General features: G+C 72.6%; 48 protein-coding genes, 1 tRNA gene and 1 riboswitch (1 of these 50 running past the window's edge). Of the genes, 24 read left to right on the plus strand and 25 right to left on the minus strand.

The window, feature by feature from the left end; translation table 11 throughout:
• Nucleotides 1-52: 52 nt before the first annotated feature.
• On the plus strand, nucleotides 53-1000 hold the full coding sequence (locus AC0AIB_RS19395; protein ID WP_465097210.1) for a phosphotransferase: 948 nt from the start codon (nucleotides 53-55) through the stop codon (nucleotides 998-1000).
• Nucleotides 1001-1066: 66 nt separating this feature from the next.
• Here AC0AIB_RS19395 and AC0AIB_RS19400 read toward each other — a convergent pair whose 3' ends face one another.
• Entirely contained in the window at nucleotides 1067-1858 is a 792-nt protein-coding gene (locus AC0AIB_RS19400; protein ID WP_328344093.1) for an alpha/beta fold hydrolase, read from the minus strand.
• Between the two features lie 62 nt (nucleotides 1859-1920).
• Nucleotides 1921-2280 (minus strand): nuclear transport factor 2 family protein, encoded by a 360-nt coding sequence (locus tag AC0AIB_RS19405; RefSeq protein WP_328344091.1) that lies wholly within the window; start codon nucleotides 2278-2280, stop codon nucleotides 1921-1923.
• A 565-nt stretch (nucleotides 2281-2845) separates the two neighbouring features.
• Between AC0AIB_RS19405 and AC0AIB_RS19410 the strand changes: the two genes are divergently transcribed.
• Complete coding sequence (locus AC0AIB_RS19410; RefSeq protein ID WP_465097196.1) at nucleotides 2846-3040, plus strand: hypothetical protein; 195 nt, start codon at nucleotides 2846-2848, stop codon at nucleotides 3038-3040.
• A 149-nt stretch (nucleotides 3041-3189) separates the two neighbouring features.
• Here the strand turns inward: AC0AIB_RS19410 and AC0AIB_RS19415 are convergent.
• From AC0AIB_RS19415 to AC0AIB_RS19430, 4 genes are all read right to left on the minus strand, one after another.
• Nucleotides 3190-3261: transfer RNA gene (locus tag AC0AIB_RS19415), tRNA-Val, on the minus strand.
• Nucleotides 3262-3365: 104 nt separating this feature from the next.
• On the minus strand, nucleotides 3366-3833 hold the full coding sequence (locus AC0AIB_RS19420; protein WP_328344088.1) for a peroxiredoxin: 468 nt from the start codon (nucleotides 3831-3833) through the stop codon (nucleotides 3366-3368).
• Nucleotides 3834-3927: 94 nt separating this feature from the next.
• Complete coding sequence (locus AC0AIB_RS19425) at nucleotides 3928-4365, minus strand: DUF3052 domain-containing protein (RefSeq protein WP_091238156.1); 438 nt, start codon at nucleotides 4363-4365, stop codon at nucleotides 3928-3930.
• Between the two features lie 113 nt (nucleotides 4366-4478).
• Nucleotides 4479-7289, minus strand: coding sequence for a thiamine pyrophosphate-dependent enzyme (locus AC0AIB_RS19430; protein WP_465097197.1), 2811 nt, complete (start codon nucleotides 7287-7289; stop codon nucleotides 4479-4481).
• 239 nt (nucleotides 7290-7528) lie between these two features.
• Between AC0AIB_RS19430 and AC0AIB_RS19435 the strand changes: the two genes are divergently transcribed.
• Entirely contained in the window at nucleotides 7529-9196 is a 1668-nt protein-coding gene (locus AC0AIB_RS19435; RefSeq protein WP_328344086.1) for an alkaline phosphatase D family protein, read from the plus strand.
• A gap of 104 nt (nucleotides 9197-9300) precedes the next feature.
• Here AC0AIB_RS19435 and AC0AIB_RS19440 read toward each other — a convergent pair whose 3' ends face one another.
• On the minus strand, nucleotides 9301-9705 hold the full coding sequence (locus AC0AIB_RS19440; RefSeq protein ID WP_328344084.1) for a YjbQ family protein: 405 nt from the start codon (nucleotides 9703-9705) through the stop codon (nucleotides 9301-9303).
• 244 nt (nucleotides 9706-9949) lie between these two features.
• Here AC0AIB_RS19440 and aceE point away from each other — a divergent pair, with 244 nt between their 5' ends.
• Nucleotides 9950-12688, plus strand: coding sequence for a pyruvate dehydrogenase (acetyl-transferring), homodimeric type (aceE, locus tag AC0AIB_RS19445; RefSeq protein WP_328344081.1), 2739 nt, complete (start codon nucleotides 9950-9952; stop codon nucleotides 12686-12688).
• Nucleotides 12689-13387: 699 nt separating this feature from the next.
• On the opposite strand, the gene AC0AIB_RS19450 is transcribed toward aceE, so the two are convergent.
• Entirely contained in the window at nucleotides 13388-13834 is a 447-nt protein-coding gene (locus AC0AIB_RS19450; RefSeq protein ID WP_465097198.1) for an SRPBCC family protein, read from the minus strand.
• A gap of 183 nt (nucleotides 13835-14017) precedes the next feature.
• On the opposite strand from AC0AIB_RS19450, the gene AC0AIB_RS19455 reads away from it, so the two are divergent.
• From AC0AIB_RS19455 to gltX, 3 genes are all read left to right on the plus strand, one after another.
• Nucleotides 14018-15343 (plus strand): GH1 family beta-glucosidase, encoded by a 1326-nt coding sequence (locus tag AC0AIB_RS19455; RefSeq protein ID WP_328344077.1) that lies wholly within the window; start codon nucleotides 14018-14020, stop codon nucleotides 15341-15343.
• Nucleotides 15340-16617 carry an MFS transporter gene (locus AC0AIB_RS19460; protein ID WP_328344075.1) on the plus strand — a complete coding sequence of 426 codons (1278 nt, stop codon included), beginning with the start codon at nucleotides 15340-15342 and terminating at the stop codon, nucleotides 16615-16617. The genes AC0AIB_RS19455 and AC0AIB_RS19460 overlap by 4 nt, the downstream gene beginning before the upstream one ends.
• A 144-nt stretch (nucleotides 16618-16761) precedes the next feature.
• A complete protein-coding gene (gene gltX / locus AC0AIB_RS19465; RefSeq protein WP_328344073.1) occupies nucleotides 16762-18171 on the plus strand; it encodes a glutamate--tRNA ligase in 1410 nt (469 codons plus the stop codon).
• A 118-nt stretch (nucleotides 18172-18289) separates the two neighbouring features.
• On the opposite strand, the gene AC0AIB_RS19470 is transcribed toward gltX, so the two are convergent.
• Nucleotides 18290-18901 (minus strand): copper resistance CopC family protein, encoded by a 612-nt coding sequence (locus AC0AIB_RS19470; RefSeq protein WP_328344071.1) that lies wholly within the window; start codon nucleotides 18899-18901, stop codon nucleotides 18290-18292.
• Between the two features lie 223 nt (nucleotides 18902-19124).
• Between AC0AIB_RS19470 and AC0AIB_RS19475 the strand changes: the two genes are divergently transcribed.
• Nucleotides 19125-19784 carry a hypothetical protein gene (locus AC0AIB_RS19475; RefSeq protein WP_328344069.1) on the plus strand — a complete coding sequence of 220 codons (660 nt, stop codon included), beginning with the start codon at nucleotides 19125-19127 and terminating at the stop codon, nucleotides 19782-19784.
• A gap of 92 nt (nucleotides 19785-19876) precedes the next feature.
• Here the strand turns inward: AC0AIB_RS19475 and AC0AIB_RS19480 are convergent, their stop codons facing one another.
• Both AC0AIB_RS19480 and AC0AIB_RS19485 read right to left on the minus strand, forming a co-directional pair.
• Nucleotides 19877-20230 (minus strand): hypothetical protein, encoded by a 354-nt coding sequence (locus AC0AIB_RS19480; RefSeq protein WP_328344068.1) that lies wholly within the window; start codon nucleotides 20228-20230, stop codon nucleotides 19877-19879.
• Between the two features lie 104 nt (nucleotides 20231-20334).
• Nucleotides 20335-20874, minus strand: coding sequence for a hypothetical protein (locus tag AC0AIB_RS19485; RefSeq protein ID WP_465097199.1), 540 nt, complete (start codon nucleotides 20872-20874; stop codon nucleotides 20335-20337).
• A 36-nt stretch (nucleotides 20875-20910) separates the two neighbouring features.
• Here AC0AIB_RS19485 and AC0AIB_RS19490 point away from each other — a divergent pair, with 36 nt between their 5' ends.
• The 8 genes from AC0AIB_RS19490 to AC0AIB_RS19525 all read left to right on the plus strand — a co-directional run bounded on the left by AC0AIB_RS19490 (nucleotide 20911) and on the right by AC0AIB_RS19525 (nucleotide 28470).
• Nucleotides 20911-21354 carry a LuxR C-terminal-related transcriptional regulator gene (locus tag AC0AIB_RS19490; protein WP_442930641.1) on the plus strand — a complete coding sequence of 148 codons (444 nt, stop codon included), beginning with the start codon at nucleotides 20911-20913 and terminating at the stop codon, nucleotides 21352-21354.
• Between the two features lie 126 nt (nucleotides 21355-21480).
• The gene (locus AC0AIB_RS19495; protein WP_328344064.1) at nucleotides 21481-22560 is read left to right on the plus strand and encodes a cellulose binding domain-containing protein; all 1080 of its coding nucleotides are present in this window, start codon (nucleotides 21481-21483) and stop codon (nucleotides 22558-22560) included.
• 222 nt (nucleotides 22561-22782) lie between these two features.
• Entirely contained in the window at nucleotides 22783-23973 is a 1191-nt protein-coding gene (locus AC0AIB_RS19500; protein ID WP_328348701.1) for a PucR family transcriptional regulator, read from the plus strand.
• Between the two features lie 134 nt (nucleotides 23974-24107).
• Entirely contained in the window at nucleotides 24108-25280 is a 1173-nt protein-coding gene (locus AC0AIB_RS19505) for an acyltransferase domain-containing protein (protein WP_465097200.1), read from the plus strand.
• Nucleotides 25277-26221: a beta-ketoacyl-ACP synthase III gene (locus AC0AIB_RS19510; protein ID WP_328344060.1), complete on the plus strand. Its 945-nt coding sequence runs from the start codon at nucleotides 25277-25279 to the stop codon at nucleotides 26219-26221. The genes AC0AIB_RS19505 and AC0AIB_RS19510 overlap by 4 nt, the downstream gene beginning before the upstream one ends.
• A gap of 76 nt (nucleotides 26222-26297) precedes the next feature.
• Entirely contained in the window at nucleotides 26298-26537 is a 240-nt protein-coding gene (locus AC0AIB_RS19515) for an acyl carrier protein (protein ID WP_067313076.1), read from the plus strand.
• 1 nt (nucleotide 26538) lies between these two features.
• Nucleotides 26539-27765: a beta-ketoacyl-ACP synthase II gene (gene fabF / locus AC0AIB_RS19520; protein WP_328344056.1), complete on the plus strand. Its 1227-nt coding sequence runs from the start codon at nucleotides 26539-26541 to the stop codon at nucleotides 27763-27765.
• A 120-nt stretch (nucleotides 27766-27885) separates the two neighbouring features.
• Entirely contained in the window at nucleotides 27886-28470 is a 585-nt protein-coding gene (locus tag AC0AIB_RS19525) for a lipoprotein (RefSeq protein WP_465097201.1), read from the plus strand.
• Between the two features lie 142 nt (nucleotides 28471-28612).
• On the opposite strand, the gene AC0AIB_RS19530 is transcribed toward AC0AIB_RS19525, so the two are convergent.
• The 8 genes from AC0AIB_RS19530 to AC0AIB_RS19565 all read right to left on the minus strand — a co-directional run bounded on the left by AC0AIB_RS19530 (nucleotide 28613) and on the right by AC0AIB_RS19565 (nucleotide 38558).
• Nucleotides 28613-29533 carry an ROK family protein gene (locus AC0AIB_RS19530; protein WP_328344053.1) on the minus strand — a complete coding sequence of 307 codons (921 nt, stop codon included), beginning with the start codon at nucleotides 29531-29533 and terminating at the stop codon, nucleotides 28613-28615.
• 124 nt (nucleotides 29534-29657) lie between these two features.
• Nucleotides 29658-31109, minus strand: coding sequence for a lyase family protein (locus AC0AIB_RS19535; RefSeq protein WP_465097202.1), 1452 nt, complete (start codon nucleotides 31107-31109; stop codon nucleotides 29658-29660).
• A gap of 9 nt (nucleotides 31110-31118) precedes the next feature.
• Nucleotides 31119-32129 (minus strand): amidohydrolase family protein, encoded by a 1011-nt coding sequence (locus AC0AIB_RS19540; RefSeq protein WP_328344051.1) that lies wholly within the window; start codon nucleotides 32127-32129, stop codon nucleotides 31119-31121.
• Nucleotides 32126-33196, minus strand: coding sequence for a creatininase family protein (locus tag AC0AIB_RS19545; protein ID WP_465097203.1), 1071 nt, complete (start codon nucleotides 33194-33196; stop codon nucleotides 32126-32128). Before AC0AIB_RS19545 ends, AC0AIB_RS19540 begins: the two co-directional genes overlap by 4 nt.
• Nucleotides 33193-34974, minus strand: a complete 1782-nt coding sequence (locus tag AC0AIB_RS19550; protein WP_328344048.1) for an ABC transporter permease — start codon at nucleotides 34972-34974, stop codon at nucleotides 33193-33195. Before AC0AIB_RS19550 ends, AC0AIB_RS19545 begins: the two co-directional genes overlap by 4 nt.
• 55 nt (nucleotides 34975-35029) lie before the next feature.
• Nucleotides 35030-36103 carry an ABC transporter ATP-binding protein gene (locus tag AC0AIB_RS19555; RefSeq protein WP_328344046.1) on the minus strand — a complete coding sequence of 358 codons (1074 nt, stop codon included), beginning with the start codon at nucleotides 36101-36103 and terminating at the stop codon, nucleotides 35030-35032.
• Between the two features lie 196 nt (nucleotides 36104-36299).
• The gene (locus AC0AIB_RS19560; protein ID WP_328344044.1) at nucleotides 36300-37346 is read right to left on the minus strand and encodes an extracellular solute-binding protein; all 1047 of its coding nucleotides are present in this window, start codon (nucleotides 37344-37346) and stop codon (nucleotides 36300-36302) included.
• A gap of 48 nt (nucleotides 37347-37394) precedes the next feature.
• The gene (locus AC0AIB_RS19565; protein ID WP_328344042.1) at nucleotides 37395-38558 is read right to left on the minus strand and encodes an ROK family protein; all 1164 of its coding nucleotides are present in this window, start codon (nucleotides 38556-38558) and stop codon (nucleotides 37395-37397) included.
• A gap of 416 nt (nucleotides 38559-38974) precedes the next feature.
• Here AC0AIB_RS19565 and AC0AIB_RS19570 point away from each other — a divergent pair, with 416 nt between their 5' ends.
• Nucleotides 38975-41671 (plus strand): sugar-binding protein, encoded by a 2697-nt coding sequence (locus tag AC0AIB_RS19570; RefSeq protein WP_465097204.1) that lies wholly within the window; start codon nucleotides 38975-38977, stop codon nucleotides 41669-41671.
• 94 nt (nucleotides 41672-41765) lie between these two features.
• Here the strand turns inward: AC0AIB_RS19570 and AC0AIB_RS19575 are convergent, their stop codons facing one another.
• Together AC0AIB_RS19575 and AC0AIB_RS19580 are read right to left on the minus strand one after the other, a co-directional pair.
• Nucleotides 41766-43496 carry a glycoside hydrolase family 3 protein gene (locus AC0AIB_RS19575; protein ID WP_328348700.1) on the minus strand — a complete coding sequence of 577 codons (1731 nt, stop codon included), beginning with the start codon at nucleotides 43494-43496 and terminating at the stop codon, nucleotides 41766-41768.
• Between the two features lie 981 nt (nucleotides 43497-44477).
• The gene (locus AC0AIB_RS19580) at nucleotides 44478-44966 is read right to left on the minus strand and encodes a DUF3145 domain-containing protein (RefSeq protein WP_328344038.1); all 489 of its coding nucleotides are present in this window, start codon (nucleotides 44964-44966) and stop codon (nucleotides 44478-44480) included.
• Nucleotides 44967-45283: 317 nt separating this feature from the next.
• Between AC0AIB_RS19580 and AC0AIB_RS19585 the strand changes: the two genes are divergently transcribed.
• Nucleotides 45284-45613 carry a hypothetical protein gene (locus AC0AIB_RS19585; RefSeq protein WP_328344037.1) on the plus strand — a complete coding sequence of 110 codons (330 nt, stop codon included), beginning with the start codon at nucleotides 45284-45286 and terminating at the stop codon, nucleotides 45611-45613.
• A gap of 375 nt (nucleotides 45614-45988) precedes the next feature.
• Here the strand turns inward: AC0AIB_RS19585 and AC0AIB_RS19590 are convergent, their stop codons facing one another.
• Entirely contained in the window at nucleotides 45989-46603 is a 615-nt protein-coding gene (locus AC0AIB_RS19590) for a carbonic anhydrase (RefSeq protein ID WP_465097205.1), read from the minus strand.
• A 134-nt stretch (nucleotides 46604-46737) separates the two neighbouring features.
• On the opposite strand from AC0AIB_RS19590, the gene AC0AIB_RS19595 reads away from it, so the two are divergent.
• The 4 genes from AC0AIB_RS19595 (at nucleotide 46738) to AC0AIB_RS19610 (ending at nucleotide 52546) form a co-directional block, all read left to right on the plus strand.
• Complete coding sequence (locus AC0AIB_RS19595; RefSeq protein WP_328344035.1) at nucleotides 46738-47718, plus strand: alpha/beta fold hydrolase; 981 nt, start codon at nucleotides 46738-46740, stop codon at nucleotides 47716-47718.
• 275 nt (nucleotides 47719-47993) lie between these two features.
• A complete protein-coding gene (locus AC0AIB_RS19600; protein WP_328344034.1) occupies nucleotides 47994-50111 on the plus strand; it encodes a HelD family protein in 2118 nt (705 codons plus the stop codon).
• Nucleotides 50112-50307: 196 nt separating this feature from the next.
• Nucleotides 50308-51222 carry a cation diffusion facilitator family transporter gene (locus tag AC0AIB_RS19605; protein WP_328344033.1) on the plus strand — a complete coding sequence of 305 codons (915 nt, stop codon included), beginning with the start codon at nucleotides 50308-50310 and terminating at the stop codon, nucleotides 51220-51222.
• A 132-nt stretch (nucleotides 51223-51354) separates the two neighbouring features.
• A riboswitch (cyclic di-AMP (ydaO/yuaA leader) is annotated at nucleotides 51355-51486 on the plus strand.
• A 4-nt stretch (nucleotides 51487-51490) separates the two neighbouring features.
• Nucleotides 51491-52546, plus strand: coding sequence for a coiled-coil domain-containing protein (locus AC0AIB_RS19610; RefSeq protein ID WP_465097206.1), 1056 nt, complete (start codon nucleotides 51491-51493; stop codon nucleotides 52544-52546).
• 115 nt (nucleotides 52547-52661) lie between these two features.
• Here AC0AIB_RS19610 and AC0AIB_RS19615 read toward each other — a convergent pair whose 3' ends face one another.
• Nucleotides 52662-53129, minus strand: a complete 468-nt coding sequence (locus tag AC0AIB_RS19615; RefSeq protein ID WP_328344029.1) for an SRPBCC family protein — start codon at nucleotides 53127-53129, stop codon at nucleotides 52662-52664.
• A gap of 106 nt (nucleotides 53130-53235) precedes the next feature.
• Nucleotides 53236-53598, minus strand: coding sequence for an STAS domain-containing protein (locus tag AC0AIB_RS19620; protein ID WP_328344026.1), 363 nt, complete (start codon nucleotides 53596-53598; stop codon nucleotides 53236-53238).
• Nucleotides 53599-53930: 332 nt separating this feature from the next.
• Here AC0AIB_RS19620 and AC0AIB_RS19625 point away from each other — a divergent pair, with 332 nt between their 5' ends.
• Both AC0AIB_RS19625 and AC0AIB_RS19630 read left to right on the plus strand, forming a co-directional pair.
• Nucleotides 53931-54074 carry a hypothetical protein gene (locus tag AC0AIB_RS19625; RefSeq protein ID WP_465097207.1) on the plus strand — a complete coding sequence of 48 codons (144 nt, stop codon included), beginning with the start codon at nucleotides 53931-53933 and terminating at the stop codon, nucleotides 54072-54074.
• A gap of 206 nt (nucleotides 54075-54280) precedes the next feature.
• Nucleotides 54281-54679, plus strand: coding sequence for a hypothetical protein (locus AC0AIB_RS19630; protein ID WP_328344023.1), 399 nt, complete (start codon nucleotides 54281-54283; stop codon nucleotides 54677-54679).
• A gap of 641 nt (nucleotides 54680-55320) precedes the next feature.
• Here AC0AIB_RS19630 and AC0AIB_RS19635 read toward each other — a convergent pair.
• On the minus strand, nucleotides 55321-57671 hold the 3' portion of the coding sequence (locus tag AC0AIB_RS19635) for a cellulose binding domain-containing protein (protein WP_465097208.1). It continues 385 nt past the right edge of the window; 2351 of the gene's 2736 nt are visible here — the last part of the coding sequence; its start codon lies beyond the right edge, outside the window; its stop codon occupies nucleotides 55321-55323.

A 57671-nucleotide genomic window follows, 5' to 3' on the forward strand; every position in this document is an offset into this window, starting at 1 on the left:
TTGGGGGGCCGCGCATGGTGGGGGGATGGACGGTGGGGGCGGGGGTGGGGGTATGGGTGGGGGTGGGGGCAGGATTGGCTGGGGGGAGTTGCCCTGGTCCGTCCGGCAGGCGGTGGAGCAGATCATCGGTGACCGGGTGGTCGAGGCGGTCTCCCAACCCGGTGGGTACTCCCCCGGTACCGCAGACCGGGTCAGTACGGCCGGCGGCCGGCGGGCGTTCGTCAAGGCGGTCGGCCCGACACTGAACCCGGACAGCCCCCGGATGCACCGCGCCGAAGCCCGGCACACCGCCGCCCTGCCCCGGACCGCCCCGACGCCCCGGCTGCTCGGTTGCCACGACGACGGCGAGTGGGTGGCGCTGGTCCTCACCGACGTCGACGGCCGGCACCCGCACACGCCCTGGCGAACTGCCGAACTCGACCCGGTACTGCACACGCTCGACACCCTGGCCGCCACGCTCACTCCGAACCCGGTGCCGGACGTACCGACCGCCGCCGAGCGGCTGGCCCACGACTTCGCCGGCTGGCGGCGGATCGCCGCCGACCCACCACCCCGGCTCGACCCGTGGGCAGCCACGCACCTGACCGAACTCTGTGCGGCGGCCGACCGGGGGCTGGCCGCGCTGACCGGGGACACCCTGTGCCATCTCGACGTCCGCGCCGACAACCTGCTGATCGGGCCGGACGGGAGGGTCACCGTGGTGGACTGGCCGTGGGCCTGTCGAGGCCCCGCCTGGCTGGACACCGCGCTGTTGCTGGTCAACGTACGGCTGCACGGCGGGCACGACACCGAGATGCTGCTACGCCGGTCGCCGCGCACCGCCGACGTCGAATCCGCCGTCCTGACCGGCTTCTACGCTGGCCTGGCCGGCTTCTTCACCGACAGCGCCCGCCGCCCGCCGCCGCCCGGCATCCCCACCGTCCGCCCCTTCCAACAGTCCCAGGCCGACGCCCTCCTCCCCTGGCTGGCCCACCGCCTCACCCACCCCGAGACAGCATGATGACCAAGAGGTTCGCGTCATCGGCGGCGGGTCTCGTGACGCAAACCTCTTGATCGCGCGAGAAACCTAGGGGCGGAGTTGGTGGGTGAGGAAGGGGAGGACCAGGTGGGGTAGGAGGGGTGTGGTGGGGACGTCGTGGTGGGTAAGGCCGGGGAGTACTGCCAGGCGGGAGGTGGGGCGGTCGGTGCCGGCTCCGCCCGGGTTCCGGTGGCCGCCGCCGAGCAGCCGGTAGAACTCGGCCATGTGGGTGACCGGGATCGCGTCGGCGTCGGCGAAGACCAGCAGGATCGGCACAGCGAGGGCTGCCACCTCCGGCGACCAGTCGTACTCGCGGCGCAGCAGGGCGCCGGTCTTGGCCCACAGCACCGGCCAGTCCTGCGGCCGGGGAGCGATCCTCACGTAGAGCTGGTGCGGGGGCGTGCCGCGCATCCGCTCGCCGAACTGCTCGTCCTGACCGGCCATAGCCGCCAGCACCTCGGGATACCAGCCCTGCCGCTTGCACGGGGTGGAGACCAGCACCAGACGGTGCACCAGCTCCGGGTGCTGGATCGCGGTACGCAGCGCCACCCCGCCGCCGAGGGAGTAGCCCAGCACCTCCGCCCCGGGCAGGTCGAGGTGTCGCAGCAGCGCGGCGACGTCGTCGGCCATCGACTCGTACCGCAGCGGTCGGTCCACGTCGGCGGTCCGGCCGTGGCCCTGGAGGTCCACCGCGATCACCCGGCGGCGCTGCGCCAACGCCGGCAGGATCGGGGCGAACATCTCCACCGCGCCGTAGCCGCCGTGCAGCAGCACCAGCGGTCGTCCCTCGCCGTGCTCCTCGTACCAGAGCCGCAACCCGTTGACGTCCGCGTAGCTCACGATGATCCTTACTACCTGCGCCGGGCGTCGGGGCCCGGAAGAGCCCCACTGACGGCGCTCTCTCAGACCTCGGGCGGGGTGGGTACGGGTTGCGGCCTGGCGGACAGGCCCCACAGCTCAACGATCCGGTCGCCGTCGACGGTGAGCATCTCCAGCATCGTTGCCGCCGGGCCGTCGATGAAGCCGACCATCTCGGTCCGGGTCGCCACACGTTCGCCGTCCGCGACCAGATCCTTCAGCGTCACCCTCAGGTCGGGATGCTGCGCCCACATCTGCTGCCAGGCCCGCTGCACGCACTCCCAGCCGCTGGCCCGCAACGGATGGCTGTAGAAGGTGCCGGCGAAGATCTCCCCGGCGGCCGGGGCGTCCCGGCGATTGAACGCGTCGTACATCCGCTCTGCCAGCTGGCGTCCCTGGGTCACGAGGCGAGTATGCACCCGTGGGCGCACCGACGCGGACGAGGATGACGGCGGCGAACTCAAGGACCTTCTCCATCGTGACGGTGCTGGTCACGGGTGGCACGACGGGGCGCGGCCGACGCAGGGCGAGGCTCCCCGTATGACAGCAGCCGACCAGGACCTGTGCGGGCCGCTGTCAAGGTGCGACTGGATGGTCCGCCGGACTCGGCGCCCTTCAACGCACCTTCCACCCAGCCTGTCGACACTGGTTCTCACGAGGGGCAACCGGCTCCGCGGCTGGACATGAATGGAGGCTTCACATGCGTTTTCGTCAATCCGCTGTGGTCATCGCGCTCGCTCTGGGTGCGTTGTTCGTGAGCGCGGTGCCAGTGTCGGCGGCCACGCCGTCGAGGACGACGACCGAGTTCGCAGAGAAGAGTCACGCCACCCGTGACGACGGGGTCGAGTTGATCGATCTCGGCAATGGCGTGACGATGCTACGCGGCGTGGATTCACGGGCGGAACTGGCCGCCTCCTGCCCATCGGGCAAGTTCTGCGGCTACGACAACGCCGCCGGATACGGCAAGGCGTGGGGTTGCGGCCGCGCCGGGATCCCCGGCGACTGGTGGGGGCCGGCTGGTGGATCAACAACCTGCCCGGCACCAACGACCGGGGCAAGATGGCCCTCAGTAGTGGGGGCTCCTACACCACGCCGCACTCGCCCTCACAGGACCTGACCGCAGACTGGTACCCCGTCTACGAACTGCTGTTGTGTGTCGCCTGACCGGTTCTTCCAGGGCGAGGCGACGGCTCCTACGGTGAGGTAGACACCATTCAGTGATCGTTCCCGCCGCGCATCACGCGGCCGGTCCTGCGGGACGGGAGCGGGCCGCCGGTCATCCGGCGGCCCGTTTCGGGTGCTGGTGGTGCGGGTGGGCGCGGCAGGTTTCGAACCTGCGACCCCTCGCTTGTAAGGCGAGTGCTCTCCCACTGAGCTACGCGCCCGGAACGCCCGTACGAGCGGGCCGGTGGCTGGCAAGCTTACCTGCCGGCCGCCGGCCCGTCGCAACGGTGTACCCGGTGTGAAACCGATGTGCCCGGTCGACCGGTCAGGCGGCGACCGTGTCGGCGAGGGCCTTGCGCCAACCCTGCTGGTCGCGCGCCTCACCCGGCATGTTCATCTCGGCGAACCGGACGACGCCGGCCTTGTCGATGACGAAGGTGCCCCGGTTGGCGATGCCGGCGACGTCGTTGAAGACGCCGTACGCCTGGGCGACCGCCCCGTGCGGCCAGAAGTCGGCAAGCAGCGGGAACTGGTAGCCCTCCTTGTCGGCCCAGATCTTGTGGGCGTACACCGAGTCGACGCTGACGGTGAGCACCTGCACGTCGTCGTTGACGTACTCGTTGAGGTTGTCCCGTACCTCGCACAGCTCACCCTGGCAGATGCCGGTGAAGGCGAGCGGGTAGAAGACCAGCAGCACGGTGCGGTCGCCCCGGTAGTCCGAGAGCCGTACCTCCTGGTTGTTCTGGTCCTTCAGCAGGAAGTCGGGCGCCTCGGCGCCAACCTCGATCGGCATGCGAACTCCTTGGGTCGGGTCGGGTCTGGGGTGGGTCCAGCCTGCCACACCCGTGGGCGGCGCCCCGGGTGCGGGATTCCCATTCGGGTGGGGCCTACTTGCGGCCCTTGGACCCGCGACGCAGCACGAGCCGGGCGGCGCTCCAGTCCAGGCCGGCGTTGAGGGTCGAGGTCTGCTGGAGGCCGGCGGTCTGCGCCGACTCGGCGACCTCACTCGGCTCGACGTGCCCGTCCCGCCCGGCCTTCGGCGTCAACAGCCACACGACTCCCGCGTCGGCCAGCGGGCCGAGGGCGTCGACGAGGAGCTCGAAGAGGTCACCGTCGCCGTCGCGGTACCAGACGAGCACCGCGTCGACCACCTCGTCGGTGTCCTCGTCGACCAGTTCTCCACAGCGGTCGGTCAGGGCGTCCCGGAGATCCTGGTCGACGTCCTCGTCGTACCCCATCTCCATGACGACCATCCCCGGTTCGATCCCGAACCGGTCCGCCAGGAGACGTACCCCGTCGGCGGCCTGACCAGCGGTCGCGCTCACTGTCGCGTGCCTCCTCATCTCGTCCCTGCCCGGCGGCGTCGCGGCGACGCCGTCAGGCAGAGTCCACACAGTTGTGGTCCGTCGCGCAAGTGGCGCACCGGGTGGAACGGAATTTACCGTGCCAGCAGCGTACGGGCACCCTGGGTAATGGCATCCTCGGAGACCAGCACCTGACGGGCAGCCGGACCTAATGGTACAAACGAGTCAACTGCCGCCACCCGCCGCGCCGCACCCACATATCCGGCATCGACGAGCGCCGCGAGGATCCCCTCACCGACCCCGCCGGAACGCCGCGTCTCGTCCACCACCAGCACCCGACCGGTCGCCGACGCCTCCCGGATCAGGTCCGCCACCGGCAGTGGCGCCAGCCAGCGCAGGTCGACCACCCGACTGCCGATGCCCTCGTCGGCCAGGGTCGACGCCGCCCGCAGCGACATGCGTACCCCGTTACCGAAAGTGACGATGGTGAGGTCCTCGGCCGAGCCGACGCCGTACACCCGGGCCCGGCCGATCGGCGCGTGACCGGCAGCCCAGGCGGCCGGCTCGGCGTACGCCCCCAGCCACTCACCGTCCCCCGGCTCGTACAGGTCCCGGGTGTGGTAGAGCGCGATCGGCTCCAGGAACACCGAGACCGTGCCGTCCGCCACCGCGGCGGCCAGGCAGGTCCGCAGCAGCGGCGCGGCGTCGTCCGGCCGCGCCGGCACCGCGACCACCAGACCCGGCACATCCCGCAGTACGGCCACCGAGTTGTCGTTGTGGAAGTGCCCGCCGGCCCCCTCCTGGTAGGCCAGCCCCGGTACCCGCACCACCATCGGATTGCGGAACGCCCCCTGGGAGAAGAACTGCATGGTGGCCGCCTCGCCCCGCAACTGGTCCTCGGCGTTGTGCAGGTACGCCAGATACTGGATCTCCGGCACCGGCAGCATCCCGGCCAGCCCGGCACCCAGCCCCAGCCCCAGCACCGACGTCTCGTCGAGCAGGGTGTCGAAGACCCGGGCCGCGCCGAACCGCTCCCGCAGCCCCTTGGTCACCCCGTACACCCCGCCCTTGGCGGCGACGTCGGCACCGAAGACGGCCAGCTGCGGATGGCTGAGCATCCCGTCGGCGAGCGCGGCGTTGATGCTCTGCGCCAGGGTCAGCGGGCCGGCCAGCTCCGGAGGCTTGCCGCCGAACGCCTCGACCCGGCCGGCCGCGTCCGGCCCGGCGGCCCGCTGGGCCGCCTGGGCCACCGTCGCGGCGACCCGCGACGGCCGGCGGGGCGACAGCGGGGCCACCACCTCGGCCGGGGCGGCCAGCTTCGGCTCGTCGAGCACCTCCTCGGCGGTACGGCGTACCTGCCAGCCCCGCTCGTCGTACCGGGCCAGCAGCTCCTCCCCGGTGGCCACCCCGGCCTCGACGAGCAGCCGGGCGGTGGCCAGCACCGGGTCACGTGCCTCGTCGGCGGCGATCTCGGCGGTGCTGCGGTACGCCCGCTCGACGTCCCCACCGGCGTGTCCCAGTAACCGCACCGTACGTAGGTGCAGCACCGCCGGGCGACGGTGCCGGCGTACCCAGCCGGCGGCCTCGACGGCCACCGCGTGCACGGCCACCGGGTCGGCGCCGTCGGCGGTGAAGTAGCGCACCCCGGGCCGGGACCGCAGCATCCGCTCCACCCAGCCGTCGGGCGACCGGACGCTGAGGCCCAGGCCGTTGTCCTCGCAGACGAAGAGCACCGGGATCCGCAGGCCGGTGTGGTCGTACCAGCCGGCGGTGTTGAACGCGGCGGTGGCACTGGCATGGTTGACCGAGGCGTCGCCGAACGAGCACACCACGATGGCGTCCCGAGGCCACGGCGAACGTGGCGGACCGGCCGGGTCGTCGCGCCGGCCGGCGGTGTCGATCCGGCGCAGCCGCTCCACGGCCAGTCCCAGCCCGACCGCCCGGGGCAGGTGCGAGGCGACGGTGGAGGTGGTCGGCACCACCGCCAGATCGGCCCGGCCGAAGACCTTGGACCGGCCACCGGCCAACGGCTCCCGGGCCGAGGCGACCATGCCACGCAGCACGTCCCGGGCCGCCTCGGCGTACGCCTCCTGCCACCCGTCCACACCCGGTCCCGACCCGTCGGCCGGTGCGGGAGACACGCCCGCCACGGTCTGCGGGCTCCCGGAACCGGCGAACACCGGGCCGGAGTGGGCAGGATCGCCGTCCGGGCCGGTGTCCGCGCCGGCGGGCAGCGCGCCGGAGCCGGCGGGGTCGCCGTCCGGGCCGGTGTCCGCGCCGGAGCCGGCGGGGTCGTCGTCCGGGCCGGTGTCCGCGCCGGAGCCGGCGGGGTCGTCGTCCGGGCCGGTGTCAGCGGTGGCGGGCAACGCGCCGGAGCCGGCAGGGCCGGCAGCGGTGGACAGCGCGACGGTGGGCTGGTGGCGGGGCACCGGTTCGGTGGTGCCGTCGATGGCCACCCGGAAGGCGACCGGTTCCGCCGGGGAGGGTCGTACCGCGACGGCGTCGAGGGTGTCCGTCGTGCCCGCCGGGTCGGTGCCGTCGTCGGCGGTGGCATCCTCCCGGCCGTCGTCCGGCAACGGGCCGGTGGAACCGTCCCCGCCCGGGAAGCCACCTGCCGCCTGGGCGGCGCGCAGGCAGTAGAAGGCGCCGGAGCGGTAGTGCAACAGGGCCGGGTCGGTCGGTCGCAGCGCGGCGGCCACCGCCGCGTTGGCCTCGTGTCCGGCCGAGCCGACGGTGTGGAAACCCTCGTCGAAGCTGCGCAGCCAGCGGCCGGCCAGGTCGAGCTGGCGGCTGGTCACCTGCGCGTCGAAGAGGGCCAGCAGCTGTCGTCCGGTCAGCGTGGCGTCGGGCCGTACCGGTTGCGCCGGGTCATGCCGCCGCTCGGGCTCGGGCAACGCGCCCAGGGTCTCCCGGAACCGGTCGTCGAGATCTTGCGGGGTGGTCACGCGATCAGCATTACCGACGAAGGCCACGCTCGCCCACTCAGACACGACCCGACCCGGGGTGACCCGGCCCCCACACACCGGCACGGGCAGCCCGGACCAAGCCCCGAAGCCGGTGCGCCCGCTCCCCGCAGGCCGCTGTTCGGCTAGCGGAGACGAGGGCGGTCTCCATCCGTCACCTGACGGTCACCCCGGGTCGCGACGCTGCCGGAGTCAGGAACGAACCGACCTGGGAGGTTCCCGTGGCGCTGTCCCGACGTACCGTCCTGCTCTCCGGTGCGGCCCTCGGCGCGGCCGGCGCGACCGCCGGTCTGCCGACGCCGGCCGACGCCGCCGGCGGGCGTCCGACCCGGCCGGTGGGCACCGCCAGCCACCGGCCGCTGATCTGGCCGTTCACCCTGGGGGTGGCCTCCGGCGACCCCGACCACCAGGGAGTGGTGCTGTGGACCCGGCTGGCCCCGCAACCGCTGGCCGGGGACGGGTTGGGCGGCATGCCCGACCGGGCCGTCGAGGTGCAGTGGGAGGTGGCCGCCGACGAGCTGTTCCGGCACGTCGTACAGCGGGGTACGGAGACCGCCCGGCCCACCTCGGCGCACAGCGTGCACGTCGAGTTGACCGGGTTGCTGCCGGGACGGGAGTACTTCTACCGGTTCCGGGCCGAGGGGCACCTTTCCCCGACCGCGCGCACCCGCACCGCCCCCGACCCGGCGTCCCTGCCCACCGCACTGGCCCTGGGCTTCGTCTCCTGCTCCCACTACGAGCAGGGGTACTTCACCGCGTACCGACGGCTGGCCGAGAGCGCGCCGGAGCTGATCCTGCACCTCGGCGACTACCAGTACGAGTACGCCCGGGAGTACGGCCCGGACCGGCCGCGCGGGCACGAGGGGCCGGAGACCCGGACGCTTGCCAACTACCGGCAACGGCACGCCCAGTACAAGACCGACCCGGACCTGCAGGCGGCGCACGCGGTGGCCCCCTGGGCGGTGGTCTTCGACGACCACGAGGTGGAGAACAACTGGGCCGGCGCGGTGCCGGAGGAGCCGGACCCGAACTTCCTGGCCCGGCGGGCCGCCGCCTTCCAGGCGTACCACGAGAACATGCCGTTGCGGCGGGCCTCGGTGCCGCGCGGTCCGGACATCGCGCTGTACCGGCGGTTGCGCTGGGGTCGGCTCGCCACCTTCCACCTGCTCGACACCCGGCAGTTCCGTGACGACCAGGCCTGTGGGGACGGCTACCGGGACTGCCCGGCGGCGGCCGACGCGAACCGCACCATCACCGGGACGGCGCAGGAGGCATGGCTGCTGGACGGGTTCCGCCGCTCCGACACCCGCTGGGACCTGCTCGCCCAGCAGGTGTTCTTCGCCGCCCGGGACCGCGACCCCGGGCCGACCCGGCTGACCAGCATGGACGCCTGGGACGGCTACCTGGCCTCCCGGGACCGGATCACCCGGGGCTGGGTGAACGCCGGGGTGCGCAACCCGGTGGTGCTGACCGGGGACGTGCACGCGCACTGGGCGGCCGACCTGAAGCTGGACTACACCGACCCGGCCGCCCGGACGGTCGGCACCGAGCTGGTCTGTTCCTCGGTCACCTCGGGCGGGGACGGGTTCGACTCGGCCAGCGGCTCGCACCCCTGGCTGCGCACCAACCCGCACCTGCGGTTCCAGAACGACCTGCGCGGCTTCGTCCGGACCACGATCACCCCGGCCCAGCTCACGGCGGACTTCATGGTGCTGCCGTACGTGAGCCGGGCGGGTGCCCCGGCCTACGCGCGGGCGTCGTTCGTGGTCGAGGACCGGGTGCCCGGCCTGCACCAGACGTACGACCGCCCACCGACCACGGCCCGCACGCTGCCGCCGCAGGTCGACCGGGACCGGTACACGGTCGAGACGGAGACCGGGCTGCGCTGAGCTTCCCGGCCGGCCCGACCCGGAAGCTGGTCGGGGCACCGGGGAGGCGGCCCGGTCGGGTCAGCCGGCAAGGCCGGTCGGGTCAGCCGGCAAGGCCGGTCGGGTCAGCCGGCAAGGAAGGAGAAGCGGACCTGGCGGGTCGGGTTGTCGCCGTTGGGGTCCACCAGGCAGACCGACTGCCAGGTGCCGAGCTGGAGCCGGCCGTCGAGCACCGGCAGCGTCGCGTACGGCGGGACGAAGGCGGGCAGCACGTGGTCGCGGCCATGCCCCGGTGAGCCGTGCCGGTGCCGCCAGCGGTCGTCGGTCGGCAGCAGGTCGTCGAGCGCCCGCAGCAGGTCGTCGTCGGAGCCGGCGCCGGTCTCGATGATCGCCACCCCGGCGGTGGCGTGCGGCACGAAGACGTGCAGGAGGCCGTCGCCCTGCCCGGAGACGAACCGCTCGGCCTCGGCCGTGATGTCCGCGACGGTGGGCCGGGAACCGGTCCGGACGGTGATCACCTCACTACGCATGGGGCGCATTCTGCCGCACCGGTCCCGGTACCGCCCGTCATCCCGGACGACCGGGACGGCCGGGACGACCGGGACGACCGGTCCCGTCGGCGGCACCGGCCCGCCCGGCGGGCCGAACGCGTAAAGTTACCGGCGGGTACCTGTGTTCAGCGTCGCGTCTGGGGGAGCTAGACGTGACGACGGGTGCCACCAGAGGGCAGGATGGCGCTAGAGACCTATCCCACACACAACCGAGGGAACGCCTGTGGCTACGGAACGCAAGCGCCCGGTGATCACCGCTGGTCTGCCGAGCCAGCTTCCGGACATCGACCCCGAAGAAACCAGCGAGTGGGTCGAGTCGCTCGACGGTGTCATCGACGAGCGCGGAACCAAACGCGCCCGGTACGTCATGCTGCGCCTGCTGGAGCGGGCCCGCGAGCGGCAGGTCGGGGTGCCGTCCCTGACCACCACCGACTACATCAACACCATCACCCCGGAGCAGGAACCATGGTTCCCGGGTGACGAGCACATCGAGCGGCGGATCCGGGCGTACGTCCGGTGGAACGCGGCGATGCTGGTGCACCGGGCGCAGCGGCCGGAGATCGGCGTCGGTGGGCACATCTCCACCTTCGCCAGCTCCGCCTCCCTCTACGAGGTGGGCTTCAACCACTTCTTCCGGGGCAAGAACCACCCGGGCGGCGGCGACCACATCTTCTACCAGGGACACGCCTCCCCCGGCATGTACGGGCGGGCGTTCCTGGAGGGTCGACTCTCGGAGGACCAGCTCGACGGGTTCCGGCAGGAACTGTCCCACCCGGGCGGCGGGCTGCCGTCGTACCCGCACCCGAGGCTGATGCCGGACTTCTGGGAGTTCCCCACCGTCTCCATGGGGCTGGGGCCGCTGAACGCGATCTACCAGGCCCGGTTCAACCGATACCTCCAGCACCGGGGCATCAAGGACACCTCCCAGCAGCACGTCTGGGCGTTCCTCGGCGACGGCGAGATGGACGAGGTGGAGTCGCTCGGGGCGATCGGCGTGGCCGCCCGCGAGGAGCTGGACAACCTCACCTTCGTGATCAACTGCAACCTCCAGCGGCTGGACGGGCCGGTCCGCGGCAACGGCAAGGTGATGCAGGAGCTGGAGGCGTTCTTCCGGGGTGCCGGGTGGAACGTCATCAAGGTGGTCTGGGGCCGGGAGTGGGACCCGCTGCTCGCCGCGGACACCGACGGCGCGCTGGTCAACCTGATGAACACCACCCCCGACGGTGACTACCAGACCTACAAGGCGGAGTCCGGGGCGTACGTCCGGGAGCACTTCTTCGGCCGCGACCAGCGGACCCGCAAGATGGTCGAGCACCTGTCCGACGACGAGATCTGGAACCTCAAGCGGGGCGGGCACGACTACCGCAAGCTCTACGCGGCCTACAAGGCGGCCACCGAGCACACCGGGCAGCCGACGGTGATCCTGGCCAAGACCATCAAGGGCTGGACGCTGGGCTCGCACTTCGAGGGCCGCAACGCCACGCACCAGATGAAGAAGCTGACGCTGGACGACCTCAAGCTGTTCCGCGACCGGCTCTACCTGGACATCCCCGACAAGGCGCTGGAGGACAACCCCTACCTGCCGCCGTACTACACCCCGGGTGAGTCCTCGGACGAGATGGCGTACCTGCGGGAGCGGCGCGAGCAGCTCGGCGGCTACCTGCCGTCCCGGCGGACCAGCCACAAGAAGCTGACCATCCCGGGGCCGGAGCGGTTCGCCGACGTCAAGCGCGGTTCGGGCAAGCAGAAGGTGGCCACCACGATGGCCTTCGTCCGCCTGCTCAAGGACATCATGAAGGACAAGGAGTTCGGCAAGCGCTGGGTGCCGATCATCCCGGACGAGGCGCGCACCTTCGGCCTGGACTCGATCTTCCCGACCGCGAAGATCTACTCGCCGCACGGTCAGCGGTACACCTCGGTCGACCGGGATCTGTTCCTGTCCTACAAGGAGTCGACCACCGGGCAGATCCTGCACGAGGGGATCAACGAGGCCGGCTCGGTCGCCTCGTTCACCGCCGCCGGCACCTCGTACGCCACCCACGACGAGCCGATGATCCCGATGTACATCTTCTACTCGATGTTCGGGTTCCAGCGCACCGGTGACGGCTTCTGGGCGGCGGCCGACCAGATGGCCCGGGGCTTCGTCCTCGGCGCCACCGCCGGTCGTACCACGCTCAACGGTGAGGGCCTCCAGCACGAGGACGGCCACTCGCTGCTGATCGCCGCCACCAACCCGGCGGTGGTCGCCTACGACGCGGCGTTCGGGTTCGAGCTGGCGCACATCGTGGAGCGCGGCCTGCACCGGATGTACGGCGAGGACCAGGAGAACGTCTTCTACTACCTCACCGTCTACAACGAGCCGATCCACCAGCCGGTCGAGCCGTCCGAGCTGGACGTCGAGGGGCTGCTCAAGGGCATCTACCGGTACGCGGCTGCCCCGAAGATCGACGGCCCGAAGGCGAACATCCTGGCCTCCGGCACCGGCATGCAGTGGGCGCTCAAGGCCCAGCAGCTGCTCGCCCAGGACTGGGGGGTGGCGGCCGACGTCTGGTCGGTGACCTCCTGGTCGGAGCTGCGCCGCGACGCGGTGGTCTGCGAGGAGTACAACCTGCTCCACCCGGGCGAGGAGCAGCGGGTGCCGTACATCCAGCAGAAGCTCGCCGACGCGGACGGGCCGAAGGTCGCGGTCAGCGACTGGATGCGCGCGGTGCCGGACCTGATCGCCCGCTGGGTACCGGGCGACTACACCTCGCTCGGCACCGACGGCTTCGGCATGTCGGACACCCGGCACGCGCTGCGCCGGCACTTCCACGTCGACGCCGAGTCGGTGGCGGTCGCGACGCTGCGCCAGCTCGCCCTGCGGGGCACGGTGCCGGCCACCGTCCCGGCCGAGGCGGCCAAGAAGTACGCCATCGACGACGTCAACGCCGCCCCGGTCGGCGAGACCGGCGGCGACAGCTAGTTCCGGCAACGACTCGTCCCCGAGCACGACCCACCTGCGAGCACGACGAAGGGCCCGGCGTTTTCGCGCCGGGCCCTTCGTCGTCTCCTCCACCCGCCTCGCCTCCACCTCCACCTGCCCCACCGCGCCTCGCCCGCCCTTCCCCTTCCGCGTGCGGACCGCTGAACCGCAAGGTCGTGCTCGAACATGGTTGTAGTGGCCTCGGAGTCGGGGGATGTCACTACAACAAGGTCAACACCGTTGCGTTAGGTGGAACGGCTGTTCGTCAACCAGCGCTGCCTCGCCGATCATGGAGTTGTGGTGGGTAACAGAACACCCGTAGAACCCCCAAAGTCGGCACCACAACTCCATGATCGCCAAGCGGGCCGCCCACCCCGCTCCCCGATCGGGCACTTCCTGTCCCGGGTTGACCAGCCGCCCACGGCGTTAACGCAACGGTGTTGACAACAAGGTTCCAGCACGACCTTGACCGTGAGCACGCCGCGAGACGGGTGGGGAGCAGCACAGCACAGGAGCGAGGTGGGCAGGGCGCGCGGACAGGGCACGCAGGCAAAGGCGCGCGGGCAATGTGCCGGAGTGGGCAGAGCTGCCGGAGTGGGAGGGGGCGGGTGACAGTGTGGCGGTGGTCCGGCGTCCCTGGCGGGGAGGTCGGACCACCGCCGGTTCGGGTGGTGTCGGGTGGTGTGCAGAGGTGTCGGGTCAGCCGACGGCGGCCAGGTCGGTGAGGCGGGCCAGCGAGTCCTCCAGGTCGGCACCGACCCGTCGGAGCCCGAGGCGCAGCAGGGCACCCTTCACCGGGCCGGCCGGCCAACGGACCACGATCAGCCGGACGATCGTGCCGCCCTCCTCCTCGTCGGCGGTGAGCTGCACGTAGATCTCGGTGCGCGCCTCCGCGCGGGCACCGGCCCCCTTGGCGCGTTCCCGCCAGCCGATCAGGGTGGGCTCCTGGTAGGCGATCACCTCGGCCTCGTGCGCCGAGCCGCGCCCGGCCTGGACGAGTTGTCGGCGGCCGAAGCCCTCTCCGGAGAGCACCTCGGCTGCCCGGACCCCGGCCAGCCAGGCGGGCAACTGTTCGGCCCGCTGGACGACTTCCCAGACCGCTTCCACCGGTGCCGTCACGTGCGCACTGCGTTCGACGAGGATCATTCTTTTCTTCCCCCACTGAGGACATCCGCGATATTCCGCACTCTATGCGCCAAATCGGACTTACCGGGACGTGTTCGGAAAAAGACACGCCGAGAGCCCTTGCGCCCGCATTGCTTCGCACCTATAGCGCTCGCGGACTTCGCGCCCTAGAGTGCGAGCACGTTTCGCGTTCTGGGAGGGTGGATGACGACCGCACCGATCCCCGGTTTCCCCGCCGGCTTCCGTTGGGGGGTGTCCACCTCCGCGTACCAGATCGAGGGGGGCGCCGACGCCGACGGCCGGGGACCCTCCATCTGGGACACCTTCGCCCACACGCCCGGCCGGATCATCGACGGGAGCACCGGCGACGTGGCCTGCGACCACTACCACCGGCACCGGGAGGACGTCGCGCTGCTGGCCGGGCTCGGGGTCTCGGCCTACCGGTTCTCGATCGCCTGGCCCCGGGTGCGACCCGGCGGGACCGGCCCGGTCAACGCCGCCGGCCTGGACTTCTACGACCGGCTCGTCGACGACCTGCTGGCCGCCGGCATCGACCCGGTGGCCACCCTGTTCCACTGGGACCTGCCGCAACCCCTGGAGGACGCCGGCGGCTGGCTCAACCGGGACACCGCCGGCCACTTCGCCGAGTACGCCGACCTGACCGCCGCCCGCCTCGGCGACCGGGTGAAGCTCTGGATCACCCTCAACGAGCCGTTCATCCACCTGAGCCTCGGCCACGGCACCGGGGAACACGCCCCCGGCCGGACCCTGCTCTTCGACTCCTTCCCGGCCGCCCACCACCAACTGCTCGGGCACGGGCTGGCGGTCGCCGCGCTGCGCGCCCACAGCACCGCGCCGGTGGCCATCGCCAACAACTACTCGCCGGTGGTCCGGCACGGCGACACCGACGCCGACCATGCCGCCGCGGCGGCGTACGACGCGCTGCACAACCACCTGTTCACCGATCCGCTGCTGGGCCGGGGCTACCCGGACGGCTTCGACCCGGGCGTGGTGCGCGACGGCGACCTGGCGGTGATCGCCGCCCCGCTCGACGTGCTCGGGGTCAACTACTACAACCCGACCGGGGTACGCGCCCCCGAGGAGGGCTCGCCGCTGCCCTTCGCGCTGGTCCCGTTGGAGGATTACCCGCGTACCGCGTTCGACTGGCCGGTGGTCCCGGACGGGCTGCGCGACCTGCTCGTCGGCCTGCGCGACCGGTACGGCGACGCGCTGCCGCCGATCCAGATCACCGAGGGCGGCTGCGCCTGGGACGACGTCCCGGACGCCGACGGCCGGGTGCACGACCCGGACCGGATCGCCTACCTCGACGGGCACCTGCGCGCCGTCCGGGCGGCGATCGACGAGGGCGTCGACGTGACCGGATACTTCGTCTGGTCGCTGCTCGACAACTGGGAGTGGGCGGAGGGCTTCACCAAGCGCTTCGGTCTGGTGCACGTCGACTTCGCCACCCAGACCCGTACGCCCAAGTCCTCGTACGCCTGGTACCGCACCCAGGTCGGCCGGGGGTGACCACCGTCGACCCGACGCCGGCCTCGCTACCGGCGGCGCTCGCCGACCCGGTCGTCCCGGTCCGGCGGAGCTGGATCGCGTTGGTCTTCGCGGCCAACCTCGGCGTGTGGATGGCCTTCTTCACCCCGATCCAGGTGCTGCTGCCGCAGCAGGTGGAGCGGATCGCGCCGGACCACAAGGAGGCGATGCTGGCGGTCGTCACCGGGCTGGGCGCGCTGGCGGCGGTGCTGGCCAACCCACTCGCCGGGGCGTTGTCGGACCGTACCTGCCTGCGCGTCGGCGGGCGGGAGTTCGGCCGCCGGCACGTCTGGACCGCCGGCGGCGCGGTGCTCGGCGCGCTGGCGCTGGTGCTGCTGGCCCGGCAGCAGACCATCGCCGGGGTGGCGCTGGGCTGGGTGGCCGCCCAGGTCTGCTTCAACGCGATGCTGGCCAGCCTCACCGCCGGCATCCCCGACCGGGTGCCGGTGGTCCAGCGCGGCGGCGTCTCGGGCTGGGTGGGCATCCCGCAGGCGCTCGGCCTGGTGCTCGGCGCGGTGCTGGTCACCGCCCTGGTCAGCGGCACCGTCCCCGGCTACACGGCGATGGCGCTCGCGGTGCTGCTGCTGTCGCTGCCGTTCGCCTTCCTCACCCCCGACGACCCGCTGCCCCGGGCACACCGTGCGCCGCTGCGGCTGCGCACGCTGGTCGCGTCGATGTGGATCGACCCGCGCCGGCACCCGGATTTCGCCTGGGCCTGGATCACCCGGTTCCTGGTCCAGATCGGCAATGCCCTGGGCACCCTCTACCTGCTGTACTTCCTCACCGACGGGGTGCGTTACCCCGATCCCGAGGGTGGCCTGCTGGTGCTGATCCTGCTCTACACCCTCGGCATGATGCTGACCGCCGTGGTCGCCGGGGTGCTGTCCGACCGGTCCGGCCGGCGCAAGGTCTACGTGATCGTCTCCGGGGTGGTGATGGCGGTGGCCGCGCTGCTGCTGGCGGTCGCGCCGACCTGGTCGATGGCGCTGGTCGCCGCGGTGCTGCTCGGCGCCGGCTACGGCGTCTACCTGTCGGTGGACGCGGCGCTGATCACGGAGGTGCTGCCACGCGCCACCGACCGGGCCAAGGACCTCGGCGTGATCAACATCGCCAACTCCGCACCCCAGGTGCTCGGCCCGGCGCTCTCCGCCCCGATCGTGGTCCACCTGGGCGGCTACCCGACCCTGTACGCGGTGACCGCCGTGGTGACCCTGCTCGGCAGCGCCCTGGTGCTCAAGATCCGCGGGGTCCGCTGAGTACCGGTCCGGTGGCGGGCCGGGGCCGCCGGCACCGGGCCGGGCGCGTGGCAGCGGCGGGCCGGCCCGCTGCCGGCGCGCGCCCGGCACCGGCGTCCTGCCCCCTGGCGAAACCGGGTCGCGCCCGGCCGTAGGCTGGACGACGTGACGGTACGCGTGCGATTCGCCCCCTCCCCGACCGGTATGTTCCATGTCGGCGGTGCCCGCTCGGCGCTGCAGAACTGGATCTACGCCAAGCAGCAGGGCGGGGTGTTCGTGCTGCGCGTCGAGGACACCGACGCCGCCCGCAACAAGCCCGAGTGGACCGAGGGCATCCTGTCCGCGCTGGACTGGATCGGCATCGCCCGGGGCAGCTACGAGGGCCCCTACTTCCAGTCGGCGTACGCCGGTGAGCACCGGGCCGCCGCCCAGCGGCTACACGACGCCGGTCGGGCCTACTACTGCGACTGCACCCGGGATGCCGTGCAGGCCCGTACCGGCTCGCAGTACCAGGGCTACGACGGCTTCTGCCGGGACCGGGGGCTGGCCGCGGGCGAGGGGCGGGCGCTGCGCTTCCGCACCCCCGACGAGGGTACGACCGTGGTGGTCGACCTGATCCGGGGCGAGCCGACCTTCGAGAACAAGCTGATCGAGGACTTCGTCATCGCCCGGGGCGACGGCTCCCCGGTGTTCCTGCTGGCCAACGTCGTGGACGACATGACGATGGGGATCACCCACGTGATCCGGGCCGAGGAGCACCTGCCCAACACCCCGAAGCAGCAGCTGCTCTGGGACGCGCTGGGCGTCAAGCCGCCGATCTGGGCGCACGTCCCGGTCGTGGTCAACGAGAAGCGGCAGAAGCTCTCCAAGCGGCGCGACAAGGTGGCCCTGGAGGCGTACCGGGACGAGGGTTATCTCGCCGCCGCGATGCGCAACTACCTGATGCTGCTCGGCTGGGCGCCCTCGGGCGACCGGGAGATCGTGCCCTGGTCGGTGATCGAGGACGAGTTCCGGTTGGCCGAGGTCAACCCCTCCCCCGCCTTCTTCGACGAGAAGAAGCTGCGCGCGTTCAACGGCGAGTACATCCGCGCCCTGCCGGTCGACGAGTTCGTGGCCGCCTGCCAGCCCTGGCTGACCGGCACCGACACCATCGCGCCGCCGCCGTGGCAGCCTGCGGAGTTCGACGCGGACGCGTTCGCTGCGGTGGCCCCGCTGGCGCAGACCCGGATCGCGGTGCTCAGCGAGATCGTGCCGAACGTCGACTTCCTCTTCGTCGCCGATCCGCTGATCGACGAGGCGGCCTGGGCGAAGGCGATGAAGGAGGGGGCCGCCGACCTGCTCGACGCGGCGATCGCCGGCTACGCGGCCCTCGACTCCTGGGACGCGGAGTCGCTGAAGTCGACGCTGGAGGCGGTCGGCGCGGAGCGAGGCCTGAAGCTGGGTAAGGCGCAGGCTCCGGTCCGGGTGGCGGTCACCGGCCGCACCGTCGGGCTGCCGCTGTTCGAGTCGCTGGAGGTGCTCGGCCGGGAGCGCACCCTCACCCGGCTGCGCGCCGCCCGGCTCCGGCTGGTCTGACGGACATCGCGGCCGGCCGGCGTCGAGGACGCGGTCGACCAGTGCTCCCTGGCCAGGCCCGCCGGTGACCGGCAGGCCGACGTCGACGAGACGGTGAACCGGGTCCGGCGTACCCGGGTCAGGGGCGGGCGGCGCGGCGGCGGAGAAACAGGCCTGCGGCGAGCGCGGCGAGCAGCGCCAGGCCGGCACCGACCGCCCAGAGCCAACCCCGGCCGGCGTCGTCGGTGCCGGCGGTCGCGACCGGGGCGGCCGACGAGGACGCCGGTGCCGGGCTGCTGCTCTCCGTCGGCGTCGGGGCGGTGCTGGCCGACGGGGTGGCCGACGGCGACGGGGGCGTGGCGGCGGTGCCGGTGGTGAGGGTGAACCGCACCTCCCCCTTGATCGGATGCCCGTCGCTGGAGGGGAGTCGGTACTCGACGATGTAGAGGCCGGCCGCACCGGGGGCGAAGGGCACACTGACCCGGCTGCCGGAGAAGGTCGGCGCGCCGCCGGAGGCCGGGACGTTGTCCGGTCCGACCACTGTGATCTTCGTCCTGTCCGGATCGAGCTTGGCCAGGAAGCGCAGCTCGACCTTGGCCGGCGCGGTGGCGATCCGCGCACCGTTCACCGGGTTGCTGCCGGTCAGCGAGTTGTGCGCGTACGCCGGTGTCGGTGCCAGCAGCGCCGCTGCGAGCACCACGCCGACGAGCACCGACACCGCCCGCGCCACCTGTGGGATCCTGCCCCCCATGATGCCCTCCGCAAAGGTACGATCCGCCCACTGATCGCGCGGATGTCTTTTGGTCGTTCCGGGATCGCAGATAGTTCCACATATTGTTCCCAGAGCTGCGTCCGCGCGATGTTCCATGGAGTCTATGAGGTGGGGCCGGCGCTGCCCGGTCGACCACCGACGTCGACCGACCCGCACGTGACCCGCAGCACAGCCATCCATCGAACGGGGCGAGGAGGCGGCGATGGTCGAAAGGGTGAGGCGACTGCTCGCAGTGGTCGCCATGGTGGCGGTGGTGGTGGTGACCACCGGTCCGGCGGCGCAGGCGGTCGGGACGCACCGGGCCGCGCCGAAGACGCCCCCCGCCGGGGTGGACATCACCGGCGTCGGGCTGACCGAGCCGTTGCGACTGCGGACGGACACCGCACCGACCCATGTGGTCGCGGTCATCGACCAGGTCAGCTGGTTCGGCCGTACCGGCGAGGCGAAGGGGCCCAAGCCGGCCGACCTCGGTCCGAAGTACACGATCGTGGTGCTCGCCGGGGACGCGCCGAAGCAGACGTACGACCTCTATCCGCTGGCCAAGGGTGGCCCCCGGGCCTACCGACCGGCCAAGCAGCCCGACCTGCGCAAGACCATCGCCGGTTGGTTCCTCGGCCGCCTCACCATGTCCGAGACGCTGCGGGCCGCCGGGGTGCCGCTGGAGCCGCAGCTCGACACGGTCACCGGTGGCGTCGGTGGCGGCGAGCGGGTACTCCCGGAGGACGCCCTGAACCCGGGCCGGGACATCGACGGCGCGATCGACGAACTTCAGCGGCTGCTACTGCTCAACGTCGGCGTGATGCTGATGATCACCGTCGGCCTGGCAGGCATCGCCCTGCTGGTCCGCCGCCGCACCCGCTGACCTCAGCGCCGTCCACTGCCGCACCCGCCGCTGAGGTCAGCGCCGTCGACCGCCGCCTCGGTCGGGCCGCCAGCCGGCGCGGCGGCGGGTGGTCAGCACCAGCGGTGTGGCGGGCGTTGGAGGCGCTGTGGACGCCGACCGGGGCGTACCGGGCCGTGCCGGTGGGCACCGGCCCAACCGGCCAGGTTGCTGCGGCAGGCCCGGGTCGGCGCGTCCGACGGCCCGACCGGGCCGGGCTCCACCGCTGCCGGCCGGGACGCCGCACCGTCGGCTGTCTCGGCGCTGCGCTGTCGGGGCGGTACCGGATCGTCGTCGACCCGCTCGACCCGACAGACCTGGTCCGTCGACGACCGGCGGTGCGGTCGCGCCGAGCCCGGCTGGTCGTGCTGACCCGGCCGGCAGGGCTCGCCCTGGGCGCAGCCGTGCTCGGCCTCCCCGTGCGCCATCCCGGTCTCCTCACCCTCGCGTCGCGCGCCGGGACGGCACCCCGGCGCGGCAGTGCCACCGTACTGGCCGACACCGACACGCCGTGCAGCGCGTACCCCCGGTGTCAGGACTTCGGGCGGCGCGGGAAGATCGTCTCCCAGACCGGGAACGCGACCAGCCAGATCAGCAGCCCCACGGTGAGGTTGCGGATCCAGTCCGACAGCTCCCGGGTGCGCTCGGTGTCGCCCACCACGACGATCGCGGCGGCCAGCAGCGCGCACGCGACGGCCCAACCGAGCAGGGCCTTGCCCCACTCCCGCCACTCGTACCGGGTCCGTGCCCAGCCGTACCGGGGCGGCCTGACCGGCGGCGGCCCACCCGCGAAGCGGTACGCGAACCGCTGGTCCGCCCAGCGGATCAGCGAGTGCCCGAACGCCACCGAGAAGCCGAGGTAGACGGCGGCCAACCCGTGGGTGGCGTCCGCGGTGGTCCCCCGGCGCAGGTCCACCGCCGCCGCGCCCAGCAGCACCAGGTCGACCAGCGGGACACAGACCAGCAACGCCGCGCCCAGCCGGGGCCGCCGCAGCGGGTACCGGGCGACCAGCCCCGCGGCGAGCAGCACCCAGAATCCGATCTCACATCCGACGATGACCGCCAGCACCATGCCTACCTCCCCGTTCCGCTCCAGCGTGCCGCCGACGTGCTGGTGCTGACCACCTTCGACCTGGACGAGTACGTCTTCGGCGCGCTGCGCGCCGGGGCGGCCGGCTTCCTGCTCAAGGACACCGACGCGCCCGGACTGGTGGCGGCGGTGCGGACGGTGGCCCGGGGCGAGGGGGTGATCGCCCCGACCCTGACCCGGCGGTTGATCTCGGCGTTCGCGGCGACCGCGCCGGGTGCCACCGGGGCGGACCGGGCGGCCGTGGCGGCGTTGACCCCCCGCGAGCGGGACGTGTTGGCCTGCCTGGGCGTCGGCCTGTCCAACCAGCAGATCGCCGACCGGCTGGCGGTGGCGGAGAGCACCGCCAAGACCCACGTGAGCCGGATCCTGGCGAAGTTGGCACTGCGCAGCCGGGTGCAGGCGGCGATCCTGGCCCAGGAAATGGCGCTGCCCGTGTCACCGCCAGAAGACGGGCATTCATAGAGATTCGTCTATTGACTACCGGTCCGGGCGGCCATAGCCTGCTGCTCAGCAGCGTGTCTTACCGGCCGGCACCTTGGCGTCCGACGCCGTGGCCGGCCGGAGATCCGCCGGATCGGAGGAATGGTCATGATCGCGTCCAGACGGTCCGTCCTGACGGCGAGCGCCATCGTCGTCGGCACCACCATCGTCGCCCTCGGCATGACCACGGTCGCCGGCGGCACACCGGCCACCGCCACCACGGCGGGCGGGTGCACCGCCACCGTCCGGGTCGACTCCCGCTGGGGCAGTGGGGCCAGCGGCGGCCAGATCCTCACCTTCACCGTCGCCAACACCTCGTCGTCGACCGCCCACCGGTGGACGGTCACCTGGCCGCTCGTCGACGGTCAACGGGTCGTGTCGTCCTGGAACACCTCGATCGGCGCGGATGGCGGCACCGCGACCGCGACCAACGCGCCGTACAACGGGGTGCTGGCCTCGGGCGCGTCGACCACCTTCGGCGTCCAGCTCGCCGGCCCCACCGCGACGCCCACGCCGAGCTGCACCAACGACGCCGCCCCGCCGACCACCGTCAGCCCACCGAGTGGAGCCGACGTCACCGTCCGGGAGGCCGACAACCAGCGCACGGTCACCCTGTTCGTCGGGCAGACGCTGGGGGTGGCCCTGGCCGCCGACTACCTGCCTCCCACGGTCACCGGGCCTGCGCTCTCCCCCGTCTCGACAAGCGGCGGTTATCCGACCGGGCAGCCGCTGGCGGCGACCTTCCGCGCGGTGACGCCGGGCACCGCCGACCTGACCACCCGAACCGACCACGCCTGCCGGCACACCACCCCGCCGTGCGCCCTGCCCAGCCTGATGTGGACGGTGCACGTCGCCGTCATCGAGCTGCCGTCGACCGGCACCGGGCAGACCGTCGTGGTCACCGCCCCCGACAACCAGCGCGACCTCACGCTGCGCGTCGGTGACACCCTCGTGGTGAGCCTGGCCAGCAACTACCTGCCGCCGACCGTCACCCCCGCCGGTGTCGTGGTGGCACGGGAGGTGACCGGCGGTTACCCGACCGACCAGCCGCTCGTCGCCCGCTACCTGGCCACCGCCCCGGGGCAGGTCGACGTCGCCACCATCACCGACAACGCCTGCCGGCACGCACCCACACCGTGCCCCTCCCCCCAGGTGCGCTGGGTCGTCCACGTCACCGTCACCGCCTGAACCACCGCCGGACGACGCCCGTGACCCGGCCGACGCCCCGCCGCCGGCGACCCGGCCGACGCCGGGGGCCGACCGGGGGCCCACCCCGTGCTGACCACCCCCGGCGTGCGTCCCGCCGCCCGCGCGACCCGGTGACCCGGACCGGTTCACGGGTGGACCGGAGCCCGCGTCGAGGCCCTGCTCAGGGCATGTCAGGCTGGTGTGGTGAACGAACCGGGTGGGATGGAACTGACGGCCACCCTGCGCCGGATCGAACGGGCGGCGGGGGCGCTGGCCACGGCCAGCGTGGTCCGGATGGACGAGAGCCTGCCCTGGTTCCGTGAGCTGCCGGCCGACCAGCGTTCCTGGGTGATGCTGGTGGCGCAGGCCGGCGCCCGGTCCCTGGTCGAGTGGCTGGGCTCCGGCGGCGGCACCACGGACAGCACCCAGGAGGTTTCCGACGAGGTGTTCGCCACCGCGCCGCTGGCCCTGGCCCGGTCGATCAGCCTCCAGCAGACGGTGGCGCTGATCAAGGTGACCATCGACGTGGTCGAGGAGCAGGTGTCGCACCTGGCCGCGCCGGGCGAGGAGCAGCAGCTGCGCGAGGCGGTGCTGCGCTTCTCCCGGGAGATCGCCTTCGCCGCCGCCCGGGTCTACGCCCGCGCCGCCGAGTCGCGGGGTTCCTGGGACGCCCGGTTGCAGGCGCTGCTCGTCGACGCCCTGCTTCGCGGCGACTCCCCCGACGTGCTGGCCAGCCGGGCCGCCGCGCTGGGCTGGGCGGACGCGCCGCCGGTGGCGGTGGCGGTGGGCCGGTCCCCCGGCGGGGAGGTGGCCGCCGTGCTGCACACCGTCTACCGGCACGCCCGCCGGATCGGGGTGGAGGTGATCGGTGGCGTGCACGGCGACCGGCTGGTCATCGTGCTCGGTGGCGCGGCCGACCCGATGGCCGCCACCGAGAAGCTGCTGCCCGCGTTCGGCGAGGGTCCGGTGGTGGTCGGTCCCGCCGTACCCAGTCTGGACGAGGCGACGGACTCGGCGCGGGCGGCGCTGGCCGGCTACCGGGCGGCGCCGGCCTGGCCGACCGCGCCCCGGCCGGTGCCCGCCGCCGACCTGCTGCCCGAGCGGGCCCTCGCCGGGGACGCCGAGGCCCGCCGCCGGCTGCGCCACGACGTGTACGCCACCCTGGTACGCGCCGGCGGCGAACTGCTGGAGACGCTCGACGCCTTCTTCGCCGCCGGCGGGACGCTGGAGAGCGCGGCGCGGGCGCTCTTCGTCCACCCGAATACGGTGCGTTACCGGCTGCGCCGGATCGCCGAGGTGACCGGCTTCTCCCCGCTGACTCCCCGCGACGCGTTCGCGCTCCAGGTGGCACTCACGGTGGGTCGGCTCGACCCGATCGTCCCGGCCGGCGTACCCGGGCCGACCCAGCGATGACGCCGGGTGACCGATGGTCAGGCCCGATAGGCGACGATCACCGCCGATATTTGTAGGAAACCTCCAAGAGTTCTAGTGCGGTTTGGTGTCAGCCCGCACAGCGCTACCCCGAGGTATCGGGAAGAGTCATAGACGTGCTCGCCGTCCTCTCTCCCGGCCAGGGTTCCCAGAAGCCCGGCTTCCTGACGCCCTGGCTCGACCTGCGCGGGGTCGAGTCACGGCTGCGCTGGTGGTCGGTGCCGGCCGGGGTCGACCTGGTCCGGCTCGGCACCGAGGCGGATGCCGACGAGATCCGGGACACCGCCCGCACCCAGCCGCTGCTGGTGGCCTCGGCCCTGCTGGCTGCCGAGCAGTTGCCACTGCACGACGTGAACCTGGTCGCCGGGCACAGCGTCGGCGAGCTGGCCGCCGCCGCGCTGGCCGGGGTGTTCTCCGCCGAGACCGCGATCACCCTCGCCGGAATACGCGGCCGGGAGATGGCCGCCGCCTGCGCCCTGGAGCCGACCGGGATGGCCGCCGTGCTCGGCGGGGACCCGGACGAGGTGCTCGCCACCCTGACCACCCACGGCCTGCACCCGGCCAACCGCAACGGCGGCGGTCAGGTGGTCGCCGCCGGGGCGCTCGACGCGCTGGACAAGCTCGCCGCCGAACCCCCGGCGAAGGCCCGGATCGTCCGGCTCAAGGTCGCCGGGGCGTTCCACACCCCGTACATGGCCCCCGCCGAGCAGGCGCTTGCCGCCGTCGCCGCCGGGATCACCCCGTCGACTCCGGCCCGGATCCTGCTCTCCGACCTCGACGGCGTCGCCGTCCCGCACGGCCGGGAAGTGGTCCACCGGCTGGTCCGGCAGGTCACCGCGCCGGTGCGCTGGGACCTGTGCATGCGTGCGCTCGCCGACCTGGGGGTCACCGGCGTGCTCGAACTTCCCCCGGCCGGCACCCTGGCCGGGCTGGTCAAGCGGGAGCTCAAGGCCACCGGAGCGCCGGAGATCGTCACCCTGAACACCCCAGACGACCTGCCCGCCGCCCGGGACCTGATCGCCCGGCACAGCGGCCCGCCCGGTCACCGGCCGACGCCGGCCCGGTCCCGGGTGGTCGTCGCCCCCGCCGTCGGCCCGTTCACCCCGGCGGAGGGCCTCGCCGAGGGTGCCCACCTGAGCACCGGACAGGTGCTCGGGCAGGTGACCACCCGGCAGGGGCCGGTCGAGGTGGCCGCGCACGACAGCGGCCCGCTCACCGAATGGCTCGCCCACCACGCCGACCCGGTCGCGCCGGGCCAACCCATCGCCCGCATCGGAGGCCACGCATGAGCGGCAGTCGGATCGTCGCCCTCGGGCACTACCAGCCGTCCCGGGTGGTGACCAACAACGACATCGCCCAGTTCGTCGACACCAACGACGAGTGGATCAGAGACCGGGTGGGCATCGCCAGCCGGCGGATCGCCGACGGCGAGACCGTCGCCGACATGGCCACCGCCGCCGCCGACAAGGCGCTTGCCAACTCGGGCCTCACCGCCGCCGACATCGACCTGGTGGTGGTCGCCACCTGTACCTCGATCGACCGCAGCCCGAACGTGGCCTGCCGGGTCGCCGCCAAGCTGGGCATCACCGCCCCCGGCGCGTTCGACCTGAACACCGCCTGCTCCGGTTTCGCCTACGCCCTGGGCACCGTCGACCACGCCATCCGTGCCGGCGCGTCGCGTAACGCGCTCGTCATCGGTGCCGAGAAGCTCTCCGACTTCACCGACTGGACCGACCGCTCGACCTGCATCATCTTCGCCGACGGTGCCGGCGCGGCGGTGGTCACCGCCACCGCCGACGACGAGCCTGCCGGGATCGGGCCGGTGGTGTGGGGCTCCGCGCCGGACAAGAGCGACGCGGTACGCATCGAGGGCTGGCGGCCGTACATCGCGCAGGAGGGCCAGTCGGTGTTCCGCTGGGCCACCACCGCGCTGGCCCCGCTCGCCCTCCAGGCCTGCGAGAAGGCCGGCGTCGACCCGTCGGAGCTGGCTGCCTTCGTGCCGCACCAGGCCAACTCGCGGATCATCGACGGCATCGCCAAGCGGCTGAACATCCCGCAGGCGATCATCGCCAAGGACATCGTCGAATCCGGCAACACCTCGGCGGCGAGCGTGCCGCTGGCCCTGTCCAAGCTGGTCGAGCGGCGGGAGGTGCCCTCGGGTGCCCCGGTGCTGCTGTTCGGCTTCGGCGGTGGGCTGACCTACGCAGGTCAGGTAGTCCGCTGCCCCTGAAGACCCGCCGCGGTCGGCGACCGCGGCGCACCGCCATCCGGCGGAGAACAAACCCCGATGAGAGGAACCCACCGCAATGACCCGTGACGAGATCACCTCCGGCCTCGCCGAGATCCTCGAAGAGGTCGCCGGGGTGAACCCGGACGACGTGGCCGAGGGGAAGTCCTTCACCGACGACCTCGACGTCGACTCGCTCTCCATGGTGGAGGTCGTGGTCGCCGCCGAGGAGAAGTTCGGCGTCAAGATCCCGGACAACGAGGTGCAGAACCTGAAGACCGTCGGGGACGCCGTCAGCTTCATCGAGGCGCAGTCCTGAGATGAGTCGCGTCGACGTCGTCGTCACCGGGCTCGGCGCGACCACCCCGCTGGGCGGGGACGTCGCGTCGACCTGGGACGCCATGCTCGCCGGCCGCTCCGGGGTGGGTCCGCTCACCCAGGAGTGGGCCGGCCAGCTCCCGGTCCGGATCGCCGCCCAGCTCGCGGTGGATCCGTCCGAGGTGCTGGACCGGGTCAAGCTGCGCCGGCTGGACCGCTCCGAGGCGATCGCCCTGATCGCGGCCCAGCAGGCCTGGGCGGACTCCGGGCTCGCCGATTCCGGGCTGGACCCGGAGCGGCTGGGCGCCAGCGTCGGCTCCGGCATCGGCGGTGCGCTGACCCTGCTCGCCCAGGACGACATCCTTGAGGCGTCCGGCCCGCGTCGGGTCTCCCCGCACACCATTCCGATGCTGATGCCGAACGGCCCCGCCGCCTGGGTGGGGCTGGAGCTGGGCGCACAGGCCGGGGTGCACTCGGTGGCGAGCGCCTGCGCGACCGGCGCGGAGGCGATCGCGCTCGGCCTGGACATGATCCGCTCCGGCCGGGCCGACGTGGTGGTGGCCGGCGGCACCGAGGCGGTCATCCACCCGCTGCCGATCGCCGGGTTCAGCTCCATGCGGGCCATGTCGACCCGCAACGACGAGCCCGAGCTGGCCTCCCGCCCCTGGGACAAGGGCCGGGACGGCTTCGTCCTCGGCGAGGGCGCCGGCATCCTGGTGCTGGAGCGGGCCGACCACGCCACCGCCCGGGGTGCCCACGTGTACGCCCGGCTCGCCGGCGCGGGCATCACCTCCGACGGGTACGACATCGTCCAGCCACACCCGGAGGGGGCCGGCGCGATCCGGGCCATCGCCAAGGCGATCGCCGACGCGGACGTGGCGAAGGCCGACATCGTGCACGTCAACGCGCACGCCACCTCCACCCCGGTGGGCGACCTGGCCGAGATCAAGGCGCTGCACCGGGCACTCGGTGACCATCCGGTGCTGACCGCCACCAAGTCGATGACCGGGCACCTGCTCGGCGCGGCCGGCGCGTTGGAGTCGATCGCCACCATCCTGACCATCCGCGAGGGTGTCATCCCGCCGACGATCAACCTGGACGACCCTGACGACGGTCTCGACATGGACGTCGCCGCGAACAAGGTCCGCCACCTGGACGTACCCGCCGCGCTGAACAACTCGTTCGGCTTCGGCGGCCACAACGTCGCCCTGGTCTTCACCCGCCCCTGACCGCACCACCGGCCCACCACCCCGACACCCGGGGTGGTGGGCCGTCCGGCGTCCATCATGATCAGATTGCGGAGAGTGAGACGACACGCCGGGAAGAGTGCGTGAAATCGCAATCCGGTCATGAAGGCCAGCCCCGCCCGCCCGAGTACGGCCGCCCAGCCCACCGTCGTGACCGGCCCGGCCGGTCGACGGCAGCCGGTCGCCGCCGGTCCACGGTGGTACGACGATGTCGCATCGGCCACCGACGCCACCACGGTCGGCCCAAAGGGTAGCGCCTGCACGCTGTCGGTGACCTTCTCGGTGCCTGCGGAGTGGAGGGTCGAGGCGGTGAGGTCCGGGGCCGAGTTCACCCTCGGCCCGGCCGTGCCGGTCTGCGAGATCGACGCGAAGCCGGCCGGGCACATCGGCTTCCTGCGGGTGTGGCAGATCACCGGGGCCACGCCCCTGAACCCGCAGGACACGGTGGACAGGTATCTCGCCGCGTTCGACGGCCCGAAGGAGCAGCAGCACCGGCGGACCAGGGCCGGCCCGCTGGACGCCTTCGAAGCCACCTGGACCGAGGACGGCGAGCGCAAGCGGGCGATCGTGGTGTCCACCCGCAACGGCGAGCTGATGATCACCCTCGGCGGCCTGGACACCGAGGAGTTCGAGGCGATGCTGCCGGCGTACCAGTCGGCGAAGTCGAGCGCCAACCTGCCGACGTGACCGCGCCGGCTGTCCGGCCTGCCCCCTTCGCAGGCCGGACAGCCGGCCACGGCCGGCCTCCCACAGCCGGACGCACAGCTCCCCCACGACCGGACGCACAAACCCGACCGGCCTCCCCCGACCGGACGCACGGGCCCGCCGGTCAGCGGGGGGCCGGCACCGCTTCGCGGGCCAGGGTGACCGCGCCGAGCAGCGCCGCGTCGTCGGCGAACCGGGACAGCACCACGTCGGGCCGGTGCGGGAGCACCTCGGCCAGCCGGTCGACGAGCAGCCCACGGATCAACGCGCTGCCGGCCACCCCGCCGACCAGCACCACCCGTTGCGGGTCGAGCAGCAGGCAGCAGGTGACCAGGTGCCGGGCCAGTTCGTCGACCCGGGCGGTGAGCGCGTCCCGGGCCGCACCGGGCAGCTCGGCGGCGGCGGCCAGCCCGGCCGCATCCCCGGCCACCCCCAGGTCGGCGGCGAGCCGGTCCAACGCCCGGCCGGAGAAGTCCAGCTCCAGCATGGTGCCGGGCCACGGGCCACCGGCCACCGCGTACCCGATCTCGCCGGCCGCGCCCCGGTGACCGGCGATGACCGCGCCACCCACGGTGACGGCCGCCGCCACGCCGGTACCGATCCCCACCACCAGCCCTGGGTCGGCGTCGCGCAGCGCACCGAGCCGCAGCTCGGCCAGGGCGGCGGCGTTCAAATCGTTGTCCACCGCCACCCGGGCCACCCCGAGAGCGTCGGAGACCGCGTCGGCCAGCCGCAGCCGCTCCCAACCCGGCACGTTCGGGGCCAGGTCGATGCCGTCGGGGCGGACCACCCCGGGCGAGGCCACCCCGGCTGCCGCGAGCGGACCACCCACCTTGGCCACCAGCTCGACGGCCAGCGCCAGGGCCCGGTCCAACGCCTGCGGGGCACCGCGTTCGGCGTGCGTGGCGATCCGCCGGTGGGCCAGTAGCCGACCGGTGCCGTCGGCCACCCCGACCGCCATCTTGGTCCCACCGAAGTCGATGCCGAGCAGCAGTTCGTCGGTGCGGGTGCCGGTGGCGGCCCGGCCGGCCAGTCGTACGTTCACCGGGTCCACCACGCCGTCACCACCGTGTCCGCCGGACCGGATCGCGACCGACCCGCCGACCCGGACAGCCGTCCACCCGGTGACCCGGGACACGGATGGGCAACGGGTCTTCCCATCGGCGCGCTCACCGGCCGGCCACCTCGGCGGCGACCGTGTCCAGTGCCTGGTCGGCGCGGGCCAACCGGTCGCGGGTCGCGACGAGGCGGTCGGCGACGCCGGCGAAGGCGACCCGCAGGGTGCCGACCTGGGCGCGGACGGCAGCGGCCCCCGGACCGTCCACCTGTGCCCGGTCCAGCACCAGATCCGGGTGGACGGCGGCGGCGATCAGGTCGGCCACGGCGTCGTCGGTCAGCCGGTCGGTCAGCCCGTCGGCGGCGGCCCGGACGCCCTCGGCGGTCCAGCTGTCCGGCGCACCGGCCCGGACCAGCCGGCCGACGACCGAGTGGGCGGCCCGGAACGGCACCCCGTGTCGGGTCAGCGCGTCGGCCGCCGCGGTGGTGGTGGCGCCGGAGGCGACGATCTCCTCCCGGCTGGGCGGGTTCAGTGGTTCCAGTTCGGCCAGGAAGCCGCCGACCAGGGCGAAGAATCGATCCGCCCGGTCGTTGCTGTCCCAGAGCCGGACCTGCACGTCGGTGGTGGCGTTGTTGGAGTCCTCCCACCAGGCGGCCCCGACGTTGTTGAGCACCGACGCGGCGTCGGCGGCGCTCGCACCGGCCATCGACACCAGATGCTCCAGCACCACCGGGTTGCGCTTCTGCGGCATGATGCTGCTGCCCTGGGTGAAGTCGCCGGGGGTGGCCACCCACTGCCAGGTCAGCCAGTCCATCAGGGTGCGGGCCAACCGGGCGCCGGTGGCGAGGGCCTGGGCGTTGAGGGTGCCGACCCGGACCAGGTGGTCGGCCCCGGCGACCGCCTCGTACGAGTTGGTGACCAGGCCGTCGAAGCCGAGCAGCTCGGCCACCCGGGCCGGGGCGATGTCCAGGTCGGTGCCGGCGAACGCGCAGGAGCCCAGCGGCGAGACGTTGAGCTGGTCGATCACGTCGGCGTACGCGGCGGCCTCACCGGCCAGCGCCTCGGCGTAGCCGGCCAGGGCGTGCCCGATGGTGGTGGGCTGGGCGGGCCGGCGGTGGGTGTAACCGGTGATCACCACGTCGGCGTACCGGTCGGCGACGTCAAGCGCGGTCGCGCCGGTGGTCAGCACCCGGTCCAGCACGTCGAGCAGTTGGTCGCGCAGCAGCATCCGGAACACCCCGGCGTCGAGGTCGTTGCGGCTACGGGCCATCTGCACGTCCAGTTCGGACGCCGGCACGCCACACGCCTCGGCGAGCTTGGACTCCAGCAGGTAGTAGGTGTCCTCGAAGGTGCCGTCGAACGCCGGGGCGGCGGGGGTGTCGGCACGCAGCGTGGCCAGCCCGCGCAGCAGCCGGGCGCCCCGCTCGGCGGGGATCAGCCCCTGCTCGGTCAGCATCACCACGTGCGCCTGGCTGGCGCGCACCATCGCCGGATAGAGGTACCCGACGTGGTGGTCGTAGGTGGGGGCCAGGTGGTGCCGCTGGTAGGTGGTCAGCTCGCTCATGGCGGTTCCTTACTTCCTTCCGGGCCGGGACGCGGCACGACGGCCGGGTCCCGGGTTCTCGGCTGGTCGGTCGGTCAGGCCGAGCAGCCGTTCGGCGTTGCCGGCGAAGATCGCGCGGAGGTGGTCGTCGGGCATCCCCAGCTCGCGGCAGACCCGCAGCTGGTCGTCGAGGTAGCGGGTGACGTACCCGCGCGGGAACCACGACGAGTCGCTGCCGTACACGATGCGCTGCGGGCCGATCGTCTCGTAGCAGCGGCGGAACAGGTCCTCCAACGTCAGCTTGTACGGCATCCAGCGCACCCACTGGTTGGAGCCGGAGGTGTCGACGTGGATGTTGGGGCAGCCCCAGGCGGCGAAGAGGAGATCCTGCACGTGCTGGACGCCGAAGTGCGGCACCACCACGCTCAGCTCGGGGAAGCGGCGGGCCATCCGGGCCAGCTCGTCGGGGGTGCCGTACCGGCCGAAGGACAGGCCACCGGCGCTGCCGTAGTGGCCGATGTGGATCAGCACCGGCACGCCGAGGCGCTGCGCGGTGGACCAGAGCGGGTCCAGGTCGGTGTGGTCCAGCGGTCCCCGCAGCAGCGGGGCGAACAGCTTCAACCCGCGCAGGCCCCGTTCGGTCACCGCGCGTTCCAGCTCGGCGGCGGCTCCCGGGCCGTACGGGTCGTGGTGGGCGAAGCCGAGCAGCAGGTCCGGGTGGCGGTCGACCACGTCGGCGACGGTGTCGTTGCCGCCGCCGGTGACGAAGACGGCCCGCCGCACCTGCACCGCGTGCAGCTCGTCGGCCCACCGGTCGGCCTCGTCCTGCCACCGTGGCGCGGGTGGCTCGGGGTCGGGGAAGCTCCACGCCTGCCGCCACGCCCGCGCGTACGGGGCGGAGCCGGCGGCCCGGACGGCCCGCTCGTGCTCCCCGCCGGGGTGCATCCCGGCGGCGTCCTCGCAGGCGTGGATCGTCTCGTCGGTGCCGATCCGGAAGTGCAGGTGGAAGTCGACGATGTCGAGTCCCCGGTCCACGCTCATCGCACTCCCCCCGTCGACCCGTCCGTCGCCGGCTCACCGGTCGCCGGGGCCGGCTCACCGGTCGCCGGGGCCGGGCCGTCGGCCGTCAGGGCCGGGCCGTCGGCCGTCGCGCCCGGCAGCGGGTCGGCGGTGGGTGGGGCCGGCGGTGGGGCGGCCACCCAGGCGGCGACGATCTCCCGCAGTCGCCCGCCGGCGGTGGCGCGGACCTGCCGGCCGGCCGCCTCGGAGGCCAGCGAGATGTGCCCGGACCAGCCCTGCCACGGATCGGGACGGGACTCCACGAGCACGTACGGGTGGCCGACCGGCAGCTTCGGCTTCGGCGGCAGGTCGGTTACCGCGTCGAGGCGGACCGCGCCGGGGTCGAACCCGAGCACCCCCGAGGTCTCGTACGCGCCACCGTGCCCGCGGGCGGTCAGCGGCCCGTACAGCTCGGTGGTCTCCGCCGGGGTGACCAGTTGGAACCAGTTGACGAGCAGCAGGCTTGCGGTACGCCGGCCGGAGACCCACTCCATCGCAGCGCGGACGGTGGACATGTTGGCGTCGTGGCCGTTGACGATCAGCAGCCGGGGGAAGCCTGCGGCGACGATCCCCTCGATCACGTCGGCGAGGTAGCCGACGGCGATCTCCGGCCGGATCGACACCGTCCCCGGCCAGGGCCGGGTCTGCCCCGGGCAGGCCGCGTACGGCACCGCCGGAAAGAGCACCCCGCGTGGTCCCTGGGAGCCGGTGGTCGTACCCCCGGAGGAGCCGGCGGCGGTCGCGCCGCCGGCCTCGGCGGCAGAGCCGACAGCGCCGCCGGCCTCGGCGGCAGAGCCGACAGCGCCGCCGGCCTCGGCGGCAGAGCCGACAGCGCCGCCGGCCTCGGCGGCAGGACCGACAGCGCCGCCGGCCTCGGCGGCGAAGCCTTCGGCGAGGATCAGGTCGGTGCCGAGCGGCAGGTGCGGACCGTGCCACTCGACGGCACCGACGGGCAGCACCGCGTAGTCCGCCGCCGCCGCGACGGCGGCCAGTTCACCGCCGGGAATCCGGGTGGCGGGCAGCAGCCCACCACCGGTCGGCCAGGTCACGCCGTCCACTTCGCCGCCTCCCGGGCGGCCCGGCCGCCGTTCTGCAACCGACCGGAGAACACCATCACCACGAAGATCAACACCACCTGGAGCATGCCGTACGCGGCGGCGGTGCCGACCTCGAACGAGTACATCCGGTTGTTGATCTCGACCGAGATGGGTGCCGTCTCCGAGGTGTAGATCAGCACCGAGGCGACGAACTCGCCGACCCCGTTGACGAAGGCGAGCAGCGCGCCGGCCAGCACACCGGGCAGCATCAGCCGCAGGGTGACCGTGCCGAACGCCCGCCACCAGGGCGCGCCGAGGTTGCGGGCGGCCTCCTCCAGCGACGGGTCGATCTGGGCCAGCGTCGCCGAGCTCGACCGGAACACCAGCGGCAGGAACCGCACGAAGTACGCCAGCGGCATGATCCAGAAAGTGCCGATCAGCACCTGGCCGAAGCTGAACGCGTTGCCGGTGCTGAACGCGGAGATCAGGTTGATCGCCACCACCGTGCCGGGCAGCGCCCAGGCCAGCATGACCGCCACGTCGAGCAGCCCCCGGCCCCGGAAGTCGAGCCGACGCACCGCGTACGCGATCAGCACGCCCACCAGCACGCAGCCGACCGTGGCGAGCAGGCTCATCTGCAACGAGTTGAGGATCGGCCGGTACGCCCCCGGGTCGGAGAAGATCGTGACGAAGTTCTGCATGGTGTACGACGACGGGATCACCTCGGTGGTCCACGAGCCGTCCTGCGAGAACGCGACCAGGGCGATGGTCGCCACCGGGGCGAGCAGCACCATGGTGGCCAGCACCGAGGCGAGCAGGGCCAGCCACCTGCCGAACGGGTTGCTGATCTCCCGGCGGTGCGAGGCGACGCCCTTGGACTGGGAGCGGTAGCTGCGCCGGCCCTCGTACCAGCGCATGCCGAGCAGGAACAGCACCGAGGACACCGCCAGCACCGAGGCGTAGGTGGAGGCCATCGGCAGGTCGCCGTTGGTGCGGTTGATGTAGATCTGCATGGTCATCGTGCGGTCCACCCCGAACAGCAACGGCGCGGTGTACGACGCCAGCGACGTCATGAAGACCAGCAACGAGGCGGAGACCAGGGCCGGGGTGAGCATCGGCAGCAGCACGGTGCGCCAGACCCGGACCCGGCTGGCGCCCAGGTTGTAGGCCGCCTCCTCCACCGACGGGTCCATCCCGACCAGGGCGGCGGACGCGGCGAGGTAGAAGAACGGGTACATGGTGAAGGTGTGCACCACCAGCACCCCGGCGATGCCGGTGAACGGGAGCACCGGGTTCTCGGTGCCGAGCAGGTGTTGCAGGCCGCGCGGCAGGATGCCGGTCTCGCTGTAGAGCAGCTGGAACGAGATCGCCCCGATCAGCGGCGGCAGCGCCGCCGGCACCAGGATGATCGCCTCGATCAGCCGTCGGCCGGGGAACGAGAAGCGTTTGAGCAGGAAGGCCATCGCCACCCCGACGATCCCGCAGAGCAGCACGCTGGCCGCCGAGATCATCAGTGAGGTGAGCAGCGCCGAGCGGGCCACCCCGGTGCCGGTGAGGAACTCGGAGTAGTTGGCCACCCCGTCCACCCCGACGCTCTCGGCGAAGGTGGCGAACATCGGCTGCACCACGTAGCCGAAGAGGATCAGCACCAGCGGGAAGACCAGCAGGTACGGGAACCAGGGCGAGTTGGCGTTGAGGCCGCGCCGGGGCCGGCCGGCCTTCGGTGGGGCGGGGTCCGTGGTGACCGGCGGCACGGTGGCCGGGCTCGGCGTGGCGGGAATGGTGCTCACAGTGTCACCTCGGTTCGCGACTGCGGGGCTCGCAAAACCGGCTCACTCCTCGCGCTCACGGCTGCACCACCCACATCCGTTCCCGGTTCAGCCGCAGCCCGACCTGGTCACCGACGGCGGTCCCGGCCGGGACGTCGATCGCGGCGACCTGCACCGGTTCGCCGGCCACCTCGACCACGAGGTTGGTGGCCATGCCGGTGAACTCCACCTCGGTCACCCGGCCGGTGAGCGCGCCGGGCTCGGTGGCCGAGGTGAGCCCGAGGTGCTCGGGGCGTACCGAGACCAGGGCGGTGTCCCCGGCGCGCAGGCCGTGGTCGGTGGGGGCGGTGACGGCGGTCTCGCTGCCGTCGGGCAGTCCCACGGTGACCGTCCCGGCGGTGGCGGTGACCACCGGCAGCTCGAGCACGTTGCTGCGGCCGATGAAACGGGCCACGAAGGCGGTCGCCGGCCGGTGGTAGATCTCCTGCGGGGCACCGATCTGCCGGACCCGGCCGGACTCCATCACGGCGATCCGGTCGGACATCGCCATCGCCTCGGCCTGGTCGTGGGTGACGTAGATGGCGGTGGTGCCGGCCTCCTGCTGGATCCGCCGGATCTCCACCCGGGTCTCCTCGCGCAGCTTGGCGTCGAGGTTGGACAGCGGCTCGTCGAGCAGCAGGGTACGCGGCCGGATGACCAGCGCGCGGGCCAGCGCCACCCGCTGCTGCTGGCCGCCGGAGAGCTGGTCGATCCGGCGGTCGCCGTAGCCGGCGAGGTGGACCTGGCCGAGCGCCTCCTCGATCCGCCGGGCGGACTCGGCCCGCCCCACCTTGCGGATCTTCAGCCCGTACGCGACGTTCTGCGCGACGGACATGTGCGGGAAGAGGGCGTAGTTCTGGAACACCATGCCGGTGTCGCGCTTGTTCGGCGGCCGGTGGGTGACGTCCTCGGTGCCGAACCGGATCCGCCCCGAGGTGGGGAAGTAGAACCCGGCAACCATCCGCAGGGTGGTGGTCTTGCCGCAGCCGCTCGGGCCGAGCAGGGTGAAGAACTCCCCGGCGGCGATGCTGATGTCGACGTCGTCGACGGCAGCGGTGTCGCCGGCACGCGCGAAGCGCTTGCTCACCGACTCCAGCGTGACATCGATCATGATGTCCTCTCCTTCATGCGGTACCGGCCTGGCCGGGCGGGCGGGGGTGCGGGGACCGGGCCGGTGGGCACGGGGTACGGGTCGCGGGACGCCGTCGGGCCGTCGCCGCAGCGGTCGGAGCGAGTTCCGGTCGGGCCGTCACGGCGCGGACGGGCGGCGGTGCCGGGGGCGGGACGTGCCCCCGGCACCCGTGCGGTCAGCCCTTGTTCTTGATCTGGCTGTTCCAGTTGTTGATCCACTCGGTCTCGTTCTTGCCGATGATGTCCCAGTTGACGTCGAGCGGCTTGAGGTTGAGCTGGGCCAGCCACTCCGGCTGCTGGGCGATCTCCACGGCCGGGATCTGGTAGTAGTCCTTGGCCAGGTCGGCACGCAGGGTGTCGTCGAAGAGGAACTCGATGAACTTCTGCGCGCCGGCGCTGTTGCCGCCCTTGACCGCGGCCAGCCCGTCGACCAGCACCGGGGCACCGGACGCCGGCATCACGTAGCCGAACGGCATGTTGGACTGGTTGGCCTGGAGCAGGATGTCCTGGAGGTTCCAGGCGCTGAGGGTGCCCTGCTGGCGGGAGAGCTTGAGGTAGAGGTCGGCCGGGTTGGCCGCGTACGAGCCGGTGTTGGCGTCCAGCTTCTTGAGCCAGTCGTAGCCGGGCTGCGGGTTGCTGCCGTCCGGCGACTGCCGCATGATCATCGCGGCGTAGATCGACCGCATGGTGCCCGAGGCGGCCACGTCCCGGATGACGATCTTGTCCTTCCACTCCGGCTTCAGCAGGTCGTCCCAGTCCTTCGGGGCCTGCTCCGGGGTGAGCGCCTTGTTGTTGTACATGATGACCTCGGGCAGCAGGATCTCACCGAACCAGCGTCCCTCGGCGTCCTTGTACTTGGCGTCCATCTTGCCGGCGAACGCGGGCTGCCAGGCGGTGAGCAGGTCCTCGCCGGCACCGGCGGCCAGCCCCTGCTGGGTGCCGCCCCACCAGACGTCGGCCTGCGGGTTGGCCTTCTCGGCCCGGACCCGCTCCAGGATCTCCTGGGCGCCCAGGTTGAGGATCTCCACCTTCCCCTTGTACTCGGGGTACTTGGCGGTGAACTTGTCCACGACGAAGGTGGAGACCTTCTTGTCGCGGGCGGTGTAGATCGTCAGCTTCTCGGTCTCACCGGCTGCGGTGTCGTCCGAGCCGCCACCGCCACAGGCGGTGCCGGCGGCGAGGACGGTGGCGAGCGCTCCGGCTAGCAGAAGTCGACGTCTCATGGGGTACCTCCGAGGGGTGTGGGCGAAGAAATCAGCGGTTCGGGCAGGTCAGGGGGCCGGTAACAGGGTGGGCGTTCCGGCGGCGGCAGCGGACAGGGCGTAGCTGACCGCGCCGTGCAGCACGGCCCGGTCGCCGAGCACGGCCCGGCGTACCTCGGTGGTGCTGGGTGCGGCGGCGGTGACCAGGCCCTGGAGCCGGTCGACGGCGGCGTCGTCGAGTTCGGCGGCGGCACCGCTGAGCAGCACCCGGCCCGGGTCGATCACGCAGACGCAGGAGACGATCAGCCGGGACCAGGCGTGCAGCACCTCGTCGAGGTAGCCGGCGGCGCGCGGGTCGGTGCCGGCCAGTTCGACGAGCGCGCGTACCGGCGAGTCGGGGCGGCGGCCGGGGGCCAGCGCGACCACCCGCTCGGCGATCGCGTTCTCCGACCAGCGCGCCTCGAACGGACCGATCCCGTCGTGTCCCCGGCCGGCCGGGTCCAGCGGCAGGAAGCCGACCTCGCCGGCCGCACCCCGGGCACCCCGCCGGACCTGGCCGTCGAGCACCAGGCCCGCGCCGATGCCGTCGCGGACGTGCAGCAGCAGCAGGTCGGCGACGTCCATGCCGGCGCCGGCGGAGTGTTCGCCGGCCGCCATCAGGTTGACGTCGTTGTCCACCACCACCGGTACGCCGAGCGTCCGCTGGACCGACTCCCCTATCGGGCGGCCCTCGATCAGGCCGACCGAGGGGGCGAGCCGGACCGCGCCACCGGAGATGACGCCGGGCGCGGCGATGGCCACCCCGCGCAGCGCGGGCAGCCCCTCCCCGGCCAGCTCCGGCACCGATCGGCAGATGGTGTCGACGATGTCGCCGGTCAGCCGGATCGCGCGGTGGGCGACCACCGCGCCGTCGCTGTCGGCGATCTCGCAGCTGATCCGGGACGGCTCCAGCGAGACGGCGGCGACCAGTTCGGCCCGGGGGTTGAACTCCAGCATCGCCCGGGGTCGGCCGGCCCGTGAGGCACCCGGCCCGCGTTCGATGAGGTAGCCCTCGGCGATCAGGTCACGCACGAGCGGGGTGAGCGTGGCAGGACTCAGGCCGGTGAGCTCGGTCAGCTCGGCCCGGGAGAGCACCCGGACCTGGCGGGCGGTGGAGATCACGGAAAGCCGCTTGATCTCCTTCGACCGCTCCCGGCTCACCGGGCTCGTTGGTGGCGTCACCACGTCTGTCACACTTCCTTCCTACGGCGAACGAATTAAAGAGTCAAGTAACAAGTCCGTCTCGGCTCGGCCGTCGGCAGGCACTGGAGCAGCAATAACGTCCACCAAGAGGGTCGATGGCCGGTTCGGATGGCCGTTCCGGCGCACCAGAGGACATCCGGGACATGCCCTACTTTATTTCTTCTGCAAAGAAAGAAATACCTTCCAAAGCATTGACGTACCACCGCGCCGGTCCCTAGCGTCACCGGACGAAGGCCTTCCAGTGTGTACGGAACCCGTACCGCTGCCGTACCCGGTGCACCGCGTCCGACGACGCCCACCGTTCCCCGTTCCCACCGCCTCACCGTCCACCGACGACCCCGCGTCCGGCGCACCGCGTCCGACGACGACGGTCGCCGCCCGGACGTCGTGGTTCCGGAAGGATCTGCATGCGCATCAAGGGTTTCCTGCTACCCACCGCACTCGCCCTGGCCGTGGCCGGGGCACCTGCCACCGCCGTCGCCGCCCCAGCCGAGGTCCGCCCACCCAAGGCCGTCGACCTCGACGTGCTCTTCGTCAGCGCCCACCCCGACGACGAGGCCGGCAGCCTCGCCACCCTCGGCCAGTGGAAGGAGAAGTACGGCGCCAAGGCCGGCGTCGTCACCATCACCCGGGGCGAGGGCGGCGGCAACGCCGTCGGTCTGGAAGAGGGCCCGCCGCTGGGCATCATCCGCGAACGCGAGGAACGCACCGCGATCGGCAAGGCCGGCGTGGAGAACCTCTACAACCTCGACCGGGTCGACTTCTGGTACACCGCGTCCGCCCCGCTGTCCGAGCAGATCTGGGGGCACGACGACACCCTGGGCCAGATCGTCCGGGTCATCCGGACCACCCGGCCCGAGATCATCATGACGATGAACCCGTCGCCGACCCCGGGTAACCACGGCAACCACCAGCAGGCCGCCCGGTTCGCCGCCGAGGCGTTCGCCGCCGCCGCCGACCCGGCCGCCTTCCCCGAGCAGCTCAGCGCCGAGGGGCTGACCCCGTTCCGGGCCGCGAAGTTCCTGCGTACCGGCGGCACCGGCACCTCCGCCGCCGGGCCGCAGTGCGCGACCGGCTTCACCCCGACCGTCCCCACCGACCAGGTCTTCGGCGTCTGGGAGGGCACCCCCAGCGCCAGCGGGAAGACCTGGGCCGAGGTCGAGGTCGACGCCCGCCGGGAGTACGTCACCCAGGGCTGGGCCGGCACCGCCGCCGCCCCCACCGACCCGACGAAGATCCGCTGTGACTTCTACACCCTGATCGACAGCCGCGTCCCGTACGACCCGGCGGACACCTCGCCGGAGGCGATCCTGCGCGGCTCAGTGCTGCCGCCGGTGACCGGTGGCCTGCCGAAGGGCACCGAGCTGTACCTCACCACCGACCGGTTCGACCTGGCCCCCGGCGCGACCGTCGAGGTCACCGCGCACCTGCGCGCGCCCGCCAACCGGCTCCTGGCCAAGCCCCGGATCGACCTGCGACTGCCGGCCGGCTGGAAGACCAAGGGCTCCGGCGTGCTGAACAACGACGTGCCGGCCGGCAAGGAGCGGACCAGGACGTTCACCGTCACCGTCCCGGCCGACGCCGACACCAACCAGCAGCAGCTCATCGGTGCCACCCTGACCACCCGCCAGGGTGTCGGGCGCACCGACCGGGCCGTCCGGGTGGTCGCCGACGTGCGCGGCACGCTGGAGCCACTGCCCGAGGTCGGCATCTTCCGTGACTGGGCCGGCGACGGCGGATACCCGCAGCTGGACACCCTGATCAAGCCGGTGCTCACCATCGGCTCCGGCCAGCAGCGCTCGGTCCGCATCGACCTGCGTAACCACGGTCGGGTCAGCCGCAGCGGCACCGTCACCCTCGGCCTGCCCGCCGGCTTCACCGCCGACGCGGCCACCAAGAGCTACCCCGAACTGGCACCCGGCGCGACCGGGGCGGTCACCTTCACCGTCACCAACACCGACGCCACCCTGCCGACCGCCAACGAGGGCGGCACGGACGGCGACTACGGCATCACCATCACCACCACCAGCGCCGCCGGCAGCACCGTGGAGACCGGCGCGCTGGAGATCGTGCCGACCACCGAGGTCCCGGCCGCCGGCAACGGCACCGTCGACGGGGTCGCCTCGCCCGGCGAGTACCCCGGCCCGGAGCTGGACCTCTCCCGCATCTGGGAGGGGCAGGCCACCACCCCGCAGGACGCCTCGGCCACCGGCCGGATCGCCTGGACCCCCGACGCCCTGAAGGTGTTCGTGCAGGTCACCGACGACGTGCTCGGCAAGAAGGTGGTGCCGCAGGACTGCAAGCGGCAGCGCCGCACCGACAGCGTGGAGATCATCGTCGACCCGAAGGGGAACTCGGCGGACACCTCCACGGCGTTCAAGGCGGGCATCTTCCCGATCACCGACGACCCGGCCAACGGCAACCCGCCCTGCTGGCAGCGCGACGCCGACAACCGGCAGGGCCCGGGGGCGACCACCGCACCCGGGATGACAGTGGTCAGCAAGGTCAGCTCCCCCTACACCGGGTACACCATCGAGACGAGCATCCCGTTCGCGGTGCTGCCCGACGCGGTGGACCCGGCCCGGATGGGCCTCAACGTGCTGGTCTACGACTCGGACACCCAGGACCTCAGCTCGCAGTCCCGACTGGGCTGGTCCACCTTCACCGGCGTCCGGGCCGACCCGTACCGCTACGGTCTGGCCACCCTGCCCGGTTACCAGCCGGCGGCCCGGCAGCCCAGCGCGCCGGTCTTCCCGGACACCTCCGCCCGCAGCGTGCTCAGCCCGCAGACCATCGCCCAGTCGGCCGTGGACGGGGTGGCCCCGGCCGCCGTGCCGCGGCTGAAGAACTCGGCGCTGCGACTGACCTCGGCCCAGCGGGTCACCGACGGAGTGCAGGTCACCCTGCGCTCCGACCGGGCCGGCACCGCCTACCTGTACGCCTGGGACGGCGACACGGCCCGGGGCGATCGCACCGTACGGATGGCCGCCGGTGACCGGGTCACCGTGACGGTCCCGGTCAGCGGAGGCACCCCGACGTCCCTGTTGGCCGCGTTCGAGGCCGGCGGCGGCGCCGCCGTGGCCCAGCAGGTTCCGCTGGGCTGACCCGCCACCGCGTGACCCGTGGCCGGCCGTCGACCTCCGTCGACGGCCGGCCACGCCGGCGTCGCGCGGCCCGGCTCACCCGGACGCCCCGGGATCAGCCGGTGCAGCTGGTGGCGGGCAGTCCGGTCAGCGGCACCGGGGAGCGGCCGGTGGGCCGGGCCTTGCCGGCCAGCACCTCGGCGAGCGCGGTCATCGAGGCCCCGCTGGACGAGTAGGTGGCCAGCAGGGCCGGTGAGGTCGACTTCTCCAGCACGTACGGGGTGTCCATCGCCACGGTCACCGCCGCGCCTGCGGCAAGGTCCTTCGGGCCGTCGCCGTAGCCGACCAGGTGGACCCGGGTTCCCCCCTTCGGCACCACCCGTACGCCCGCCGCGGTCAGCGCCTCGGTGAGCGCCGCCCGGGTCCGGTCCCGGCCGGCGGAGGTGGTGACGGTGACCGGGCCGGACACCTTCGCGCCACATTCCCCCCGGAGCTGGGTGACCGCCGCGGCGGCCAGCTCGGCGGCGGCGGCCCGGTGCGGGGCGCTGCCGAGCGTGGACATCGCCGGCGTCGGCCGGTCGGCGAGCCGGAACTTCATGGTCAGCACCCGGGTGACCGCCGCCACCAGCCGGTCCCGGGGCAGCGAGCCGTCGCGCAGCGCGGCCAGCAGCCCGTCGTACGCCTGACCGACGTTCGGGGTCATCAGGATCAGGTCGTTGCCGGCGAGCAGGGCCTTCACCGCCGCCTCGCCCGGCGGGTAGCGCTTGGCCGGCGGCATGTTCATCCCGTCGGTGATCACCACCCCCTGGAAGCCGAGCTGGCCTCGCAGCACGTCGGTGAGCAGCTTGCGGGAGAAGGTGGCCGGGGTGCCCGGGTCCACGGCGGTGACGTCGAGGTGCGCTGACATCACCGCCATCGCCCCGGCGTCGATGCCGGCCCGGAACGGCGGGAAGGCGGTGCCCTCCAGCTCGGCCCGGGGCTGGCCGACCACCGGGACCTCCTGGTGCGAGTCGGCGGCGCTGAGCCCGTGCCCGGGGAAGTGCTTGACGCTGGCCGCCACCCCGGCGCTCTGCAACCCCCGGACCGCGCCCGCGACCTGCGCGCCGGCCCGCTGCGGGTCGGCACCGAAGGAACGCGAGCCGATCACCGTGCTGCGGGTGGCGAGGACGTCGGCGACCGGCGCGAAGTCCAGGTTCACCCCCATCGCCGCCAACTCGGTGCCGGCGGCCTTCCAGGCGGCCTCGGTCCGGGTCGGTTCGTCTGCCGCCCCGGCGGCGAGCGCGCTGGGCAGCGTGGTCACCCCGTCGGTGATCCGGGTGACCACCCCGTACTCCTGGTCGGTGCCGACCAGGAACGGCGCCGGCGCGGTGGCGAGCTTCCCGGCGGCGGCGCGTAGCCCGGTGGTCAGCTCCCGCACCTGGGCGGGATTGTCGACGTTGGTGGTGGACTGGTTGCCGGAGGTGGGGTCGTCGGCGCTGAAGCCGACCAGGATCAGCCCACCGAGCCGGTACTTCGCGATCATCTCGGCGGGCGTGTCGACCCCGCCGAGGGCCTGGTTGCCGGTGGCCGAGCCGGGCGTCACCTTCGTCGCCGAGCTGCCGTACGCATAGGGCATCAGCACCTGGCCGACCAGGTCCTCGTCGCCGAGCGTGCCGGCCAGCGCGGCGGCCCGCGCGGCCGGGTCGGAGGCGGTGGACGCGGCGACGGTCGGCGTGGCTGTCGGGGCGGCCCCGGAGAGGGCCGGCGACGGAGCCTGCCCCTCCCCCGCGCATCCGGAGGCGAGCAGCGCGGTCAGGGCGGCGACGGCGACGCCGGCACGTCGTGGGGAGATCGGCACCCGGCCCATCCAACCCGCGCCGAAGATCAGCGGCAACCCGACCAGGTCACGCCGTGGGTGGAGGGTGCCCGTCCCCGACCGGTTGTCCGGCTGACCCGGCCCTTCTGGCTGCTGGGTGGCCGGTCCGGGTGAGCAGGCTCACCCAACTCCGGGACACTGACCGAGCTCCGGGACGCTGACCGAGCGCAGCGCGAAGGTCTCCGCAACCGGTCGCGCAGCGCCGGGGCAACCACCGACCCGGGTGAACGGCCGACCCCTCGCGCGTGGCCCATCACCAGTGACCATCGCGCGCTTGGTCCAATACCTGGGTGATCGTCTGACCTGGGTGATCGTCCCGGTCGGGACACTCGGTCGCCCGGCCCGGTGGCTTCCTCCCCCTGTCGTCCGGGACGCGGCATGGCCCGTGTCTCTCGCCTCGGGTTCCATCAACGCGACCGCGGGCCGAGTCGGCCAGGCGTGCGCGCAGGCCCCATCGAGTGCCACCGCCGACCGAACGGCCAGGCATGCGCCGCAGGCCCCATCGAGCGCCACCGCCGGCCGAACGGCCAGGCATGCGCCGCAGGTGAGTACCACCTCCCTGGGAGGTCTATGCCTGCCGGTCATAAATATGACTGACAGGCATAGACCTCCCAGGGTCATAGATGTGGAGGCGCGCCGGTGGGCGCAGGAGCACGGCAGGATCGGGAGTCGAGCCGGAGCGTGCGGGCGCGCGAGTGGGAGACGGAGCGGAGGGCGCGGGCGCGCGAGTGGGAGACGGAGCGGAGGGCGCGGAAGGACGGAGCGGAGGGCGCGGAAGACGGGGCGGAGTGCGCGGCGCGGAAGACGGAGCGGAGGGTGCGGGCACACGGCACGGGTGAGGGCACACCGGTGGGCGCGGGGTGCACGGCAAGCGGGAGACGGGGCGGTGGGTGTGGGCGGAGACGCGAAAACGGGGCGGTGAGGGCTCGCGCCGCCGGCGGCCGGTCAGCACGGCCACCGGCGCCGCTGTGGTCAGCCGACCCGGGTGAGCAGGGTCACCGGTGCGCCGTCGCCGGCATACCGGTAGGGCTCCAACTCCGCGTCCCAGGCGGTGCCCATCGCCTTGTCAAGGGCGTGTGCCAGCGCCTCGGGGCGTACCGAGGCCATGATGCTGCGCAGCCGGTCCTCGCCGAGCTGGATGTCGCCGGCCGCGCCCACCGCGGCCCGGAACAGGCCACGGCCCGGAACGTGCATGAAACGTTCACCGTCCGCGCCCGCGCTGGGTTCCTCGGTCACCTCGAAACGGATCATGGGCCACTGCCTCAGGGCAGCAGCCAGCTCGGCACCCGTCCCCGGCCGACCGGTCCATCCGCACTCGGCCCGACGGGCGCCGGGATCGACGGGCTGGGCCGTCCAGTGCAGGTTGACCGGCGCGGCGAGGACGCGCGCGATCGCCCACTCGACGTGCGAGCACACGGCGAGCGGGGTCGAGTGGACGTATACGACGCCACGCGTTGGCACGGTGACCTCCCGGAGAGCGAGGTGCGTCTTCCCCTACGACCTCGACCACCCGAGTGGCTGTTGCCACACATGATGACTGCTGTGACGGATGGTGCGCCAGAGAATCGGAAAATTCGCCGCCGGGAAATACCCGGACCGGTGACCTCGGTTGTGCACTCCGACGGGCACGGTGAGCTGCCAGGCATCGTGGTCGTGTATATTTCTCTGGGCGGTTCTGCGCCGTCGCACAACTTCGCGGGCCGAGGCTCACCCGGGCGTCACCCGCTACAGCCCCCGGACGTTCCCGTCCTCCCGTACGTCTTGCAAGGAGCATCTCCGTGGCGAGCAACACCTCTAAGACCGCGCGCGCGTCAGTCCGGGCCGGCCAGGCTGGCCAGGGTGGCGCCCTCAGCGTGCTGGGCGAGTTCAAGTACCTCATCCCGCTCAACGGCGGCAAGCACGCCTACGTGCGGAACCTGACCAACGGCAAGACCGCGCACCTGCGTACCGACTCCGACGCCTTCGTCGAGGAGATCCGGGTGCTGGCCACCGCCGGCCACGCCGCCAAGATCCGCGCCGAGATCAACAACCTCGCCGCCGCCCACCCGGGCGACGGCTGGGACAAGACCGAGAAGCGCCTCGTCGAGGCAGGCGTCTTCGAGGGCTGAGCACTCCCCAGCCTCACCTGGAACCGCCCGTCGGGTCACCCCGGCGGGCGGTTTCCTCATTCCCGGGTCGGGTGCCACGTGGCCCCGCCCCTCGGGGCGGGTCCGGATGAGCGCGGCCACGCAGGAGAGGGGTTCCCCTTCCCGGGATGGGTGCCCGACACCCCTGCCCATCCTCTTCTGCGCTCCGTCTCCGCCCTCCCTGCCCCCATGCTCGCGCTGGATCCATGAAGTAGTGGCATCCGGCCGGGTGGAGGGGACTACTTCATGGATCCAGCGCGAGCATGAAGGGTCCGGCCTCAACGCGGTTCGCCAGCGGCGCGTCGGTGGCGGCAGAGCAGAGCGGTGGGGTGGGGTGGGTCAGGTGGGTGGTGATGGTCAGGGGGCGAGCAGGGTGACCTCGCCGGTGTCCAGGTCGTACAGGGCGCCGACGACGTCCACGGCACCCTGTACGACCGGGCCGGACAGCAGTGCCTCGGTGCGCAGCGTTCGCACCGTTCGTCGTACGTGCCGACGTGCCGCCAGCGAGTGGACGGCCGGGTCGTGCAGACCCACCTCGGTCACCGCCGGGGCGATCCGGTCGACGACGTAGTCCAGGTCCCCACCGGGTCGCCGTCCCGTGCGCAGGCTCTCCACCGTCGAGGCGACCGCCCCGCACCGCTCGTGCCCGAGCACCATCACCAACGTCACGCCGAGCTGGTCCACCACGTACTCGATCGAGCCCCGGACGGCCCGGTCCAGCACGTGTGCCCCGGTGCGGATGACGCAGATCGAGCCGAAGGTCTGGTCGAAGATCGCCTCCAGCGGCACCCGCGAGTCGATGCAGCCGAGCAGCACCGCGTACGGCTGCTGGTCGCCGGAGGCCACGGCCGCGGCGGCGGTGATGTCGTGCCCGTGGACGGGACGGCCGCTGACGAAGCGCCGGTTGCCGGCGAGCAACTCGGCCAACGCCGCCCGGGGTGTCCGGGCAGCTCCGGCAGGCGAAGTCGGCATGCCCCCAGACTGGTCGCCGCGCCGAGCCTGCGCAGCCGGGTCGGGATTCTTCCCACCAGCACGATTGGCGCGGACCCGGCTCGGGTAGCCGGATGACGCCGGTGAATGGGTACCGGGTGGCTGGGGAGGTGGCGATGCCGGATCAGCGGGAGTTGCGGCTGCCCGACGAGGTACGACTGCACGTCGAGGTGAGTGGCCCGGCCGACGCCGAGGTCACCGTGATCCTGCTGCACGGCTGGACGCTGGACGGCCGGGCCTGGCACAGGCAGCTCGCCGACCTACGGAGCCGGTCCGGCGACCGGGTCCGGGTGGTCACGTACGACGCACGCGGGCACGGCCGGTCGAGCTGCATGGCGCTGCGTACGGCGACCCTGGCCCAGCTCGGCGACGACCTGGCGGCAGTGGTGGACGAGGTGGCCCCGACCGGGCCGGTGGTGCTCGTCGGCCACTCGATGGGCGGGATGACGGTGATGGAGTACGCCCACCGGCACCCGGCCCACTTCGCCGCCCGGACGGCCGGCCTGGTCTTCGTCTCCACCACCGCCGAGGGACACACCCACACCGCGTACGGCCTGTCGCCGCGGATCGCCCGGTTGATCCGGATCGCCGAGACCACCGGCGCGGGGGTGCTGGCCCGGTGCGGCGCCTGGCGGCCGCCCCGAGCGCTGCTGCGCGCCCTGGCCCCGAGCATCCGGTGGATGCTCTTCGGCGACCACTGCTCCGCCTCGGACATCCGCCTGGTCACCTCGGCGGTGGCCCGCGCGTCGCTGCGCTCGATCGGCGGTTTCCGCGCCTCGATCGGTGCCCAGCACCGACTCGACACCCTGGCCGCGTTGGCGCACCTGCCGGCGGCGGCGTTGGTCGGCGACCGGGACCGGCTCACCCCACCGCCGTGCGCGGAGTCGATAGCGGCGGCGCTGCCGGCCACCGAGCTGACGGTCTGCCCGGGGGCCGGGCACATGCTGATGATGGAGCGCCCGGACGAGGTGAACGCCGCCCTCGCCGGGGTGCTCCACCGGGTGCTCGGTCACCTCCGCGCCGGCCGACCGCCCCGCCCGCGCCGCGCCGCCCGCACGCCGAGGCGGTCCGCCCCGGTCCCCCAACCGGCGGGCTGAGCCGCCCCGCCGGCGGCACACCGGTCCGCCCCGATCGCCCAACCGACGCGCTCAGGCATCCCGCCGGCACCGACGCCGCCGGCCGGTCGACCGAGCAACCTGGCCGGACCGGACGAGGTGCGGAGGTCGCTCGACCGGCGAGGCGTGGAGGTCGCCAGGGGTGGCGGAGGTCGCGGGGCGGGTATCGGCCCGACGCGGGCGGGCGGCTGCCCGTACCCTCATTCCGCCTGGCACGCACCCGTGCCCGGCGTCGCCGTCGCACAGGAGCCCGTACGTTGACCGACCAGATCACCCTGGAACAGGAGATCGCCGCCGAGCAACGGCATCTCGACCGGGTGTACGCCCGGCTCGCCGAACTGCGCCGCGCGGCAGTCCGCGCCGAGCGGGACGGTTACCGGCTGGCCCGGGTCGGCAACTTCGGCGCACTGGTGGAGCGGGACGCCATGGTCTTCCACGCCGCCCAGCGCCGGCACATGTTGGACGCGGAACACGAGGGGCTGGTCTTCGGCCGGCTGGATCTGCGGGACCGGCAGGTGCTGCACGTCGGCCGGCTCGGGGTGCGCGGGGAGAACGCCGAGACGCTTGTGGTCGACTGGCGTGCTCCGGCCGCCGCCGCCTTCTACCGGGCCACCCCGGCCGACCCGCTGGGGGTGGTGCGGCGGCGCACCATCAGCTCGTCGGCGGAGAAGGTCACCCGGATCGAGGACGAACTGCTCGACCCGGAGGCCGCGCCGCCGGACATGCCGGTGGTCGGCGACGGGGCGTTGCTGGCCACCCTGTCCAGGGCGACCGGGCGGGGCATGCGGGACATCATCGCCACCATCCAGCGGGAGCAGGACGAGGTGATCCGCTCCCCCGCGGCGGGTGTCACGATCGTCTCGGGTGGGCCGGGCACCGGGAAGACGGCGGTGGCCCTGCACCGGGCGGCGTACCTGCTCTATGCCGACCGCAGCCGGTACGCCGGCGGCGGCATCCTGGTGGTGGGTCCGTCGGCGGTCTTCGTGGAGTACATCGCCTCGGTGCTGCCCTCGTTGGGCGAGGAGACCGCCACCCTGCACTCCCTGGGTTCGCTGTTCCCCGGGATGTCGTCGACCCGTACCGACGAGCCCGAGGTGGCGGCGGTGAAGGGTTCGCTGCGGATGCGGCGGGTGCTGGAACGGGCGGCCCGGGACGCGGTGCCGGACAGCCCTCAGCAGCTGCGCCTGCTCTACCGGGGTGCGTTGCTGCGGTTGGAACGGCAGGAGCTGGACCGCATCCGGGACCGGGCGTTGCACCGGGGCGCCCGCCGTAACGAGGTGCGCCGCGCCGGCTTCGACGGGGTACTCGCCGCGCTGTACACGCAGGCCCGCCGGCTGGCCGTCACCGGCCTGCCCGAGCAACGCGCCTTCGAGGACGAGATCATCGACCGGCCGGAGTTCCGGGAGTTCCTCAAGGCGTGGTGGCCCCGGTTGCATCCCCGGCACGTGCTGGGTTGGCTGGCCCACCCGGATCGACTGCACCGGTACGCGACAGGCATCCTCTCCCGGGCGGAGATCGCGTTGCTGGTGAGGGCGTACCGGTCGTTGGACACCGAGGGGTTGACGGTGGCCGACGTCGCCCTCCTCGACGAGCTGGACGCCCTGCTGGGCAAGCCGGTACGCCCGAGGAAGGCCAACCGGGATCCGTTCCAGCTGGCCGGCGGGGTGCGGGAGCTGAGCACCTTCGGTGAACGGCAACGCGCCGCCCGGGCAGCGGACCGGGAGCGACCGGAGGACTACCGCGACTACGCGCACGTGGTGGTCGACGAGTCGCAGGACGTCTCGCCGATGCAGTGGCGGATGGTCGGCCGGCGCGGTCGGCTCGCCTCCTGGACGGTGGTGGGCGACCCGGCGCAGACCGCCTGGACGGGCGACCAGGAGGAGCTGGACCGGGCCCGGGACCAGGCGCTGGGCCGGCGCCGTCGGCACCGGTTCACGCTCTCCACCAACTACCGCAACTCCGCGGAGATCTTCGCGGTGGCGGCGGCGGAGATCCGCCGGCTCTACCCCGACCTGGAGCTGCCGAGCGCGGTGCGGTCCACCGGGGTGGACCCGGTGGCGCTGAACGTCCCGGCGACGGAGCTGGCCCCGGCGACGCTCGACGCGGTGGACGCGTTGCTCGCCGAGGTGGCGGGGACGGTCGGCGTGATCACGCCGGTGCCCCGCCGGGACGAGGTCGCCGGCTGGTTGGGCGACCGGGGCGGGGCGCGGCTCCAGGTGGTGAACAGTCTCCAGGCCAAGGGCATGGAGTACGACGGGGTGGTGCTGGTCTGCCCCGGCGAGATCCGGGCCGATCCGGGCTCCGGGGTACGGACGCTCTACGTGGCACTTTCCCGGGCCACCCAGCGCCTCACCACCGTCGAGCCGACGGGCTGATCCACGGGCTGACCCGCCGGCAGCCGGTCCCGACCTCTCGACGCGGCCCGGGACCGGCCCGCCCTGTCCGCGACCGGCCCGGCCCGGGCCGCCCACGCCTGGCCCCCACCTGGCCGGCTGCCGGGCTGTCACTTGCACACATAGCGATGTGAGCATAGATTGGATCGGGTTCGCGGCGGCGACGGAAGGTGTGGACGTGGGCGCAGGTCATGACCACAGCGCGACGATCAGCAACGCCGCACACCGGCACCGCGGCCGGCTCTGGGCGGCGTTCGGGCTGCTCACCGTGCTCATGCTGGTGGAGGCGGTGGCCGCCTTCGGCACCGGCTCACTGGCGCTGCTCTCCGACGCCGGGCACATGTTCACCGACGTGCTCGGCATCGGGATGGCGCTGGCGGCGATCACCGCCACCCGGCGGGCCGAGCGGGATCCGCAGCGCACCTTCGGGCTCTACCGGTTGGAGGTGCTCGCCGCGCTGGCCAACGCCGTCCTGCTCAGCGGCGTCGCCGTCTATGTACTGATCGAGGCGGTACGCCGGTTCGGCGAACCGGCCGAGGTGCTGGCCGGCCCGATGCTGGTGGTGGCGGTGCTCGGCCTGCTGGCCAACCTCGTCGCGTTCGGCCTGCTGCGCGAGGGCGCCAAGGAGAGCCTCAACCTGCGCGGGGCGTACCTGGAGGTGGTCGGCGACCTGCTCGGCTCCCTAGGGGTGATCGTCGCGGCCCTGTTGATCGCCGGCACCGGCTGGTGGTGGGCGGACCCGGTGGTCGCCGTGGCGATCGGCGTGTTCATCCTGCCCCGCACCTGGCGACTCGGGCGGGCGGCGGTGCGCATCCTGGTGCAGGCCGCCCCGGAACACCTCCAGGTGACTGCCGTGCACGACCGGCTGACCGCCGTACCCGGCGTCGCCGAGGTGCACGACCTGCACGTCTGGACGCTCACCTCCGGGATGGACGTCGCCTCGGCGCACCTGACCATGGCCCCCGACGCCGAGGTCGGCACCGTGCTGGCCGCCGCCCGGGAAGCCCTGCGGGAGGATTTCCACATCGAGCACGCCACCCTGCAGATCGAGCCCGGCGCGGCCCCCGGCGCCTGCGGCCCGACCCACTGGTGATTAGCTTTTTATCCCATTCAAACCTTTTAGCAGTATTCACTCTCGTACCCTCAGTCACGAGGTAGGCAAGTGTCACACGCGTACCGGTAGGCTCGGCTCCGGCCTCCGCCAGGCGGCGCCCACCGGCGCCGGCGGTGGCCGCCGCCTAATCGCCCACCAGGGCGAACCGGGGAACCATGTTCCTGGGGTGCATCCGCGTCAGCGGTAGGGATCTTCCGTCCCGAACCCGTCAGCTAACCCGGTCGGCGGCTGACGGAAGGACATTCGCATGCACGTACGCACCACCACGCGGCTACTGGCCGCAGTCGTCACGGCACTCGCCCTGGGCGTGTCGTCCGCGCCGTTCACCCCGGCCGTCGCCGCGCCCGTCACCCGGCTCGCCGCTCCCGGCGACGACGAGGGCGGCACCCCGGCACTGCGGGACCAGCTGGACGCGGCGAGCAAGGGCTGGGTCGACGCGAAGGCCGCGCTGGAACGCTCCACCAAGCGCCAGCAGGAGTTGGACGGCCAGCTCAAGTCCATCGAGGCACAGCTGGTCGTGCAGACCGGCAAGGTCGGCGAGATCGCCGGCGCGGCCTACCGCACCGGCCGTCTCGGACCAATGTCCGCCCTGCTCAACAGCAACAGCCCGGGTGGCTTCCTGGACCGCGCGGCGGCGCTGGAGACCGTCGCGGCCCGGGAGGACCAGGAACTACGCACGATGATCGAGACCCGGGACCAGGCCACCCGGACCCGGGCCGCCGTGAGCCGGGAGATCACCGAACAGCGCAAGCAGGTCGCCACCATGGGCAAGCGCAAGGAGCAGGCCGAACGCGCGCTGGCGGTGGCCGCCGCCGACAAGCCGACCCCCACCTCCCGGGACTCCGGCAGCTCGGACGGCACGTCCAACAGCAACGCCAAGGGAGCAGCCCGCAACTCCGACGGTTCCTGGCCGTCCGAGTCGTGCAGCGTCAACGACCCGACCCCGGCCAACGGCTGCATCACCCCGCGTACGCTCAACGCCCTCCAGCAGGCCAAGGCGGCCGGTTTCACCAGGTACGTCTCCTGCCACCGGCCCAGCGGTTCCGGTGAGCACCCCAAGGGCCGGGCGTGCGACTTCGCCGCCCAGAAGAACGGGTTCGGCGGGGTGGCCAGTGGCGGCGACCGGACGTACGGCAACAACCTGGCCGCGTACTTCATCCGCAACGCCGACCGGCTCGGCGTGCTCTACGTGATCTGGTTCAAGCGGATCTGGCTGCCGAGCAGCGGATGGAAGTCGTACAGCGGGGGCAACGGCGACCCGTCCAGCGACCACACCAACCACGTGCACCTGTCGATGATCTGAGCTGTCCCGGTGGCCCGTCGGCAACGGCGGGCCACCGGAACTGTCCCGCCCTGGGATCGCCGCCCCCAGGTCACCGGCCCGCCCAGCCGACCGCCGGCGCAGGTTGCCGGCCCGCTCAGCCGACCGTCGGCGCATCGCCGGGGCGGCCGTCCAGCGCCGCCCCGAGCCGGCTGGCCAGCCCCAGGTGGGCGGCGCGGGCCTGTCGGAAGGCGTAGCCGAACAACGGCGCCGGCGCGGCCAGGGTGATCTCGACGTCGATGCGCAGCAGGTCACCCTCCACCCGGAGCCGGGTGTGGTTACGGACCGTGGTGCCGGGCTGCTGCCGGGCCACCGTCACGACCTCGTCCGCGCCGACCAGCAGGACATCGGCCTGGTAGGTGACCGGGAATCGCAGCGGCCCCAACTCCAGCCGGTCGGTGATCGCATAGCTGGCCAGGGCACCCGGCCGGGCCGGTAGCCGACGCACCCGGACGATCAGGGGATGCAGCTCCTCCTGCCGGGACAGGTCGCTCAGCAGCGCCATCGCATCCGCCTGTGAGCAGCGCGCCTGCACCGTGTAGCTGAAGCTCTCCCGCCGGACCACCGGGCCTCCTGACCGTCGTCGGTCGCCCGATCGTGCCGTACCGGAGACGGACTGGCAACGTCCCAGCTCGCCCGGCAGCGGACGGTCGGCCTACCCGCTGCCCGGGTCAGGCGCCCGGCAGCACCTCGGGGGTGGCGGCACCGGCGAAGTACGGCTCCGGGGCACCGAAGAGACCGAGCAGGCCGGTGACCCAGAGCTGCCGGTGTACGAACCGGCTCGGCTCGGTGACGATCAGCTTGACGCCACTGACCTCGGCGGTCTGGAACCCGGCGACCATCGCGCTGATCCCGACGGAGTCGATGAAGGTGACAAGTCGCATGTTGAGCTCGATCCGCGCGGGCCGGCCCTTGGCCAGCACCTCGGCGATCGACTCACGTACCTCGTAGGCGGTGTCGACGTCGATCTCGCCCCGCGGGGCGATCTCGATGACACCGGCCGGCAGAACCGACTTCACGATCGACAGGCTCACGCGAGCACCTCCACTCGCCCGTCCCCGGGCGCCTCATCAGTACGCGGGCCGCGACCGAGAGTATTCCTCCGATGGCCTCGGTCGCCACCCCTCGGGATGAGCAATTCGCGGATCCGGACGGACCGGACCGTCCTTCCCCGTACCTTTGCTGGTCCCGTTCTTTCCGACGGACGGCGCAGCTCGGCCGTTCCAACCGTCCCAGAGTAGCGGTCCGGGTCCACCCCGGGCCGAATCCGGCAGCTCGGGCGAGCCTCGCCCGGCATGGCGGTGCAGGTTGTGGCCGGTGCCTAACCTGGGCGAGAGATGGGTCACCACGACGGAGGGACGGATCCATGATCAAGAGACTGCTCGGCCTGGCCGGGGTCGGCGCGCTGCTCGCTCTCGTACTCGCCTGCGGCTTCGGCGGCGGGGGCGACGACGATGACGACGACGGTGACGATTTCGCCCGCGCGACGTCCGTCGTCATGGTCCGCTAGAAACCGGCTCTACGCGCTGCCCGAACCGGGGTTTGCGATCCGACCGGCCGGGGCACTGCTCGATGGACAAGGCGGAACCGCTCGGTGACGAGGCGGCACCGCTCGATGACCGGCCGGACACCGGCCGGTCCGAGGACCGTCCCGCGCCGTAGAGACGAAAAGTCCGAAGTGGCCGCAGACTTCGGCACCCGAGGAGGTAGGACACGATGTATGGCAGCAACCTTCTGGAGCGCCGCAGCAAGCCCGAGCGGATCGCCGACCAGGCCTGGCAGCACCTGCTCTCGGCGGTCGACTCCGCCGGCGACAGCGTTCGTGACGCCGCCAGGTCGGTCCGCAGCTCGGGCCTGGCCGACGCCGGCGACATGGTCGGCTCGACCGCCGACGAGGCACGCCGTCGGGCGACGCTCGCCTTCGACGCGCTCGCCGGTCGTCGTCCGGCCCTGCCCTGGACCCTGCTGATCAGCGCGGCGCTGGTCGGTGCAGCGATCGGCTGGGCCGCCGGCACCGCCGCACGGGCCGCCGGCAGTGGGGGTGACCGTGCCGCCGACGACATCGAGTTCGTCGACGTGGACCGGCCCAACTCCCCGGTCGGCCTGGACGACTGACGCATTCCCGCAGGCCCCGGTCACGCCCCTCGGCGTCGACCGGGGCCTGCCTCGTTCCCCACCCCACCACCCGGCCCGCGCGCGACCACACCCACCCGCGCTTGGCGCTCCCCACCCGAGCACCCTCGCTGGTGCCCCCCACAACATCCATGTTGTAGTGGCATCCCCCAGCCACGAAGCCACTACAACACGGACAACACCGTTGCGTTAACGCCATGGGCGGCTGGTCAACCCGGGACAGGAAGTGCCCGATCGGGGAGCGGGGTGGGCCCGCTTGGCGATCATGGAGTGGTGGTGCCGACCTTGGGAGCTTTACGGGCGTTCTGTCACCCACCACAACTCCATGATCGGCGAGGCAGCGGCGGTTGACGAACAGCCGTTCCACCTAACGCAACGGTGTTGACAACATGGATCGAGCACGATCTTGGGCCGTGTTGCGCGGGCAGGAGCAGGAGCAGGAGCAGGAGCAGGAGCGAGGAGAAGGAGCGAGGGCTAGGGCGAGGGCGGAGCCCGCGCCCGACACCGCAACATCACCTCAAGCGAGTTGATCAAGGGCCGCGACAGGGCGTAACGGCGAACATGCCGCCGGCTCCCCCGGAGGATCGGGGGAGCCGGCGGGTGGGGCAGGTGGGGGTACGTCGTCAGCGACTGGTGCAGGTCAACGCCGGAACGGTGTTGCTGCCGGTGACGTTGGCGGTGAAGCCGATGCTGGCGGTCGCACCGGCACCGAGCGCACCGTTCCACCCGGCGTCGCGTACCGAGACGGTCGCTCCGGTCTGGGTGTAGGTGCCGCCCCAGAGCGAGTTGATCGTCTGCCCGTTGGCGAACGTCCAGCCCAACGTCCAGCCGGCGATCGCGCTGGTGCCGGCGTTGCGTACCGTCACCTCACCCTGGAAGCCACCGGGCCACGACCCGGTCACCTTGTACGTCGCCGCGCACCCACCGGTCGTCGGCGGCGGCGTGGTGGGCGGGGGCGGCGTGGTGGGCGGGGGCGTGGTGGGCGGCGGCGTGGAGGGCGGAGGGGTCGTCGGCGGGGGCGTGGTGGGGGTGGTCGGGGTCGGGGTGGGGGTGCCGCCGAGCCGGTCGGCGACCAGGATGCCCCGGCCGTTGGTGCCCAGGTAGACCCGGCCGTAGACCCTCGGGTCGCCGGTCAGCGCCTCGCCCGCGTTGCCGTACTGGTGCTGGTCGTCGTTGATCCGCACCCAGGCCGCGCCGGCGTTGTCGGAACGGTAGACACCGGCCTTGCCGTCGACGGTGCCGAAGGTGAACACCGCCGGGTACGTCTGCCCGGGGGCGGCCTTGCCGAAGCCGACGTTCACCGCCGCCGTCACGCCGGCCAGCTTGGTGAAGGTGGCCCCGGAGTCGGTGGAGTGCCACAGCCCACCCTCGCCGGCCAGCCAGATGTCCCCCTCCTTGCCGGGTACCGCCTTGAACTTGACGGTGCCGGTGGCGGGCAGGCCGGTGGCGGCGGAGGCGTTGAAGCTGGCCCCGCCGTTGCTGCTGACGTAGAACTTCCCGCCGCTGAAGCCGTAGAACTTGTTCTTGTTGACCCGGTCGGACTCGACCACCGCGTTGGCCGGGATGCCGGTGGCGGCGGTCCACGAGTTGCCGAACCCGACCGAGCGGATCACCTGCTGCCCGGCGTCACCGGGGGCCCAGACGAACTGGCTGCCGTCGGCGGCGGCGGCGACCGTGCCGCCGTTGTTGACCCCGCCCGGCTCGCTGCCCTGGAACCAGTTCGCCCCGCCGTCGGTGGAGAACGCGATGTGGCTGTCGTTGGGGCGGTCGGCGTCGGTGAAGTTCCCGGCCCGGACCATCGTCGCCGGGGTGGACTCGGCATAGTCGAGGCTGGTGGTGCTGGTGAAGACCGGCTGGGTGAACAGCATCGGCGGCACCGCGTCGAGGTCGGTGTGCCGGAATCCGCCGATGTCGCCGAGCCCGCTGATCAGCGGCGCCCCGGTGGGCGGGCTGATCAGGTCGAGCACGGCGGTCTCCTCCAGCCCCTTCACCATCGGCTTGATGGTGAACTGGCTGCCGGTGTCCCACTTGGTGAGGTCGGTGCTGCCGTAGATGGTCGCGCCGGTGCCGTACATGAAGCGGTTCGAGTCGAACGGGTCGATCTCCACCGACTCGTTCATCCAGCCCAGCTTCGGGGTCTCCTCGGGCGGGGCCGGGTTGGCGCCGAAGGTCAGCCACGGCACCGAGCTGATGTCCATCTTGAATTTCTTGGTGCGGTCCGGGTAGCTGCCGAACTCCCAGATCCGGGTCCAGGTCGCCCCGCCGTCGGTGCTGCGCCAGAAGATCGCGTCCGGCCACCAGGAGATCTGGGTGGCGACCATCAGGGTGTTCGGCTTCTGCCTGTCGATGGTCAACCCGGAGTAGCCGAAGTAGGCGTCGCTGCTTGACGACGGGATCGGGCTGATCTGCGTCCACGCGCCGGTGGCCCGGTTGAACTTCCATACGTCACCCTTGCCCCCGTCGTACGGGCCGCCGGTGTCGCTGGTGGCGATGTAGAGGAAGCCGCCGACCGGGTCGACCACGCCCTTGTGGGCCAGGTAGCCGGTGGGCTGGCCGGCGATCCGCTCCCACGTGGTGCCGCCGTTGGTGGAGCGGTACACCGGGTTGGCCTTGTCCGCCACGCCGACGTAGATGGTCTGGGTGGCGTTGCCGGCCGTACCTGTGCTCTTGTCGAAGGTGACCCAGGTCAGACCCTGGTTCTGGCTCTGGTAGCCGGTGGTGTCGTTGGGGTCGGCCCGGTAGTTGCCGACGTTGGGGAAGTTCGCCACCTTGGCCCAGGTGGCCCCGAAGTCGGTGCTGCGCCACAGGCCGTTGCCGCCCTCGGCGCCGTAGTAGAGGACGCTGTTCTTGTTGGGGTCGACGGCGAGCCGCTCGCCCATGCCCCGGCCGGGCATGTTGCCGCCGTTCTTGAACGGCAGCGCGGTGGCCTGCCAGGTGGCGCCCTTGTCGGCCGAGCGCAGGATCGCGCCGTTGT

The organism is Micromonospora sp. DSM 43699 (assembly GCF_055517075.1).

Coding starts and splice junctions, on each gene's coding strand:
- AC0AIB_RS19420 (WP_328344088.1), bottom strand. CDS start 3,833: ATGCCGATCGAGGTTGGCGCCGAGGCGCCCGACTTCCTGCTGAAGGAC.
- AC0AIB_RS19595 (WP_328344035.1), top strand. CDS start 46,738: ATGCCGGATCAGCGGGAGTTGCGGCTGCCCGACGAGGTACGACTGCAC.
- AC0AIB_RS19555 (WP_328344046.1), bottom strand. CDS start 36,103: ATGATCGATGTCACGCTGGAGTCGGTGAGCAAGCGCTTCGCGCGTGCC.
- AC0AIB_RS19515 (WP_067313076.1), top strand. CDS start 26,298: ATGACCCGTGACGAGATCACCTCCGGCCTCGCCGAGATCCTCGAAGAG.
- AC0AIB_RS19570 (WP_465097204.1), top strand. CDS start 38,975: ATGCGCATCAAGGGTTTCCTGCTACCCACCGCACTCGCCCTGGCCGTG.
- AC0AIB_RS19475 (WP_328344069.1), top strand. CDS start 19,125: ATGGTCGAAAGGGTGAGGCGACTGCTCGCAGTGGTCGCCATGGTGGCG.
- AC0AIB_RS19480 (WP_328344068.1), bottom strand. CDS start 20,230: ATGGCGCACGGGGAGGCCGAGCACGGCTGCGCCCAGGGCGAGCCCTGC.
- AC0AIB_RS19500 (WP_328348701.1), top strand. CDS start 22,783: ATGGAACTGACGGCCACCCTGCGCCGGATCGAACGGGCGGCGGGGGCG.
- AC0AIB_RS19560 (WP_328344044.1), bottom strand. CDS start 37,346: ATGAGACGTCGACTTCTGCTAGCCGGAGCGCTCGCCACCGTCCTCGCC.
- AC0AIB_RS19525 (WP_465097201.1), top strand. CDS start 27,886: ATGAAGGCCAGCCCCGCCCGCCCGAGTACGGCCGCCCAGCCCACCGTC.
- AC0AIB_RS19395 (WP_465097210.1), top strand. CDS start 53: ATGGGTGGGGGTGGGGGCAGGATTGGCTGGGGGGAGTTGCCCTGGTCC.
- AC0AIB_RS19495 (WP_328344064.1), top strand. CDS start 21,481: ATGATCGCGTCCAGACGGTCCGTCCTGACGGCGAGCGCCATCGTCGTC.
- AC0AIB_RS19625 (WP_465097207.1), top strand. CDS start 53,931: ATGATCAAGAGACTGCTCGGCCTGGCCGGGGTCGGCGCGCTGCTCGCT.
- AC0AIB_RS19575 (WP_328348700.1), bottom strand. CDS start 43,496: ATGGGCCGGGTGCCGATCTCCCCACGACGTGCCGGCGTCGCCGTCGCC.
- AC0AIB_RS19630 (WP_328344023.1), top strand. CDS start 54,281: ATGTATGGCAGCAACCTTCTGGAGCGCCGCAGCAAGCCCGAGCGGATC.
- AC0AIB_RS19535 (WP_465097202.1), bottom strand. CDS start 31,109: ATGAGCGAGCTGACCACCTACCAGCGGCACCACCTGGCCCCCACCTAC.
- AC0AIB_RS19590 (WP_465097205.1), bottom strand. CDS start 46,603: ATGCCGACTTCGCCTGCCGGAGCTGCCCGGACACCCCGGGCGGCGTTG.
- AC0AIB_RS19440 (WP_328344084.1), bottom strand. CDS start 9,705: ATGCGTAGTGAGGTGATCACCGTCCGGACCGGTTCCCGGCCCACCGTC.
- AC0AIB_RS19450 (WP_465097198.1), bottom strand. CDS start 13,834: ATGATCCTCGTCGAACGCAGTGCGCACGTGACGGCACCGGTGGAAGCG.
- AC0AIB_RS19455 (WP_328344077.1), top strand. CDS start 14,018: ATGACGACCGCACCGATCCCCGGTTTCCCCGCCGGCTTCCGTTGGGGG.
- AC0AIB_RS19610 (WP_465097206.1), top strand. CDS start 51,491: ATGCACGTACGCACCACCACGCGGCTACTGGCCGCAGTCGTCACGGCA.
- AC0AIB_RS19510 (WP_328344060.1), top strand. CDS start 25,277: ATGAGCGGCAGTCGGATCGTCGCCCTCGGGCACTACCAGCCGTCCCGG.
- fabF (WP_328344056.1), top strand. CDS start 26,539: ATGAGTCGCGTCGACGTCGTCGTCACCGGGCTCGGCGCGACCACCCCG.
- AC0AIB_RS19470 (WP_328344071.1), bottom strand. CDS start 18,901: ATGGGGGGCAGGATCCCACAGGTGGCGCGGGCGGTGTCGGTGCTCGTC.
- AC0AIB_RS19540 (WP_328344051.1), bottom strand. CDS start 32,129: ATGAGCGTGGACCGGGGACTCGACATCGTCGACTTCCACCTGCACTTC.
- AC0AIB_RS19485 (WP_465097199.1), bottom strand. CDS start 20,874: ATGGTGCTGGCGGTCATCGTCGGATGTGAGATCGGATTCTGGGTGCTG.